Source organism: Streptomyces sp. NPDC012827 (genome assembly GCF_042900905.1).
GTDB lineage: Bacteria > Actinomycetota > Actinomycetes > Streptomycetales > Streptomycetaceae > Streptomyces > Streptomyces gulbargensis.
Window position 1 is genome coordinate 228299 of record NZ_JBIBBY010000002.1, and the last position, 57007, is coordinate 285305.

Sequence of the window (57007 nt, forward strand, 5' to 3'; positions counted from 1 at the left end):
CTCAGCGACGTCGGCGGGTCTTGCTCGTCCGCGCGGCCTTGGCCCGCTTGGCAGCGAACCGCACACCGCCCGGGCTCTCCCCGACCTCGGCCCGTACGACGGTCGACATCGGATCGACGATTCCCTCGCCGACCTGCAGCACGGAGGTCTCCACCACACCGAGCTTCGAGAGAGCGGAGCGCGCCGCGTCCAGCTCCTCCTCGGCGGTGTCACCCTTGAGCAGCAGCATCTCTCCGTAGGGGCGCAGCAGCGGTACACCCCAGCCCGCGAGCCGGTCCAGGGGAGCCACCGCGCGGGCGGTCACCACATGCACGGGCGGGACCTTGCCGAGCATCTCCTCCGCGCGGCCCCGGACCACGGTCACGTGATCCAGGCCCAGCAGCTCCACGACCTCTTGGAGGAAGTTGATCCGGCGCAGCAGCGGCTCCAGGAGCGTGATCTTCAGGTCCGGCCGGACGAGGGCCAGCGGGATGCCGGGCAGCCCGGCGCCCGAGCCGACGTCGCAGACCGTGACGCCCTCCGGGACGACCTCGGAGAGGACCGCGCAGTTCAGCAGGTGCCGCTCCCAGAGCCGTGGCACCTCACGCGGGCCGATGAGCCCCCGCTTCACGCCGGCGTCCGCGAGCAGCTCCGCGTACCGCACGGCCTCCGGGAAGTACTCACCGAAGACTGTCCGCGCCTGCTCCGGAGCCTCGGGGAGCTCCGCTGCCTCCGTCACGGGAACCGTCCTTCCGTACCGCACGCGTACGTGCGAGCGCACTGTGGTGGCTGAACTATCAGGCTGACAAAGATCGGCCCCGTCTGCGCACAGACGGGGCCGACAGACGAGAAGGGTCAGGCAGGGAGCACGATGACGAAGCGCTGCGGCTCCTCGCCCTCGGACTCGCTGCGCAGGCCGGCGGCGGCGACCGCGTCGTGCACGACCTTCCGCTCGAACGGGGTCATCGGGTCCAGCTTGACCGGCTCGCCGGAGGCCTTGACCTCGGCCGCGGCCTTGGCACCCAGGGTGGCCAGCTCGGACCGCTTCTTCGCGCGGAAACCGGCGATGTCGAGCATCAGACGGCTGCGGTCACCGGTCTCGCGGTGCACGGCCAGCCGGGTCAGCTCCTGCAGCGCCTCCAGGACCTCCCCGTCGCGGCCGACGAGCTTCTGCAGGTCACGGCTGTCGGAGTCGCTGATGATCGAGACCGCGGCCCGGTCCGCCTCGACGTCCATGTCGATGTCGCCGTCGAGATCGGCGATGTCGAGCAGGCCCTCAAGGTAGTCGGCCGCGATCTCGCCCTCCTGCTCGAGGCGGGTCAGGGTGTCGCCACCCTCGGCGGCGGCGGTGGTGCCTTCCGTCACGGACGGACTCCTTCTTGCTTCGGGGCTTACTTCTTGGAGGACGGGTGCTTGGGCCGCTGCTGGCCCTTGCGCTGACCGGACTTGGCCTGGCGGGCTCCGCCGGAGTTGGCGCGGCTCGGACGGGCGGGCTTGTCACCCTGGGCCGGGGCCTTGTCCTGGGTCTCGGCCGCCGTGGACCCCTTGGCCGGGGCCGCGGGCTTCTTCTCCAGGGAGGTGGTGGTCGCCTCGGTCTCCTCGGCACCCTTCACCGGCTGGGTGCCGGCCGCGGCCTGACGCTTGGCCTTCGTCTGGCGCTTCGGCTGCTGCCGCCTCGCGCCGGCACCGATCTCGGCCTCGACCGTGAGGGTGTCGCTCTTGATGACGGTGCCGTCGGCCTGCGCGGCGAAGCCGGCCTTGGCGAGACCGCTGAAGAAGCGGCGCTCGTTCTCGTTGCGGTCGGTGCCCTTGGCGACGATCGCCTTGACCACGTTCTTGCGGCGCCGTCCGCGCACCTCACCGTGGTGCGTGACGCTCTTGAGCAGACGCTGCAGGTAGGCGTCCTGCGCCTTGCTGCCCGGGGTCGGGTTCTGGTTGATCACGTACATCTGCTGGCCCATGGTCCACACGTTGGTGGTCAGCCAGTAGACGAGGACACCGACGGGGAAGTTGATGCCCATGACGGCGAAGATCACCGGGAAGATGTACATGAGCATCTTCTGCTGCTGCATGTACGGCGTCTTCACGGAGAGGTCGACGTTCTTCATCATCAGCTGGCGCTGGGTGAAGAACTGCGAGGCCGACATCATGATGATCATGATCGCGGTGACGATGCGGACCGAGGTCAGCGAGGCGTCGAGCGCGGCGACGTCGGCGGCGCTGTCGGTGAAGGTGGCGGCCAGCGGGGCACCGAAGATGTGGGCCTGGCGGGCGCTCTCCAGCAGCGGCTGGTCGATGACGTCACCCACGGTGTCGCCGTTGGCGATGCTCGCGAGCACGTGGTACAGCGCGAAGAAGAACGGCGACTGGGCCAGGATGGGAAGACACGAGGAGAGCGGGTTGGTGCCCGTCTCCTTGTAGAGCTTCATCATCTCTTCGGACTGACGCTGCTTGTCGCTCTTGTAGCGCTCCTGGATCGCCTTCATCTTCGGCTGGAGCGCCTGCATGTTCCGCGTCGACTTGATCTGCTTGACGAACAGCGGGATCAGGCAGATACGGATCAGCACCACCAGGGACACGATCGACAGGCCCCAGGCCCAGCCCGTGTCAGGGCCGAAGATCGCCCCGTAGACCTTGTGGAACTGGACGATCACCCATGCGACGGGGGTGGTGATGAAGCTGAAAAAACTGGCAATCGTGTCCACTAATCAGGCTCCTTGAGCATTGGGCGAGGTCTCTGCGGCCGGGCTCGTCTCGGCGGAGCTCCCGCCCGTGTCGCCGCGCAGCGCGTTCCTGAGGATTTCGTGCCAGCGGGGACGCTTACGCGGGGGAACGTGGTCCACGCCGCCGGGCGACCACGGGTTGCACCGCAGGATGCGCCAGGCGGTCAGGGCAGTGCCCTTGATCGCGCCATGCCGGTCGATGGCCGTGAATCCGTAGTGGGAACACGACGGGTAGTACCGGCAGACGGGGCCCAGGAGGGGGCTGATCGTCCACTGGTACAGCTTGATGAGAGCCAGCAGCGGGTACTTCATCGCGTGCCCCCTCCCAGCAGCCGCTGCAAGGCGGCGTCCAGGTCTCGGGCCAGCTGTGCGTGGTCGGCGTCACCGGCTCCGGGCAACGCCCGTACGACCACCAGGCTACCCGGCGGCAGCGTGGAGAGCCGGTCGCGGACGAGGTGGCGCAGGCGTCGCTTGACCTGGTTGCGGATGACCGCCCCGCCCACGGCCTTGCTCACGACGAAACCCGCACGCGTCGGGGGAGCGCTCTCCCCAGGCGCGTGCGGGTCCGTTGCACCGCTGCGTAGGTGCACGACGAGGAGCGGGCGTCCGGCCCGGCGTCCTCGGCGTACCGCGGTCGCGAAGTCCTCGCGCCGCCTCAGCCGATTCTCGGTAGGCAGCACGTCATGACCTGTGCGCGGATCAGGCGGACAGGCGGGCGCGACCCTTGCCACGACGGGCGGCCAGGATGGCACGACCGGCACGGGTACGCATGCGCAGGCGGAAGCCGTGGGTCTTCGCGCGACGACGGTTGTTCGGCTGGAAGGTGCGCTTGCTCACTCGGGGGCTCCAGAAATGATTCGGGTGGTGGCGGGACATCGCCTGGCTGTCACCGTGCGCCCACGAGTAGCTCGCAATACGCCCGAGTGCACCGCTTCGTGATCACGGATCGTGACCTTTGCCCATCGGAGGCAGGCGGCAGCAGCCATCGACAACTCGACCTGGTTACGGTACGCGCGGCTACGCCATCCGGTCAAACCGGCCCGTTGCCGGGGTCCATTGTGCACAGGCTGTGGACAACAACTTGAACCACGTCAGCCGCCCCGACTACCGTGGCTGGACTCCACAATCTTTTCCGTTCTGTCCTTTCCTGTCCCTGCGGACCCCCCGTCCTTCCAGACCTCGATCCACCGTCCCGAGAAGCACACCTGCGTGGGACCTGCGAGAAAGCGTGCCCTGTGGCTGACGTTCCTGCTGATCTTGCCGCAGTCTGGCCACGTGTTCTCGAGCAGCTCCTCGGCGAAGGCCAGCAGGGGATCGAGCCCAAGGACAAGCAGTGGATCGAGCGGTGCCAGCCGCTCGCCCTGGTCGCGGACACCGCGCTCCTCGCGGTCCCCAACGAGTGGGGCAAGCGCGTCCTGGAGGGCCGGCTCGCCCCGCTGATCAGCGAGACCCTGAGCCGTGAGTGCGGCCGACCGATCCGGATCGCGATCACCGTCGACGACTCGGCCGGCGATCCGGCCCCGCCCGCGCCCCCGGTCCAGCAGCCGCAGCAGTCGCGCTACGACGAGCGCCCGCAGCCCGAGCCGTACGAGAAGTACGAGGGGTACGGCCACCGCTCCCTGCCCGACGACGGGCTGCCCACCGCGCGCCCGGCCTACCCGGACTACCAGCAGCCGCAGCGGCCCGACCCCGGGGCCTGGCCGCGCAGCCAGGACGACCTGTCCTGGCAGCAGCCGCGCCTCGGCGGCTACCAGGAGCGCGCCCCGTACACCGGGCCCGGCAACTCCACCGGTCCGGAGCAGTCCCCGCCGTCCCGTTACGACGAGCGCGCCCGGGGCTACGACCAGCGGCACGACCGCGGCGAGCTGTCCGAGCCGCCGGGCCCCGGCGCCCGGCCGGGCCCCCGGCCCGGCGGCCCCGTCCCCGGCGGCGGTCACGGCGGACCCGGCTCCTCCGGTGGGGCACCGGGCTCCGGCTCGGGCGCGCCCAACGAGCAGCACGCGCGCCTGAACCCCAAGTACCTCTTCGACACCTTCGTCATCGGTTCCTCGAACCGCTTCGCGCACGCCGCCGCGGTCGCGGTGGCCGAGGCGCCGGCGAAGGCGTACAACCCCCTCTTCATCTACGGGGAGTCGGGACTCGGCAAGACCCATCTGCTGCACGCCATCGGCCACTACGCGCGCAGCCTGTACCCCGGCACGCGCGTGCGGTACGTGAGCTCGGAGGAGTTCACGAACGAGTTCATCAACTCCATCCGCGACGGCAAGGGTGACGCCTTCCGCAAGCGGTACCGCGACGTGGACATCCTGCTCGTCGACGACATCCAGTTCCTCGCGAGCAAGGAGTCGACGCAGGAGGAGTTCTTCCACACCTTCAACACGCTCCACAACGCGAACAAGCAGATCGTGCTCTCCTCGGACCGGCCGCCGAAGCAGCTGGTGACCCTGGAGGACCGGCTCCGCAACCGCTTCGAGTGGGGTCTCACCACCGATGTCCAGCCGCCCGAACTGGAGACGCGGATCGCGATCCTGCGGAAGAAGGCGGTGCAGGAGCAGCTCAACGCCCCGCCGGAGGTCCTGGAGTTCATCGCCTCCCGCATCTCCCGCAACATCCGGGAGCTGGAGGGCGCGCTGATCCGGGTGACGGCCTTCGCGAGTCTGAACCGGCAGCCGGTGGACCTCGGCCTCACCGAGATCGTCCTGAAGGACCTGATCCCCGGCGGCGAGGACACGGCTCCGGAGATCACCGCGCCCGCGATCATGGCGGCGACGGCGGACTACTTCGGGCTCACGGTGGAGGACCTGTGCGGTTCCTCGCGCAGCCGCGTGCTGGTGACGGCCCGCCAGATCGCCATGTATCTGTGCCGGGAGCTGACGGACCTGTCGCTGCCGAAGATCGGCGCGCAGTTCGGCGGCCGGGACCATACGACGGTGATGCACGCGGACCGCAAGATCCGGGCCCTCATGGCCGAGCGGCGCTCCATCTACAACCAGGTCACCGAACTCACCAACCGCATCAAGAACGGCTGACGCCACGGCGCCGAGTGCTCGGCGTGCGGCGTGTACGGAGGGCGCTCCGGGACTGCTCCCGGGGCGCCCTTCGCCATGTCCACGGGTGGGCGCCCGGAGGGCTCCCCGTGCCGGCCCGTGGATCTGCGCGCTCCACATGCGTCACAGGGCCGCGGTCGGGGACGCCCGCCCGGGCCCTTGCGACGGCTCCGGCCTCTTCTCCTGTGCGTCTCGTGAGCGCCTCCGCACCGTCTCCGGAACACCTCCGGATCGTCTCCGGAGCGCCTCGCGGTCGTCTGCTGGAGGCCTCCGCCCTGCTCGCCGCCGCGGCCCGCTGTTCGATTACTCCGTTCCGGTGGCAGGTTCTCCACAGATTGGGGGATGATCTCCCGTCCACAGGGTGGGGACTGCGAAGTTATCCGGATGGTGTCCACAGGACGGCCTACTGACAGGTCATCACACCAGGTCAGCAGGGTGTGGAATTGTGCGCAACCACTCTCCACAGCCTGTGGATGAATCTTTCGTCCACAGGGGCCCCGGAGACTTGTCCACCGGCCACCCACAGGGGGCCGGTGGTTGCCCACAGCTTCTCCACACCCCTGTCCACTGTTCGGCAACAAAAGTCCCCTCCTCACCGCGTCGAGTGAAAGGCGTCACACCGAAGGAGACGTTTGGGCTGTGGGGAACCGGGGGAAAGCTGGGGACAGCGCTGGGGAGAACTCCCCGTGGCCTGTGAATCGGGTGTGCAGAACTTTCGGGCGTCCACAGAGACCCCAGGTTGTCCACCGGTTCCACCCACAGGCACGGTGGACAAAAAACGGGCCCTGACCTGCGTGGACGACGTTATCCACCGTTTCCACAGGCCCTACTACTACTCCCACTTAGAGTTAGCCCGGAATCCGCTTCGAAGTGGGACCTGTGCACAACTCGACGCCGGAGCCCCGACCGCCCCTCGACGCGACTTGACCCCGAGCCGCACCGAGTGTCCGTGGCGTACGTCAGACTGGATGCCGCAGTCGACGAGCCAGCAACAAGCAGGAGGCGGTTCCGGTGAAGATCCGGGTGGAGCGCGATGTACTCGCGGAGGCGGTGGCCTGGGTGGCCCGCAGCCTCCCGGCCCGTCCGCCGGCGCCCGTCCTCGCGGGCCTTCTCCTGAAGGCCGAGGACGGCGCCCTGAGCTTCTCCAGCTTCGACTACGAGGTCTCCGCCCGGGTCTCGGTCGAGGCCGAGGTCGAGGAGGACGGCACCGTCCTGGTCTCCGGCCGCCTGCTCGCCGACATCTGCCGCGCCCTCCCCAACCGGCCGGTGGAGATCTCCACCGACGGTGTGCGGGCGACCGTGGTCTGCGGCTCCTCCCGCTTCACCCTCCACACCCTGCCTGTGGAGGAGTACCCGGCGCTGCCCGAGATGCCCACCGCGACCGGCACCGTCCCCGGCGAGGTCTTCGCCTCCGCCGCCGCACAGGTGGCCATCGCCGCCGGCCGCGACGACACGCTGCCCGTCCTCACCGGTGTGCGCATCGAGATCGAGGGCGACACGGTCACCCTGGCCTCCACCGACCGCTACCGCTTCGCGGTCCGCGAGTTCCTGTGGAAGCCGGAGTCCCCCGACGCCTCCGCGGTCGCCCTGGTGCCCGCGAAGACCCTCCTGGACACCGCCAAGGCGCTCACCAGCGGTGACACGGTCACCCTGGCGCTCTCCGGCTCCGGCAAGGGCGAGGGCCTCATCGGCTTCGAGGGCGCGGGCCGCCGCACCACCACCCGTCTGCTCGAGGGCGACCTGCCGAAGTACCGGACGCTGTTCCCCACCGAGTTCAACTCGGTCGCCGTGATCGAGACCGCCCCGTTCGTCGAGGCCGTCAAGCGCGTGGCCCTGGTCGCCGAGCGCAACACCCCGGTCCGGCTCACCTTCGAGCAGGGCGTGCTCATCCTGGAGGCCGGCTCCAGCGACGACGCACAGGCTGTGGAAAGGGTCGACGCGCAGCTGGAGGGCGACGACATCTCGATCGCCTTCAACCCGACCTTCCTCCTGGACGGCCTGAGCGCGATCGACTCCCCGGTCGCCCAGCTCTCCTTCACGACCTCCACCAAGCCCGCGCTGCTGAGCGGCAAGCCGGCCGTGGACGCCGAGGCGGACGAGGCCTACAAGTACCTGATCATGCCGGTGCGGCTGTCCGGCTGAGGGCCCCGGCCCGGTGGTCGACTGAGCGGCTGACCCCACAGGTGTGCACCCGGGTCCGGGCGTAGGCTCGGACCCGGGAAAACCGCACACGACGCTTAAGGAATCTCTGATGGAGCTCGGTCTCGTCGGTCTCGGCAAGATGGGCGGCAACATGCGCGAGCGCATCCGCCGCGCAGGCCACACCGTCATCGGATACGACCGCAACCCGGACCTCGCCGACGTCCCCAGCCTGGAAGAGCTGGTGGGCAAGCTCAAGGGCCCGCGTGTCGTGTGGGTCATGGTCCCCGCCGGCCCGGCGACCCAGTCCACGATCGACGAGCTGGCGGAGCTGCTCTCCCCCGGCGACATCGTGGTGGACGGCGGCAACTCGCGCTGGACGGACGACGAGAAGCACGCGGAGGAGCTCGCCGCCAAGGGCATCGGCTTCGTCGACTGCGGCGTCTCCGGTGGCGTATGGGGCCTGGAGAACGGCTACGCGCTGATGTACGGCGGCGACGCCGAGCACGTGGCCCGGGTCCAGCCGATCTTCGACGCGCTCAAGCCCGAGGGCCCGTACGGTGCGGTGCACGCGGGCAAGGTCGGCGCCGGGCACTTCGCGAAGATGGTCCACAACGGCATCGAGTACGCGATGATGCAGGCCTACGCCGAGGGCTGGGAGCTCCTGGAGAAGGTCGACTCGGTCACCGACGTCCGCGAGGTCTTCCGCTCCTGGCAGGAGGGCACGGTCATCCGTTCCTGGCTGCTCGACCTGGCCGTGAACGCGCTGGACGAGGACGAGCACCTGGAGAAGCTCCGGGGCTACGCGTCGGACTCCGGCGAGGGCCGGTGGACGGTCGAGGCCGCCATCGACAACGCGGTTCCGCTGCCGGCGATCACCGCGTCCCTGTTCGCGCGGTTCGCCTCCCGTCAGGACGACTCGCCGCAGATGAAGATGATCGCCGCGCTGCGCAACCAGTTCGGCGGTCACGCGGTCGAGACGAAGAAGTAATCCACAGGCTGTGCACCCTGCGGTGCACAGCCCGCCGGGGGAAGGTCGGCGCCCACCATGCACGTCACGCATCTCTCGCTGGCCGACTTCCGCTCGTACGCCCGGGTCGAGGTCCCGCTCGACCCGGGCGTCACCGCGTTCGTGGGCGCCAACGGCCAGGGCAAGACCAACCTGGTCGAGGCCGTCGGCTACCTCGCCACGCTCGGCAGCCACCGGGTCGCCTCCGACGCGCCGCTCGTCCGCATGGGCGCCGAGCGGGCGGTCATCCGCGCCGCCGTCACCCAGGGCGAGCGCTCCCAGCTGATCGAGCTGGAACTCAACCCCGGCCGCGCCAACCGCGCCCGTATCAACAGGTCCTCGCAGGTCAAGCCGCGGGACGTGGTGGGGATCGTGCGGACCGTGCTCTTCGCGCCGGAGGACCTCGCCCTGGTGAAGGGCGACCCCGGCGAGCGCCGGCGCTTCCTCGACGAGCTGATCACGGCGCGCGCGCCGCGCATGGCGGGCGTGCGCTCCGACTACGAGCGCGTGCTCAAGCAGCGCAACACGCTCCTGAAGTCGGCGGCCATGGCCCGGCGTCACGGCGGACGCGGCATGGACCTGTCCACCCTCGACGTCTGGGACCAGCACCTGGCCCGCGCCGGGGCCGAGTTGCTCGCCCAGCGCCTGGACCTCGTCCACACCCTCCAGCCGCTCGCCGACAAGGCGTACGAGCAGCTCGCGCCCGGGGGAGGGCCGGTCCTGCTGGAGTACCGTTCCTCCGCTCCGGGCGCCGGACAGAGCCGGGAGGAGCTGTACACCCAGCTGCTCGCCGCCCTCGCCGACGTCCGCAAGCAGGAGATCGAGCGGGGCGTCACCCTCGTCGGACCGCACCGGGACGACCTGCTGCTCAAGCTCGGGGACCTGCCCGCGAAGGGGTACGCCAGCCACGGCGAGTCCTGGTCCTATGCCCTCGCGCTCCGCCTCGCCTCGTACGACCTGCTGCGCGCGGAGGGCAACGAGCCGGTCCTCGTGCTCGACGACGTCTTCGCCGAGCTGGACGCGCGCCGGCGCGAGCGGCTGGCGGAGCTGGTGGCCCACGGCGAGCAGGTGCTGGTGACGGCCGCGGTGGACGACGACGTACCGGAGGTCCTCGCCGGGGCCCGGTACGCGGTGGCCGGAGGAACAGTGGAGCGAGTATGAGTGACGAAACTCTCCCACAGGCTGTGGACAAGTCGGCGGCGCCGGAGCCCTCGGGTGTGGACCTCGCCCGGGTCGCGCTGCGCGCCGCGAAGGAACAGGCGCGGGCGCGGGGCGCGGCGGCCCAGCAGAAGAAGCAGGCGCGGCGCGGCGGCGGCCTGCGCTCCGGGGCGCGGGCCGACGGCCGGGACCCCATGGAGCTCGGCGCCGCGATCAACCGGCTCATCACCGAGCGCGGCTGGGAGACCCCGGCGGCGGTCGGCGGGGTCATGGGCCGCTGGCCGCAGATCGTCGGCGAGGATCTGGCCAAGCACTGCGTACCCGTGCGGTACGAGGAGGAGCCGGACGCGCGCGTGCTGACCGTGCAGTGCGACTCGACGGCCTGGGCGACACAGTTGCGGCTGCTCGCGCCGACGCTGGTCGCGCGGCTGAACGAGGACCTGGGGCACGGGACGGTCCGGCTCATCAAGGTGCTGGGCCCGGGCGGGCCGCGGCGGGGTTACGGACCGCTGCGGGCGCCGGGGTCGGTGGGACCGGGGGACACGTACGGGTAGGGCACCGACGGCCCTCCCGCACGGCGCCCTCCCGCACGGCGTCTTCCCGTACCGCGCCCCTCTTGTACGGGGCCTCCTGCACGGCGCCCGCTTGTACCGCGCCCTCCCGCAGGGCAGCCCGCTCCACGGCGCCTTCCCGTACGGCACTTCCCCGTACGGTGCTTCCCGAGGACCCCGCTCGTGCCGCCCCTGGTGGTGCGGGCCGGTTCTCGCGGGCAGGACCCGCTGCAGGGCGCCGCCCCGCGGAACCGGGACCTCGTGGCACGGGTCCTACAAGGGGGGCGCCGGCGCGCAGGGGCGTCCGTTCCCCCCGGCGCGAGGCATGCCCCGCGGCCCCGTCCCGGGGCGCGTGTCCGCGACGCCGAACCGCGGCGGCCGCCCCTCGGCGCACACCGCTCGGGACTCCTGAGACCGGTTGCCCACAACCGGTCACCGCTCGAAGCGCTAGGTGGCCGTCAGGGGGCCCTGGAGCCCCTATCCGGATATGGGGAGTCGTCTCGGGGCCGCGCAGGGCGGCACATGAGCATTCAGGTACCGGCAAACCCCCATGACTGTCGGCGCTACCGGTAGACTGGGAGGCAATCCCGCCACCCCGCGGAACATGTCGAACGACGCAGCCGCTCCCGCATGCCCGGAGACGGCCTGTGCTGTGCCAGAAAGGGCGCTTCGTGGCCGATTCCGGCAACCCCAACGAGAACAACCAGTACACCGCCAGCAACATCCAGGTACTCGAGGGTCTGGATGCGGTGCGCAAGCGCCCTGGCATGTACATCGGCTCGACCGGTGAGCGCGGTCTGCACCACATGGTGCAGGAGGTCGTCGACAACTCGGTCGACGAAGCCCTGGCCGGGCACGCGGACACCATCGACGTCACGATCCTCGCCGACGGCGGCGTGCGCGTCGTCGACAACGGCCGTGGCATCCCGGTGGGCATCGTGGCCTCCGAGGGCAAGCCGGCCCTCGAGGTCGTGCTGACCGTGCTGCACGCGGGCGGCAAGTTCGGGGGCGGCGGCTACGCGGTCTCCGGTGGTCTGCACGGCGTCGGCGTCTCCGTCGTGAACGCCCTGTCCACCAAGGTCGCCGTCGAGGTGAAGACCGACGGCCACCGCTGGACGCAGGACTACAAGATGGGCGCTCCGACCGCGCCCCTCGCCCAGCACGAGGCGACCGAGGAGACCGGCACGTCGGTCACCTTCTGGGCCGACCCGGACATCTTCGAGACGACCGAGTACTCCTTCGAGACGCTCTCGCGCCGTTTCCAGGAGATGGCCTTCCTCAACAAGGGCCTGACGATCACGCTCACCGACGAGCGGGAGTCCGCGAAGGCCACCGTCGGCGCCGACGACCCGGACTCCGAGGCCGCCGCCGAGCCCGCCGCCCGCACCGTGAAGTACCACTACGAGGGCGGCATCGTCGACTTCGTGAAGTACCTCAATTCACGCAAGGGCGACCTGATCCACCCCACCGTCATCGACATCGAGGCCGAGGACAAGGAGCGTCTGCTCTCGGTCGAGATCGCGATGCAGTGGAACTCGTCGTACAGCGAGGGCGTGTACTCCTTCGCGAACACGATCCACACCCACGAGGGCGGTACGCACGAGGAGGGCTTCCGCGCGGCGCTGACGACCCTCGTCAACAAGTACGCGCGCGAGAAGAAGCTGCTCCGCGAGAAGGACGACAACCTCACGGGTGACGACATCCGCGAGGGTCTGACCGCGATCATCTCGGTCAAGATCGGCGAGCCGCAGTTCGAGGGCCAGACGAAGACCAAGCTCGGCAACACCGAGGCGAAGACCTTCGTGCAGAAGGTCGTCTTCGAGCACCTCACCGACTGGTTCGACCGGAACCCGAACGAGGCCGCGGACATCATCCGCAAGGGCATCCAGGCCGCCACCGCGCGCGTGGCCGCGCGCAAGGCCCGCGACCTGACCCGCCGCAAGGGTCTGCTGGAGTCGGCGTCGCTCCCGGGCAAGCTGTCCGACTGCCAGTCGAACGACCCGACCAAGTGCGAGATCTTCATCGTCGAGGGTGACTCCGCCGGCGGCTCGGCGAAGTCCGGCCGGAACCCCATGTACCAGGCCATCCTGCCGATCCGCGGCAAGATCCTGAACGTGGAGAAGGCCCGGATCGACAAGATCCTGCAGAACACCGAGGTCCAGGCGCTGATCTCGGCCTTCGGCACCGGGGTCCACGAGGACTTCGACATCGAGAAGCTCCGCTACCACAAGATCATTCTGATGGCGGACGCCGACGTCGACGGCCAGCACATCAACACCCTCCTGCTGACCTTCCTCTTCCGCTTCATGCGCCCCCTGGTCGAGGCCGGTCACGTCTACCTCTCCCGCCCGCCGCTCTACAAGATCAAGTGGGGCCGCGACGACTTCGAGTACGCCTACTCGGACCGGGAGCGGGACGCGCTCGTCGAGCTCGGCAAGCAGAACGGCAAGCGGATCCGCGAGGACTCGATCCAGCGCTTCAAGGGTCTCGGCGAGATGAACGCCGAGGAGCTGCGCATCACCACCATGGACCAGGAGCACCGCGTGCTCGGCCAGGTCACCCTCGACGACGCCGCCCAGGCCGACGACCTGTTCTCGGTGCTGATGGGCGAGGACGTCGAGGCCCGGCGCTCGTTCATCCAGCGCAACGCCAAGGACGTTCGCTTCCTCGACATCTGAGTCGGTCTCAGCTGACCGTACGAAAGGACTGAAGACCAGCAATGGCCGACGAGAACACCCCTGTGATGCCCGAAGAGGAGCCGACGGTTCCGGGCGTGGGCATGCGCGTGGAGCCCGTGGGGCTCGAGACCGAGATGCAGCGCTCGTACCTCGACTATGCGATGTCCGTCATCGTGTCCCGCGCGCTGCCCGACGTACGGGACGGCCTCAAGCCCGTCCACCGTCGCGTGCTGTACGCGATGTACGACGGCGGCTACCGGCCCGAGAAGGGCTTCTACAAGTGCGCCCGCGTCGTCGGTGACGTCATGGGTACGTACCACCCGCACGGCGACACCTCGATCTACGACGCGCTCGTCCGCCTCGCCCAGCCCTGGTCGATGCGGATGCCGCTCGTCGACTCCAACGGCAACTTCGGCTCGCCGGGCAACGACCCGGCCGCGGCCATGCGCTACACCGAGTGCAAGATGGCGCCGCTGTCGATGGAGATGGTCCGGGACATCGACGAGGAGACCGTCGACTTCCAGGACAACTACGACGGCCGCAACCAGGAGCCGACGGTCCTGCCGGCCAGGTTCCCGAACCTGCTGGTCAACGGCTCCGCCGGAATCGCCGTCGGTATGGCCACCAACATCCCGCCGCACAACCTGCGCGAGGTCGCGGACGGCGCCCAGTGGTACCTGGCCCACCCCGAGGCCTCCCACGAGGAGCTCCTCGACGCGCTCATCGAGCGCATCAAGGGCCCCGACTTCCCCACCGGCGCGCTCGTCGTCGGCCGCAAGGGCATCGAGGAGGCGTACCGGACCGGCCGCGGCTCCATCACCATGCGCGCCGTGGTCGAGGTCGAGGAGATCCAGAACCGCCAGTGCCTGGTGGTCACGGAGCTCCCCTACCAGGTCAACCCGGACAACCTCGCGCAGAAGATCGCCGACCTGGTGAAGGACGGCAAGATCGGCGGCATCGCCGACGTCCGCGACGAGACCTCGTCCCGGACCGGCCAGCGCCTGGTCATCGTGCTCAAGCGCGACGCCGTGGCCAAGGTGGTCCTCAACAACCTGTACAAGCACACCGACCTCCAGACCAACTTCGGCGCCAACATGCTGGCGCTGGTCGACGGCGTGCCGCGCACCCTGTCCCTCGACGCGTTCATCCGCCACTGGGTGACGCACCAGATCGAGGTCATCGTGCGCCGGACGCGGTTCCGGCTGCGCAAGGCCGAGGAGCGCGCCCACATCCTGCGCGGCCTGCTGAAGGCCCTGGACGCCATCGACGAGGTCATCGCCCTCATCCGGCGCAGCGACACGGTCGAGGTGGCCCGTGAGGGCCTCATGGGGCTGCTGCAGATCGACGAGATCCAGGCCAACGCGATCCTGGAGATGCAGCTCCGCCGGCTCGCCGCCCTGGAGCGCCAGAAGATCGTCGCCGAGCACGACGAGCTCCAGGCGAAGATCAACGAGTACAACGCGATCCTGGCCTCGCCGGAGAAGCAGCGCGCCATCGTCAGCGAGGAGCTGGCGGCGCTGGTCGACAAGTTCGGTGACGACCGCCGGTCCAAGCTGGTGCCGTTCGACGGCGACATGTCCATCGAGGACCTGATCGCCGAGGAGGACATCGTCGTCACGATCACGCGTGGCGGCTACGTCAAGCGGACGAAGACCGAGGACTACCGCTCGCAGAAGCGCGGCGGCAAGGGCGTGCGCGGCACGAAGCTGAAGCAGGACGACATCGTCGACCACTTCTTCGTCACCACGACCCACAACTGGCTGCTGTTCTTCACCAACAAGGGCCGGGTCTACCGGGCCAAGGCGTACGAGCTGCCGGACGCCGGCCGGGACGCCCGCGGGCAGCACGTGGCGAACCTGCTGGCCTTCCAGCCGGACGAGCAGATCGCCCAGATCCTGGCGATCCGCGACTACGAGGCCGCGCCGTACCTGGTGCTCGCGACCAAGGCCGGCCTGGTGAAGAAGAGCGCGCTGAAGGACTACGACTCGCCGCGCTCGGGCGGTGTCATCGCGATCAACCTGCGCGAGCGCGAGGACGGCAGCGACGACGAGCTGATCGGCGCCGAGCTGGTGTCCTCCGAGGACGATCTGCTGCTGATCTCGAAGAAGGCGCAGTCGATCCGGTTCACCGCGACGGACGACGCCCTGCGTCCGATGGGACGAGCCACGTCCGGCGTCAAGGGGATGAGTTTCCGCGAGGACGACGAGCTGCTCTCGATGAATGTCGTCCGGCCCGGTACGTTCGTCTTCACCGCGACCGACGGTGGCTACGCCAAGCGCACCGCCGTCGACGAGTACCGCGTCCAGGGACGTGGCGGTCTCGGCATCAAGGCTGCCAAGATCGTCGAGGACCGCGGTTCGCTCGTGGGCGCGCTGGTGGTGGAGGAGACGGACGAGATCCTCGCCATCACGCTGTCCGGCGGTGTGATTCGTACGCGAGTCAACGAAGTCAGGGAGACCGGCCGTGACACCATGGGCGTCCAGCTGATCAACCTGGGCAAGCGCGATGCCGTCGTCGGCATCGCACGGAACGCCGAGGCCGGCAGCGAGGACGAGTACGTCGAGAACACTGTCGACGCCGAGACCGCCGCTGAGGTGGCCGAGGCCGGGTCGGGCGAGGGCGCGGAGCCTTCGGCCGGGGAGCACGAGGAGTAGAGCGTGAGTGGAGCCACGGGCGCCGGATCGGCGGCTGCCGGAGCTTCTGCTGGTGCCGGAGCGAACGGTGCCCGTGGCTCCGCCACGGACTCCCAGGGGGTTGCGGTGACGGACACCCGGGGGCAGGAGCCCCCGTACGAGAGCTACAGCGGGCCGCTGCCCGGCGAGCGCCCGCAGTCGGGCCGGACGGGCGGGCCCTACCACCCGCCGCAGGCGTACGGCGCTCCGGCATCGGACGGCCCGTCGGGCACGGCGGCGGTGCGGGTGCCGCGCACGGGCGCGCGCACCACGCCGCGGACGCGCAAGGCGAGGCTGCGGGTGGCCAAGGCCGACCCGTGGTCGGTGATGAAGGTGAGCTTCCTGCTCTCCATCGCGCTCGGCATCTGCACGGTCGTGGCCGCGGCGGTGCTGTGGATGGTCATGGACGCCATGGGCGTCTTCTCGACCGTCGGCGGGACGATCAGCGAGGCCACGGGCTCGAACGAGTCCAACGGCTTCGACCTGCAGTCGTTCCTGTCGCTGCCGAGGGTGCTGATGTTCACCTCGGTGATCGCGGTGATCGACGTGGTCCTGATGACGGCCCTGGCGACCCTGGGCGCGTTCATCTACAACCTGTCCGCCGGTTTCGTCGGCGGCGTGGAACTGACGCTGGCCGAGGACGAGTGACGCGCGCGGGGGCCGTCCGGGAACGGATTTTGGGACTGGCCCCCACGTGCGCTAATCTTCAGGAGTCAGCGCGCGGGACACACACCGCAGAGCGCGGCGGGGCTATAGCTCAGTTGGTTAGAGCGCATCCCTGATAAGGATGAGGCCACAGGTTCAAATCCTGTTAGCCCCACATTTCTGATCGACCCGGACGGTTCCTCCGTCCGGGTCGATCTGTTTGAGCGGGGTTTGAAGCGAGGGCGCGAAGCCCGTCCAGGTCACCGATCGGTATCGGTCGATGTGTAGAGTGGGCGTCAGAAGTCTCCTACGTCAACGAAAGACGAGGTCGCGCGGTGAAGAAGCTTCTCCTGGTCGCACTGGCCGCCATCGGCGGGCTCCTCGTGTACCGCCAGATCCAGGCGGATCGCGCCGAGCAGGACCTGTGGACGGAGGCGACCGACTCCGTGCCCGCAGGTTCCGGTGTCTGAGGGACACAGACGCACACATTCTGTGGGTGAGGCCCCGGCCGCGCGTGAGCGCCGCCGGGGCTTCGCTGTTCCCGGGCCGGCCGCGTGCGCGTCTGCGCCCGCAGGCGAAGCGGGACGAATCCACCGCGTAGGCGGACAGGGGTGCCGCGGCCGGGGCAGGATGGACCGTCGCCACGACCGCACCCGGTCCTCCGGGTCCCGGTGCTTCGGCTTCCGGGCGGGGCGCGGCGGGCGGTGAGGCGGCGGAGACGGACGAGGAGTGGCGCGTGAGGACGCAGACCGGGGCGCGGGGCAGGGTGCGGGGCAGGACCGGCGGCCTGGCCGCGGCGCTCGCGGCGACGGCCCTGGTGACGTGTCCGCCCGCCGCCGCGGCGACCGCCGCCGAGGGGAACGGCGCCGCCGCCGTCCCGCCGTACGCCTTCGACGGCGCGGCCGAGTGGATCCAGGGCGCCGCCACCAGCCTGGACGCGCAGGTCCTGCGGCCGGGGCGGACGTACCGCGACACCCTCCGGAAGGACGGCAAGGTCTACTACCGTCTCGACCTCGGCACCGACCGGAACTCGTACGTCTCCGTGGTCGCCGTGCCGAAACCCGGCGGCACGGTGGAGTACGGCGACGGCGTGAGGATCACCATCCAGGACGGCTCCAGCAACGAATGCGGTTACCAGGAGGCCGACTTCGGGTCCGGCGAGTACGCCCGGCCGCTCGCCGCGTACGCCCGGCGCGTGCTGCGGGACGACCTCACGAGCTGCCGGTCCGCCGGCGCCTACTACGTCCTCGTCGAGCGCGAGTCGGCCGCGGGCTCCGCGCAGGACGACTGGGAGCTGGAGCTGCGGCACGTCACGGAGCCGCTCCTGAAGAAGGCCGGACCGACCGCGCTGCCGGAGGTGTGGCCCTCGGCGACGCCCGCGCCACCGGGCGGCGGCCAGCAGAGGCGGCAGGGCGGCGCCGGCTTCCACGAGGCCGTCTCGCTGCGCGAGGGCGAGTGGCGGGCCGACATCAGGCCCGGCCAGACGCTGTTCTACCGGGTGCCCGTCGACTGGGGGCAGCAGCTGTTCGCCACGGCCGAGCTGGGCAGCAGCACCAAGGCGGACGACTCGGTGAGCAACGCCCTGACGCTCGCCCTGGACAACCCGGCCCTCGGGTTCGTCCAGATGGAGACGGTCGGCTACGACGGCGAACCGAGCACGCTGGAGTTCGATCCACTGCGGCCGGTGGCCCACGAGAACCGCGGATCGTACGAGAACGCCACCAGCGGCATGCGGTTCGCCGGCTGGTACCACCTGACGGTCACCCTCAGCCCCGAGGTGGCCGCCGCCTACGGCGACGGGCCGATTCCGCTCACCCTGCGCGTCAACGTGACCGGAGACGCCCGCCCCGCGCCCGCCTACGACGCCGATCCGGGGATCTTCGCGGTGACCGACGACGACCGGGAGGCGGCGGCCAGCGGTGCGAGCGGGGCGACGGCGCCGGCGTCGAGCGGGACCATGAAGGCCGTCGCCGCGGCCGGCCTCGGCACCGGGACGGTGCTGCTCCTCGGCCTCGGGGCGTGGGCCCTCCTGGCCCGTCGCAGGGCGGCCTGAGCGGCTCCCGCCGTCAGATCCGCGTCAGGGCCCAGAAGCCGACCGCGAGGGACACCAGCGCGAGCAGGAGGACCGGGACCGCCACCTTCGGGGGCGGTCCCGGCCGCCGTGCGGGGGTGGCGGGTGCCGCCGGCGCCGGGGGCGGGCCGTGGAGCACGGCGGCCGTGGGGGCCCGGTGGACGGAGGGCGCCGGGCGGGTGACCGGCGGGGGCAGAGGGAAGCTGCCCGTCTCGGACGGCCCGGGCACCGGCGCGGGGGCCGGAACCGGCGGGTACGGGTACGGGTACGGCGGCTGGGGAACGGGCGCCGGCCCGGGTGAGGGCGCGGCGGCGGCCGGAGGGGGAGCGGGGGGTGACGACGGGGGCGGCACGGCTCCGGGGGCGGCCGGCGCCGCGACACCGGGCGGGTTGACGCGCGGGTCAGGGGCCGGGTCGGCGCGCGGGTCACCGGCCGGTGCCCGGGTGGGCCCTTCCGGGCCGAAGCCGGCCGGCAGCGGGCCGAGCTGGTCGAAGATCTCTACCGGCTCGTCACCGGGGCCCGGCGCGGGCAGCAGCTCGACGGCGGCGCTCAGCGCCTTCCGCGCGCCCGTGGCCGTCCGGAAGCGGGCCTGCGGGTCGGGCTGGAGCAGGCCGGCGAGCACCTGCCAGAGCGGCTCGGGGATGCCCTCGGGGGCGCTCGGGGTGCCGTGGGCGAGGTAGTGCCCGACGAGCGCCTGGGAGTCCGGCCTGCGGCCCTGCAGCAGATAGAGCGCGACCAGGCCGACGGCGAAGAGGTCGGCGGGGAAGTCGGGTTCGGCGCCGAGGAGTTGCTCGGGGGCGAAATATCCGGGGGTGCCCACCACGTAGTCGGTCTCGGTGAGCCGCGGTTCGCCCTTGCGCATGGAGATGCCGAAGTCGGACAGCCGCAGGTGCGGGCGCCCGGTGCCGGTCGCCTCCATGAGGATGTTGGCGGGCTTGATGTCCCGGTGGACGACGCCCTCCGCGTGGACCGCGGCCAGACCGGACAGCAGCTGGTCGAGCAGGGCGCACACGAAACGCGGCGGCAGCGGGCCGTAGTCCCCGATCACGTGGGCGAGCGAGCCGCCGGCGACGAGGTCCATGGTGAACAGGACCTTGTCGTCGTCGGCGGCCCAGCTGGCGGGGGCGAGCACGTGCGGATGGTCGATCCGCAGAGCCTGCTCCCGGACGAAGCGGAGCAGCGTGTGGGCGTCGCTCTGCAGGAGCACCTTGGCCGCCACGTACCGGCGCCTCCGGTGGTCCCAGGCGCGCCACACCGCTCCGGCCCCGCCCCGGCCGATCGGATCGATCAGCTCGTACCGGCCGGCGAAGACCTCACCCATCGTGCTGCGCCCGCTCCCCGTCGTTCCGTTCCGGGCCGGCGGTCCGCCGGCACCGCGTCAGTTCTGGTGCGACTCGTAGTGGGCGACCGCGTCGGCGGTGCGCCCGGCTCCGTAGACCCGGAGGAACTCTGCCAGTTCCGGGTGGGCCGGGGCGAGCGAATCGGCGGCGTCGAGGATGTCGCCCGCGGCGGCGACGGACCGCAGCAGCGACTGGATCTCGCGGACCACCCGGCGGACGGTGGGGGCGCCGGAGGCGGTGGTGGTCTGCCCGGTGCCGGTGAGGACGGAGCCGCCCTGCGACTTCTTGATCTCCTCCATGCGGTCGGTGGCCTCGGCGGCGCTGACACTGCCGTCGGCGACCTGGACCGCGAGCTCCTGGAGGGCCTGGACGCGCTGGACCACGGCCGGGTTTCCGATCTTCGCGCGCTGGCCGCTCATCAACTGGGAGAGCATGGGCGCCGAGAGCCCGAGCACGGCGGCGAGCCGGGCCTGGTTGAGCCCGAGGTCGTCGATCAGGCGGCGGAAGAGCGCCCCCAGCGGCTCTCCGTACCAACTGCGCTGAAGCTCCCTGGCTCTGGCCGTGGCTTCCTGCTGCGCTGCGTCCATTCCTTCTCCCCATCCCTGCGGTTCGCCACTGCGAACCTTGAACAGCATCTTACGGAGCGTGGTCGTCCACCGGGAGTCCCAATCCTTTTGCCGGGCATGGGGGGTGACCCGGTACGCTGTTCTCGTTCCGGGGCCTTAGCTCAGTTGGTAGAGCGCTGTCTTTGCATGGCAGATGTCAGGGGTTCGACTCCCCTAGGCTCCACCCCGTACACCCCTTCTTACCTGCGGAAACGCGGTACGAGGGGGTGTTGTGCATTCCGGGCCGTAGCCGGTCGCGGAGGAGCCGGGCTCCCTGGGCGAGCGGCCGGTCCCCACGGGCCGCAGAGATGCGCGGGGTGTCCGCCCTCTCCTTCGTACGTCCCCGGGTGCCGGGGATCGGGTTCCCGACCGCGCCGGCGCCGGTTGTCGGCGTACCGGTTCACCCGCCCGGCCGGGCCCGTCCGTCGCGCACCGGGCCTCCGCGCCGCTCGGTGACGCCGGGCGAAGTGTTTGCATGCGCACTGAAAGCGCGAGAGGTCCCGATCGTCACATTATGGGGACAAGCTGTGGAGATCCTGTGGTCGTGTTCATGATCGCAACGACACCTCGGGGAGGGGAAGACGGTTCTCCGCCATCTCCGCTCCGGCCTCGCGCCCCGTCCTCCGCCACTATCCTCGGCGGTGAAATGGCCCAGGTTTCCACGGGGTCAATGGACCGGGTTCGGTGGGCCACCCGGCCCTAGCGTCGTGTTCATGCCGAACGCCTTCCCGCAGATCGCTCGGGCACCCCGCGCCCTGCTCACCGCTCAGCTCGCCAACTCCGTCGGTGACGGCGCCTTCTACGTCTCCTCGGCCCTCTACTTCACCCGGGTCGTCGGTCTCTCCGCCGTCCAGACCGGTGCCGGGCTCGCGGTCGCCTGGGCGGTCGGCTCGGTCGCCGGAGTACCGCTCGGGCACCTCGCCGACCGGCGCGGCCCGCGCGGCACCGCCGTCCTGCTCGCCCTGACCACCGCCACGGCCGTCACGGCCTTCCTCTTCCTCGGCTCCTTCGCCCCCTTCCTCCTGGCGGCCACCCTCTACGCCACCGCGCAGAGCGGCCTCGCCGCCGCCCGCCAGGCCCTGCTCGCCGGGCTCGTGGAGCCCGCCGCCAGGACGGCCGTCCTGGCCCGGCTCCAAGCCGCGCTGAACGCGGGCCTCGCCGTCGGCGCAGCGCTCGGCGGACTCGCCCTGCATGCCGGGACGGCCACCGCCTACCGCGCGGTGTTCGCGCTCGACGCCGCCGGGTTCGTGCTCTGCGCCCTCGTCCTGAGCCGGCTTCCCGAGGTGCCGCCGTCGCCGGCCCCGCCGGACGGAGCACCCCGGTTCGCGGTCCTCCGCGACCGCCCGTACGCCCTGCTCACCCTGCTCAACGCCCTGATGCTGCTGCGGCTGCCGCTGCTCAGCCTCGCCCTGCCGCTGTGGATCGCCGAACGGACCGCGGCCCCCGGCTGGTCGGTCTCGGCCCTGTTCGTGCTCAACACCGGCGCCGTGACGCTCCTCCAGGTCCGCGCCGCCCGCTCGGTCACCGACCTGGCCACCGCCACGCGCGCGGTGCGCGGCGCCGGGGCCGTCATGCTCGCCTCCTGCGGGGTCTTCGCCCTGTCGGCCGCCCCGGGTCTCGGCGTGGGCGCGGCGTTCGCCGTCCTCGTCCTGGGCGCGCTCCTGCAGGTCCTCGCCGAGATGCGGCACTCCGCCGGCTCGTGGCAGCTCGGCTTCTCCCTCGCGCCCGCCGCGCGCATCGGTCAGTACCAGGGCTTCTACGGCACCGGTGTCCCGATCGCCCGCACCCTCGGCCCGCTCCTCGTCACCACGCTGCTCATCGGGTGGGGAACGCCCGGCTGGCTACTCCTGGGCGCGATCTTCCTGGTCACAGGGGTGGCGACCGGACCCGCCGCACGCTGGGCGGAGCGCACCCGGGCGGCCGAGGGCACACCGCAGCCCGCGGGCGTCGCGGGCGCCCACTGATCCGGACGGGTGGTGTTCATCGGAAGAACTGCGCGGGCGCGGCGTCGCTCCCCGGAATCCCGGGGTGCGTACACATCATGAGAAAGGTATGTAAAGCGCGCAACTCGTACTGCACCATCCGGGAACGTCACGAAAGTGAGGGGTCATGGCCACCGCCAAGGTCAAGCAGTTCTGGACCGCCTTCATCTCCGTCCTCTTCGCCCTGCTCGCCTCCGTCGGCCTGGCGAACACCGCCGCCGCCGCGCGGCAGCCCGCCGTCCAGCAGCCCGAGGAGCCGGCCGGCGCCGCCGCGGCCGCCGAGCCGACCCGGGAGCGCGCCGCCCGGGCCTCCGTACCGGCACCACGGACCCATCGGTGGGCGCCGGCCGCCCTGCGGTCCCTGCCGCCCACGATCAAGCAGCGCATCCGGGCCGAGGCCCACGGCGCCTCGCCCTCCGTCCGCCGCGTGCCGAAGGCCGGTCCCGTCGCCAACGACTCCGCCGCGCTGACGCGGTCGGCGCTCGCCACCGCGGCGTAGGGCGCGGGCAGACGGCTCACCCGTCCCGCCCGCACCACCGGCACGGTGTCCGGCCCGACCTCGCTCGGCGCGGTACGGACCACGGACCCGCCGGATTCCGCAGGCGCAGGACGACCGGCGGCACCCGCAGGAACCCCGTACGACCCGCAGTACCGGCAGTCCTCCGAAGACGCCGGAACCCGCAGGCCCGGCAGTCCCCTCAGGACCGCCAGACCCGCGGAATCCCTACGACCCAACCCGTACGCGTCCCGTACGCACCTCGTACGACCGAACCCGTACGGCCCCACGCGTACGACACGGAACTCGAAGTACCCGGCAGGAACCCCGTCCCGCGGTCAGCGGCGCTCGTCGCCCTCCGTGGTCCCGGTCCCGGCCTCGGACTCCGCCTCCGCCTCGGCTTCGGCCTCCTTGGCCTCCACCTCGGGCGAGAGCGTGGGACCGCTGCCGTCGACCGACGCCAGGACGGAGCCCTCGTCCACCTCGGTGGGAGCGGGCGGCTCGACCAGCCAGTCGGGATTGGCCTGCTTGTCCCACCACTTCCAGGCGGCGAAGGCGCCGCCGGCCAGCACACCGAAGACCGCGAGGCCCTTGGCGAACCGCCCGGCCCTCGCGCGACGACGGTGCTTCTTCACGAGCTTCTGGATGTCCTTCGGCGTCACCTGACCGCGCAGCGCGGCCCAGGCCGCCGTCGAACGCGAACCGGCCTCCTCCAGGACGGGACCGGTCGCGGCGACCGCGTGCTCGACGCGCGGAACGGTGTAATCGGCTGCCTGACGGGCGGCTTCACGGGTCCGGGCCGCAGCGCGCTGCGCGGCCGCGTCGACCCGCGGCGGCACGTGCGGCGCGACACGGGCGACGTACTGCGCACGTGCCTGAACACGGGCCTGCCTGGCGGCCGTCGACACCTTCGGCGCCAGCCGCGACCGCGCCTCCTGCGCGTACTGCGCGGCCTGCTCCTTGGCCGTGCCTGCGTACGGCGCCACCACTTCCGCGGCGTGCAGAACGCTCTCCTTCGCCGAATCTGTCGCGGCGCGCACGCTGTCCATGCGGGTCACAGGACTCCTCCTCCTCGGTGGCGACCATGTCGGGTTTTCGCCTTTCCATCCTTTTCGGAATCATGCCCCCCCACGTCAGGTCCGGCATGTGGGGCGGGCATCCGGGGCATGCGAGGATCGGACACGCCAGAGACGGAAGTGAGTGACCCGACGTGACGCCGGCTGCCTGACCCCAGCCGCTGTGACGCGGCGTGAACAGGGACGGAAGGCGGACCGTGGCCGAGCAGCTCTACGCGATCCTCAAGACCAGCGCGGGCGACATCGAGATGCGGCTCCTGCCGTTCCACGCACCGAAGACGGTCAGGAATTTCGTCGAACTCGCCTCGGGCGGGCGGGAGTGGACCCACCCGGTGACCGGCGAGGTCTCCACCGATCCGCTGTACGACGGAACGGTCTTCCACCGCGTGATCAAGGGCTTCATGATCCAGGGTGGCGACCCGCTCGGGAACGGCACGGGCGGCCCGGGGTACGAGTTCGGCGACGAGTTCCACCCCGAACTCTTCTTCGACCGGCCCTACCTGCTGGCCATGGCGAACGCCGGCCCGGGCACCAACGGCTCGCAGTTCTTCATCACGGTCGGCCCGGCGACCTGGCTCAACCGCAAGCACACCATCTTCGGCGAGGTCGTCGGCCAGGAGAGCCGCGCGGTCGTGGACGCGATCGCCGCCGCGGAGACCGACCCGCGTACCGAGCGTCCGCTTCAGGACGTCGTCATCCGTTCCGTGGTGATCGAGAAGCGCTGACGCGGAAGGGACGGACCCCGCCCATGGACCCGCAGTCCGGCCTTCCGCACTGCTACCGCCACCCCGGCACCGAGACCGGCATCCGCTGCGCCCGTTGCGAGAAGCCGATCTGCCCGGAGTGCATGATCTCCGCCTCCGTCGGATTCCAGTGTCCCGACTGTGTGCGCAACGGTTCGGGGACCGGGCACGCGGCGGACGCCAACCAGCCCCGGACGCTCGCGGGCGGGCGGGTGGCCGCCGACGACCGGTTCGTCACCAAGATCCTCGTGGGGATCAACCTGGCGGTCTACCTCGCCGTCCTGGTGGCCGGTGAGCGGTTCGTCGACCAGCTCGTGCTCATCGGCTACGCCTTCAACCCCTTCCTCGGGGAGGTCGTGGGGGTCGCGGACGGGGAGTGGTACCGGCTGCTGACCGCGACCGTCCTGCACGAGGAGGTCTGGCACATCCTCTTCAACGTGCTCGGCCTGTGGGTGATCGGCGGGATCGTGGAACCGGAGCTCGGCCGGGCCCGGTATGCGGCGCTGTGCCTGCTCTCGGGGCTGTCGGGCTCCACGCTCGCGTACCTCGTCGCGGCGCCGAACCAGCCGTCCCTCGGTGCTTCCGGCGTCGTCTACGGCCTGATCGGCGCCTGGGTGGTGCTGGCCCGCCGGCGGCGCCACGACATGCGGCCGGTGATCCTCTTCGTGGCCCTGTCCCTGCTCATGACGTTCACCCGACCGGGGATCTCCTGGGAGGCGCACGTCGGCGGACTCGTCGCGGGGGCCGTGATCACGTACGCGCTGGTGCACGCCCCCCGGGCCCGGCGGCAGCTGGTGCAGTACGGCGCCTGCGGACTCCTGCTGGCGGTGGACGTGGTCGCCGTCCTCACGCGTTCGGCCGTGCTCACCTGAGCGCGTAGCCCTGGGGACGAGCTGCGGAAGCGAGCTTTCCCCAGAGTTATCCACAGCGTGGGCCCGGTCTTCCCCACCGCAGGGGAAAGTGGCCCACCCCCTGTCTCTGACCTGGTGTTTCACCAGGACGGCAGGGGGTGCGCCGCTGTCGCGCACGATCGGGAGCGATCAGACCGTGGTCATACCGGCGTCAATCTCGTGCAAGTTATCCACAGATCTTCGTAAGTTATCCAGTGCTGTGCACAACGCTGTGGATAAGTTGGGCGGAGCGGTACCCTGCGCGGGCTACTTCCACTGGGTGGAGACGCCGAAGCCCGCCGCGATGAAGCCGAAGCCGACCACGATGTTCCAGTTCCGGATCGACTCGACCGGCAGCGAACCGTCGGTGACGTAGAAGACGACGATCCACACCAGCCCGATGGCGAACAGCGCCAGCATCACGGGTGCCACCCAGCTGCTGTTCGTCAGCTTGATGTTGGCGGCCTGCTTCGCGGGCGGCGGCGTGAAGTCGGCCTTCTTGCGGATACGTGACTTCGGCACGAGGGACTCTCCTGTCGATGCGCTGCGTGACCGCGCAGGGAACTGTGGCTGGCGCCGGGATCGGGCCGCGGGAGGACCACTGCGTCCCCCGGGCGTCCGTTAGCGTAGTGGTTCCGCGGCACCGAAGGGGATCAGGGTACGTTGAGCAATTCCGCCGGCACTCCCGCAGGGCCGGGCCCCACCGCTCGGTGGCGCCCCGTCCGACTGCTCACGCTCGCCGTCTTCGCCCTCGCCGGACTGATCTTCGTCACCAGCTTCAACACCGCCCGCGGCACCAACCTGCGCACGGACACCTCTCTCCTGCGGCTCTCCGACCTGATCCAGGAACGCAGCCACAAGAACGCGGGTCTCGACGAGTCCACCGCGGCCCTGCGCTCCCAGGTCGACGCGCTCGCCGCCCGCGACGACGGATCCACCCGTGCGGAGGACGACCGTCTTCGCGCGCTGGAGACCACGGCGGGGACCACCGAGGTCACGGGCAGCGGCCTGACCGTCACCCTCAACGACGCCCCGCCCGACGCCCAGGCCGCCCCCGGCTACCCGGAACCGCAGGCCAACGACCTCGTGATCCACCAGCAGGACCTCCAGGCCGTCGTCAACGCCCTGTGGCAGGGCGGCGCCGAGGGCATCCGCGTGATGGATCAGCGGCTGATCTCCACCAGCGCCGTGCGCTGCGTCGGCAACACCCTGATCCTCCAGGGCCGCGTCTACTCGCCCCCGTACAAGATCACGGCGGTCGGTGACCGGTCGCGGCTGGCCAGGGCGCTGGCGGACTCCCCGGCCATCCAGAACTACCGGCTGTACGTGAAGGCGTACGGGCTCGGCTGGAAGGTCGACGAGCACCGGAGGATCACCCTTCCCGGTTACTCCGGCACGGTCGAGCTCCACCACGCGAAGCCGGTGAGCTGAGGCGCGCCCCCGGTTGTCCACAGGCTTCGGACAGCTGACCCCTCACGGCCCCGGCGACCCGTACTCTGGTCCCCGTAACGAACGGAAGGGGCGGTCGACGTCATGTACGGCTGGATCTGGCGGCATCTGCCGGGCAACGCGTGGGTGCGCGCGCTGATCTCGATCGTGCTCGTCCTCGGAGTCGTCTACGTCCTCTTCCAGTACGTGTTCCCCTGGGCGGAGCCTCTGCTTCCGTTCAACGATGTGACGGTGGACGGCCAGTGAGCGCGCGAATTCTCGTCGTCGACAACTACGACAGCTTCGTCTTCAACCTCGTTCAGTACCTCTACCAGCTCGGCGCCGAGTGCGAAGTCCTGCGCAACGACGAGGTGGAGCTCTCCCACGCCCAGGACGGCTTCGACGGCGTCCTGCTCTCCCCCGGCCCCGGCGCGCCCGAGCAGGCCGGCGTCTGCGTCGACATGGTGCGGCACTGTGCCGCCACCGGCGTACCCGTCTTCGGCGTCTGCCTCGGCATGCAGTCGATGGCGGTGGCCTACGGCGGTGTCGTGGACCGCGCCCCGGAGCTGCTGCACGGCAAGACCTCCCTCGTCACCCACGAGGGCAGGGGCGTCTTCACCGGGCTCCCCTCGCCGTTCACCGCGACCCGCTACCACTCGCTCGCCGCCGAGCCGGCCGCCCTGCCGGCCGAGCTGGAGGTCACCGCGCGGACCGAGGACGGCATCATCATGGGCCTGCGCCACCGCGAACTCCCGGTGGAGGGCGTGCAGTTCCACCCCGAGTCGGTGCTCACCGAGCACGGCCACCTGATGCTCGCCAACTGGCTGGAGCAGTGCGGCGACAAGGGGGCGGTCGGCCGGTCGGCGGGGCTCGCGCCGGTGGTGGGCAAGGCCGTCGCGTGACGTCGGGGTCGCCGTGGTTCCGGGCCGCCGACCAGCCGGAACCGGAGCCCGGGCCGATACCCGGGGACCCGTACGCGTACGGCCCGCAGGGGCCGGGTCAGGACCAGGGGCAGGAGTACGGCGCGGTGCCTCCGCCGTACGGCGCCCAGGGGACCGGCGGGCCCGCGCCCGCCCCGTACGGCACCCCGCACGACCCTTCGTACGGCACGCCGGCGTACGGCCCCCCGCACGGCGGACCGGCGTACGACGCGCCGTACGACCCCGCCTACGGGACGGCTCCCTCCCCCGCCCCCACCGGGCCGTCCGCGCGCTCGGTGCCCTTCCCGGCCGGCGCGCCCGAGAAAAGCCCTGGCGCGGCCCCGTACGAGCCCGTGGAGGCTCCCCGGCCCCGGCGGGCCCGGCAGGACGAGACGACGCCCATGCCGGTCGTGGAGCCGCTTCCCGGGCCGGGCAGGGCGGAGCGCCGCCGTGCCGCCGCCAAGGGCGGCAGGGGCGCCCGTGGCAAGGGTCGCGGCAGTGCCCCGGCCGCTCCGTCGCCCGGGCCGGGCGAGGGCCGCCCGCTCTCCCGGGTCGAGGCCCGCCGTGCGGCCCGCGCGGCCAAGGACAGCGTCGGTGTCATCGCCAGCCGGGCCGTCGGCGAACTCTTCATCACCCTCGGCGTGGTCATGCTGCTGTTCGTCACCTACCAGCTGTGGTGGACGAACGTCCTCGCCGGCCAGGAGACGAACCAGGCCAAGGAGCGCATCGAGGACACGTGGGCGAAGGGTGAGCGCACCCCCGGCGCCTTCGAGCCCGGCGAGGGCTTCGCCATCATGTACATCCCCAAGCTGGACGTCGTCGTCCCCATCGCCGAGGGCATCGACAAGCCCAAGGTCCTCGACAAGGGCATGGTCGGCCACTACGCCGAGGGCAGCCTCAAGACGGCCATGCCCTCCGACAAGCAAGGCAACTTCGCGGTCGCCGGGCACCGCAACACCCACGGCGAGCCGTTCCGGTACATCAACCAGCTGAAGCCGGGCGACCCGATCGTCGTCGAGACCCAGGACGCGTACTACACGTACGAGATGGCGAGCATCCTGCCGCAGACCGCGCCCTCCAACATCGCCGTGATCGACCCGATCCCCAAGGGCTCGGGCTTCACGAAGCCCGGCCGCTACATCACCCTCACGACGTGCACCCCGGAGTTCACCAGCACCTACCGCATGATCGTGTGGGGCAAGATGGTCGAGGAACGCCCGCGCAGCAAGGGAAAGCCTGACGCGCTCGTAGGCTGAGACCCCACACCTCCGGACGGGACGACGGGACGACCTAGTGGCACGTGCGCGCAACCGGATCGCCGGCATCATCAGCGTTTTCGGCGAACTCCTGATCACAGCGGGCCTGGTGCTCGGACTCTTCGTCGTCTACTCACTGTGGTGGACGAACGTCCTCGCCGACCGGGCCGCCGACCAGGACGGCGCGCAGGTCCGCGACCGGTGGGCGGGCGGCCCCGGCGCGCTCGACACGAAGGACGGCATCGGCTTCCTGCACGTGCCCGCCATGGGCGGCGACGAGATCCTCGTCAAGCAGGGCACGACCGGCGCCATCCTCAACAACGGTGTCGCCGGCTACTACACCGAGCCGATCAAGTCCGCCCTCCCGCAGGACAAGAAGGGCAACTTCACCCTGGCCGCGCACCGGGACGGGCACGGGGCGAAGTTCCACAACATCCACAAGCTCAGGACCGGGGACGCGATCGTCTTCGAGTCGAAGGACACCTGGTACGTCTACAAGGTCTACAACTCGCTGCCCCAGACGACGAAGTACAACGTGGACGTCCTCCAGCCCGTCCCGAAGGAGTCCGGCAAGACCAGGCCGGGCCGGTACATCACCCTGACGACCTGCACCCCGATGTACACCTCGGACTACCGCTACATCGTGTGGGGCGAGCTGGTCCGCACGGAGAAGGTCGACCGCGACCGCACGCCGCCGGCCGAACTGCGCTGACCGCCCGGGCGGGCGGAACGGGCAGAGCCCCGGCATCCGTGGTGGATGCCGGGGCTCTGCCCGTGTCACGCGGTCCGGCGGTCAGTCGAAGAGGCCTCCGCCGAAGCCGCCGCTGTCGTTGCCACCGTTCCCGTTGCCACCCGCGGGGTTCCCGTTGCTGGGTTCACCGGTGCCGGGGTCGCCGTTGTTGTCGCCGCCGCCACCTCCACCGCCCATGGTGTAGACGATGACGGTCGTGCCGGGGTTGACCATCGAACCCGCCGGCGGGTTCGAGCCGACGACGATGGCGTCCTCCTTGTCGGAGCCCTGCTGCTGGACGACGAGGCCCATGCCCTGCAGCTGGTCCCGCACGTCCTTGAACTGCTTGGTCGCGATGTCGGCCGGGATCTGGACCTGCGTGATCTGCGGGCCCTTGGAGACGCGCAGCTTGACCTCGGAGCCCTGGGCCGCCGACTCGTTGCCGCCCGGGGTCTGCTCCAGGATCTCGTCCTTGGGCTTGTCGGAGTCCACGTACTCGGTGATGACCACGAAGCCCAGCGTCTTCAGCTGCTGCTCGGACGGGGCGAGCTGGTTGCCGACGACCGAGGGAACGGTCGCCTGCTTCTGCGTGGCGACGGTGATCGTCACCTCGGAGTTCTGCTCGGCCTTGGTGCCGCCGTCAGGGTTCTGGCGCAGGACGGTGCCGGGGTCCTCGTCGGACTCCTCCTCGACGACCTTGACCTTGAAGCCCTTGCTCTTCAGGAGCTCCTCGGCGCTCTCGCGCGACTTCTCCTTGACGTCCGGGACCTCGGTCAGCGGGGCGCCCTCGGAGACGTACACCTGGATGGTGCCGTTGGTGTCCATCCTGCGGGCGCCGTCGTGAGCCGGGTCCTGGCGGCAGATCGCGCCGGTGGGCTGGTCGCAGCGCTCCGTGCCCGCTTCCTGGATCTTGACCTGGGCGTTGTTCGCGAGGCGCTCGGCCACCGCGACCTTCTGGCCCACGAGCTGCGGGACCAGGACCTGCTGAGGGCCGTCCTTCTTCTCGAAGAGGGAGGCGCCGATGAAGATGGCGCCGACCAGCACGAGGATGCCCGCGAGGACCAGCAGGATCGTCGAGGTGTTCGACTTCTTCTGCCCGCCGCGGCGACGGTCCGGACGGTCGTCGTATCCGCCGTAGCCGTCGTCCGCGCCGATCGGCGGCATCATCGACGTCTGCGCGCCCGCGTCGGCCTGGCGCAGAGCGGTGGTCGGCTGGTCCTCCGGCGGGTAGCCGTAACCCCCGCCGTACGCGGACGCGCCCGCCATGCCCATGGCGGCGGCCGCGGCGACCGGCTGACCGTCGAGGCAGGCCTCGATGTCCGCGCGCATCTCGTCGGCGGACTGGTAGCGGTAGTCGGGGTCCTTGACCAGGGCCTTCAGGACGATGGCGTCCATCGAGGGCGTGATCTCGGGGTCGAAGTTGCTCGGCGGCTGCGGCTCCTCGCGCACGTGCTGGTACGCGACGGCGACCGGGGAGTCGCCGATGAACGGCGGCCGGACGGTGAGCAGCTCGTAGAGCAGACAGCCGGTGGAGTACAGGTCGGAGCGGGCGTCGACCTGCTCGCCCTTGGCCTGCTCGGGGGAGAGGTACTGGGCGGTGCCGATCACCGCGGCGGTCTGCGTCATGGTCATGCCCGCGTCGCCCATGGCGCGCGCGATGCCGAAGTCCATGACCTTGACCTGGCCGGTGCGCGTCAGCATGACGTTCGCCGGCTTGATGTCGCGGTGGACGATGCCGGCGCGGTGCGAGTACTCCAGCGCCTGCAGGATGCCGACCGTCATCTCGAGGGTGCGCTCGGGCAGCAGCTTGCGCCCGGAGTGCAGCAGCTCGCGCAGGGTCGACCCGTCGACGTACTCCATGACGATGTACGGGATGGAGACCCCGTCGACGTAGTCCTCGCCGGTGTCGTAGACCGCGACGATCGCCGGATGGTTCAGCGAGGCGGCGGACTGGGCCTCTCGGCGGAACCGGGCCTGGAAGGACGGGTCACGGGCCAGGTCGGCCCGCAGCGTCTTCACGGCGACGGTGCGGCCGAGCCGGGTGTCCTGGGCGAGGTACACCTCGGCCATGCCACCGCGGCCGAGCACCGAGCCCAGCTCGTACCGGCCGCCGAGGCGACGCGGCTCATCCATAGCTAATCCAGCCCTCTCCGTCTGTCCCGACCGCACCCATGGGTGGTCCGGCGGTGTGTGCTGTTCGCGCATACGCTACCGGCCCCGGAAAGGCGTTCCGTCCGGGACCGGAACCTGATACAGGACCGGTACCTGATCCACGCCCCTGTCGAGGCGGTCTCCGTACCGGTCCCGTAGCGGGTCCGTACCTGGCTCAGCCCTGGCCCTTCAGGACCGCCTTCATGACGGCCTTGGCGATCGGGGCGGCCAGGCCGCCACCGCTGATGTCCTCGCGGGAGACGCCGGACGCGTCCTCGACGATCACGGCGACCGCGACCGGGGAGCCCTCGGCGGTCTTGGCGTACGAGATGAACCAGGCGTAGGGCCGCTTGGAGTTCTTCTCGCCGTGCTGGGCCGTACCCGTCTTGCCGCCGACCTTCACGCCGTCCATCTTCAGGTCGGCGCGGCCGCCGGTGCCCTCGGAGACGACGTTCTCCATCATCTGCTGGAGGAGCTGGGCGTTCTCCGGAGAGACGGGCCGGCTCATCTCCTCCGGCTCGTTCTTCTTGATGACGTCCAGGTTCGGCGCGCGCAGCTCGTCGATCATGTACGGCTTCATGAGCTTGCCGTCGTTGGCGATCGCGGCCGTGACCATGGCCATCTGGAGGGGGGTGGTCGCGGTGTTGAACTGGCCGATGGCCGCCTGGGCGTTGCCGTCGCGCTTCGCTTCCTTGTCGAAGACGGAGGCCGCCGAACGGACCGGGACGAACTGTTCGGCGTTGAAGCCGAACTTCTCCGCCATCTCGTTCATCTTCTTGACGCCGATCTCGTCACCGAGCTTGGCGAAGACCGAGTTGCAGGAGATCTCCAGCGCCCGGTTCAGGCTGGCGTTCGCACAGCCCTGGGCGTGGTTCTTCATGGGAATCGTGGAGAGCGGGATCTTCCAGCCCTCGGGGGTGTCCGTCGGCTTGTTGATGTCGGTGATGTTGCCGTTCTCCAGCGCGGCGGCGGCGGTGACGACCTTGAAGACGGAGCCGGGGGGGTAGATCTCGCGCAGCGCGCGGTTCTGCATCGGCTTGCTCTTGGACGAATTGAGCGCCACCCACGCCTTCTCGTCATTGCTGCCGGCAATGGTGGAGGGGTCGTACGAGGGGGTGGAGGCGAGCGCGAGGATCTTGCCGGTCGACGGCTCGATCGCGACGACGGCCCCGGTCTTGTCACCCAGTCCCTCGAAGGCGGCCTTCTGCGCGGCGCCGCTGAGGGTCAGGACGACGTCACCCCCCTTCTTCTTCTCGCCGGTGAACATGGCCAGCGTGCGGTCGAAGAAGAGCCGGTCGTCGTTGCCGGTGAGGATGCCGTCCTCGATCTTCTCGATGAAGTTGGCGTCGTACACCTGCGAGGCGTAGCCGGTGACCGGCGCCCACATGGGGCCGTTCACGTAGGTCCGCTTGTACTTGTAGTAGTTGCCCCCGGAGTCGACGGAGCCGGTGATCGGCTTGCCGTCGACGATGATGTTGCCGCGCTCGTTGGCGTACCGCTCGATGCGGACGCGCGTGTTGTTCGGGTGGGCGGTCAGTTCGTCCGCGCGGACGAACTGCAGCCAGTTGTCGCGTACGAGCAGGGCGAGGACGAGCAGGCCGCAGAAGATCGCGACCCGGCGCAGCGGCTTGTTCACGGTCGGACCACCTGGGTCATCTCGGCGTCGGGGTTCGGTGCGGGGGAGGGCGCCGGACGGCGTGCGGTGTCACTGATCCGGATCAGGATGCCGATGAGCGCCCAGTTGGCGATCACGGACGAGCCGCCGTACGCGAGGAACGGCATCGTCATACCGGTGAGCGGGATGAGGCCCATCACCCCGCCGGCGACGACGAAGATCTGCAGCGCGAAGGCGCCGGAGAGGCCCATCGCGAGCAGCTTGCCGAAGGGGTCCCGGGCGGCGAGGGCGGTACGGATGCCGCGCTCGATGATCAGGCCGTACAACAGCAGGAAGACCATGACACCGGTCAGGCCGAGTTCCTCACCGACGGTGGCGAAGATGAAGTCGGAGTTGGCGGCGAACTTGATCAGGTCCGAGTTGCCCTGGCCGAGGCCGGTACCGAGGATGCCGCCGGAACCGAAGGACATGAGCACCTGCGTCATCTGATCGCAGGCGTACGCCATGTTCGTGCCGGGAGGTGCGGTCTTCAGGCACTCGAAGGGGTCGAGCCAGGCGGCCACACGCGACTGCACGTGGCTGGCCGTGGAACCGACGACCACCGCACCTGCGATGGCCATGAGCAGACCCATGACGATCCAGCTGGTCCGCTCGGTCGCGACGTACAGCATGATCACGAACATGCCGAAGAACAGCAACGAGGTGCCGAGGTCGTTCTCGAAGACCAGGATGAGGAGGCTGACCGCCCAGATCGTGAGGATCGGTCCGAGGTCGCGGCCACGTGGCAGGTAGAGGCCCATGAAGCGGCGGCTGGCCAGGGCGAGCGCGTCGCGCTTCACCATGAGGTAGCCGGAGAAGAAGACCGCGAGGACCAGCTTGGCGAACTCACCCGGCTGGATCGAGAAGCCGCCGATGCGGATCCAGATCTTGGCGCCGAAGCTGTCGGTACCGAGGCCGGGGACCAGCGGCAGCAGGAGGAGGACGAGAGCGGCGGCCATGGAGATGTACGTGTAGCGCTGGAGGACCCGGTGGTCCTTCAGGATCAGCAGCACGCCCACGAACATCGCGATGCCGATCGCCGAGTACATCATCTGGTTCGGCGCGGACGGACTGAAGGCGCCGTACTGGAGCTTGGCGAGCTGGATCAGCCGCGGTGACTGGTCCAGACGCCAGATCAGCACCAGACCCAGACCGTTCAACAGGATGGCCAGCGGCAGCAGCAGCGGGTCGGAGTACGGCGCCCACTTGCGCACCACCAGGTGGGCGACGCCCGCGAGGAGGGTGAGGCCGAGCCCGTACCCGAGCATGCCCGCGGGGACCTTGCCGTCGATGGCGAGGCCCACGTTCAGGTAGGCGAAGACCGGGATGGCGACGGCGAAGCCGAGGAGCGCCAGCTCGGTGTTCCGGCGGCTCGGTGCTTCGATCGCCCCGATGGTGGTCGTGTTGGTGACAACGCTCATGGTGGTGAAAGGCCCCCTACGGGTGCTTACTGCTTGCCGCAGTTCGAGGCCAGCTTCTGCTCCTCGGCGGTGAGGGTGGGACCCGGGGAGGGAGCGGCTGTGGTGGGCTTGGGTTCGGGCGTGGCGGTGCCTTCGGGGGTGGTGCCCTCGGTCGCCGGCGGCTTGCTGGCCCGGTCGGCGGCCTTCTCGGCGGCCTGGCGGCGCTGCTCGGCCTTCTTGCAGGCCGTCGCCTGGAGTGCCAACTCGGCGATCTTCGTCTCGGCCTTGCCGAGGCTGCCGCCCGTGATCGTGTCCTCGACCTGCTTGCGCTGGTAGGCGGGGAGGTACTTGAGTTCGATCTCGGGGTGGTCCTTCTCCACCTCCGACAGCGAGACCCAGGCCAGGTCCTGGCTGATGCCCCGATACAGCGCGACGTGCTGGTCCTTGGCGCCCACGTAGTACTGGGTCCGCGTCCAGCGCCAGCCGCCGTAGACGCCGCCGCCGAGGACGGCGAGGGCGAGGACGAGGAGGAAGGAGCGCTTCAGCCAGGTGCGGCCGGTGCGCGGCTTCACGAAGTCGTCGTCGGTGTACGACTCGAAGGAGCCCTGCGGGGGCATGCCGCCGTAGCCGTGGTCGTCGCCGCTCCCGGGCGGGCCGAAGCCGCCGGCCGGCGGCTGGTGGTGCGGGGCGGGGCGGCCGAGCCCGGAGGCGCGGCCGGCCGGGGTCTGCATGGCGCCACCGTCGCTCAGCTGCGCCTGGTTCTCGGCGACCGCGCCCACGACGACCGGGGTGTCGCTGAGGTGGCCGGCGAGGGTGTCCCCGCCGTCGACGTCGAGGACGTCGGCGACGATCACCGTGATGTTGTCCGGGCCGCCGCCGCGCAGCGCGAGCTGGATCAGCTCCTGCACGGTCTCCTGCGGGCCCTGGTAGCTGGCGAGGGTGTCCTCGAGGGTCTGGTGCGAGACCACGCCGGACAGGCCGTCGGAGCAGATCAGGTAGCGGTCACCGGCACGCACCTCGCGGATGGAGAGGTCGGGTTCGACGTGGTCGCCGCTGCCCAGGGCGCGCATCAGCAGCGAGCGCTGCGGGTGCGTGGTGGCCTCTTCCTCCGTGATGCGGCCCTCGTCGACGAGGCGCTGCACCCACGTGTGGTCCTGCGTGATCTGGGTGAGGATGCCGTCGCGCAGCAGGTAGGCGCGCGAGTCACCGACGTGGACGAGGCCGAGGCGCTGGCCCGTCCACAGCAGGGCGGTGAGCGTGGTGCCCATGCCCTCCAGCTGCGGGTCCTCCTCGACCATCATCCGCAGCTGGTCGTTGGCGCGCTGCACCGCCGTACCGAGCGAGGTGAGGATGTCGGAGCCGGGGATGTCGTCGTCGAGGGTGACGAGGGTGGAGATCACCTCGGAGGAGGCGACCTCACCGGCGGCCTGGCCGCCCATGCCGTCGGCGATGGCGAGCAGCCGGGGGCCGGCGTAACCCGAGTCCTCGTTGCCCTCGCGGATCATGCCCTTGTGCGAGCCCGCGGCGAAACGCAGGGACAGACTCATGCCCACCTGCCCTGTCGACGCTGCATCGGGGTAAGGCCGGTCTCGACCCACACTGCCCACCCTCCGGTCGCTCCGGTCAGCTCGCTCATTGTCGTACTACTTCCGCAGCTCGATGACGGTCTTGCCGATGCGGATCGGCGCGCCCAGCGGAATCGGTGTGGGTGTGGTGAGGCGGGTCCGGTCGAGGTAGGTGCCGTTCGTGGACCCGAGGTCCTCGACGATCCACTGGCCGTCCCGGTCCGGGTAGATCCTGGCGTGCCGGCTGGACGCGTAGTCGTCGTCCAGCACGATCGTCGAATCGTGGGCCCGGCCCAGGGTGATCGTCTGCCCCTGGAGGGCGACGGTGGTACCGGTGAGGGTGCCCTCGGAGACGACCAGCTTCGTCGGGGCGCCACGGCGCTGCCGGCCGCCCCCGCTCTGCTGGCCGCGCTGCTGCGGCGGTGCGGCGGCCGCCTGGCGCCCGCTCTGCTGCGGCCGGGCCTCCTGGCGGCGCGAACCCCGCTGGGTGACGCGCGTACCGAAGAGGTCGCTACGGATGACCTGGACGGCCACGATGACGAACAGCCACAGAACGGCCAGGAAACCCAACCGCATGACCGTCAGGGTCAGCTCTGACATTGCCCCCGCTTCACCCTTCGGCTTGCCGGTAAACGATGGTGGTGCTGCCCACGACGATCCGCGAGCCGTCGCGGAGCGTAGCGCGGGTGGTGTGCTGCCCGTCCACCACGATGCCGTTGGTGGATCCGAGATCCTGGATCGTCGAGGGCGTTCCGGTCCGGATCTCGCAGTGCCGGCGGGAGACGCCGGGATCGTCGATCCTCACGTCCGCGTCGGTGCTGCGGCCGAGGACCAGGGTCGGGCGGGAGATCTGGTGGCGGGTGCCGTTGATCTCGATCCAGCGGCGCACCTGGCCGCCCGCGCCGGGGCCCGGGCCGGGCATGCCGGGGCCGCCCGAGGGTCGGGCGGGGGCGCCGGGAGGCGGGGTGGCCGGCATGGGCGGGGCGCCGGCCGGGGGGTACCCGTAACCGCCGCGGCCCTGCTGGGCACCGGCGGCGGGCGGCTGCGGCTGTGACGTACTCGACGCGAGCGTACGGCTGCGGACCCGGTAGAGACCGGTGTCGAGGTCGTCGGCCTTCTCCAGGTGGACCTTGATCGGGCCCATGAAGGTGTACCGCTGCTGCTTGGCGTAGTCCCTGACCAGGCCGGCGAGCTCGTCGCCGAGCTGGCCCGAGTACGGGCTGAGGCGCTCGTAGTCCGGCGCGCTCAGCTCCACGATGAAGTCGTTGGGGACGACGGTCCGCTCGCGGTTCCAGATCGTCGCGTTGTTGTCGCACTCGCGCTGGAGCGCGCCGGCGATCTCGACGGGCTGGACCTCGGACTTGAAGACCTTGGCGAAGGTGCCGTTGACCAGACCTTCGAGACGCTGCTCGAAACGCTTCAGGACTCCCATGGGGCACCTCCTCCGTCGTTGTCGTCCTGGTACTGCTTACTGATCGTATCCACGCGTCGGGAAATCGGCTGGTTCCCCTTCTCTGCCCTGTGGACGAGTGTCACCTCTCACAGACCTTTCCCCCGGATCGTAGAGGTGGCCTGTGGACAGTGTCCCGCACCCCGCTGTGAGACAAGAAGGGGCGGAGGGTGCGGACCCTCACAGGTCGCCCCGGCGTTCTTCCCGCTTCCGTGTTCCGCGTGGCCGTTCGCCTCCTCGTGGCGCCTGCGTGCCCGCCCTCCCGCCCGCTTCCCGTTCGTGTCGTCTCCGCCCGTGCCCTCGGCCGGCTCCGCCGGCCCGCTCGTCGCGCCGCTTCCCCTGCCGTCTCCCGCTCGTCGTCCCGCCGTCGTTCACGCCCGCGCCTCCCCCGCCCTTCGCCGTCCCCCGGTCATCGGCTGCCGTTCGCCCGCCCGCTCCCCCCTCTGTCCTTGTTCTCCCCGAGCGGGAGCGAAACAAGGGATGTGAATCCACGGTCACCGACGTGCTAATCTTCAGATGTCGCCAGGCGCTCCCACCGAAAAGGTGAGAGGGCAGGGAGATCACCCAATGCGCGGGTGGCGGAATAGGCAGACGCGCTGGATTCAGGTTCCAGTGCCCGAAAGGGCGTGGGGGTTCAACTCCCCCCTCGCGCACCAGACGGAAGCCCCGTAGGTCATCGACCTACGGGGCTTCCGCGTTGTCCGGGTCATGTGACGCTTCCCACTGCGGTCTACGGCAGGCCTCCTGCCGATGCGTACGGACGGCGGAGGCGCCGCCCGCCGGATCACGACCTTCGTCGTGGGTGGCCGAGACGAAAGAGGGACGCCCGGGCCCGGCCCGCTGCCTAGGGTGCGAGCGTGGACGCAAAGGTGAAGTCGGGTACGGGGAGCGCGATCGGAGCCAGGATCGCGGCCTGGTGGAACTGGTTCGCGCTGCCCGGTCAGTGGTCGCGGCGCAGGACCGTCGGTGAGCTGGCGCTCGCCCTCGTCGTGGCGCTGCTCGCCGCCGGCTCCGAGGAGCTCATGGGCGGCGAGGGATGGCGCCTCGCGCTGAACGCGCTGGCTGCCGCCGTTCTCTGCCTGGTGCGGCGGAGATTCCCGGCGAGCGTCCTCGTGATCACGTCCGCGCTCGCGCCCTTCCTCCTCGGCCTGTGGGCACTCCTGATGGTCGTCGGCTGGTCGTCCGGCCGGTTCATCATCGGTATCGGGCGCGCGCTGAACGCCTTCCTCGCCGGTTTCCTGTTCAACGTCGCCGGCACCCTCCTGGAGACCTGGGACCAGCAGCGGCTGCTCACGGTCGCCTTCATGACGACGCTCTACTACTTGGCGACCGCCCTGGGGCCGGGGCTCGCCCACCGGTACTGGACGCAGCGGCGGACCCTGCTGCACGCGCTCCAGGACCGGAATGCCCAGCTGCTGCGCGAACGGACGATGATCGCCTGGCACGCGCGGCTGCGTGAGCGGCAGCGGATCGCCCAGGACATGCACGACAGCCTCGGGCACCAGCTGGCCCTGATCGCCGTGCACACCGGTGCCCTGGAGGTGGACCGGGAGCTGGGTGAGCGCCAGCGGGAGGTGGTCGGCGTCCTGAGGACGGCGTCGGTGACGGCGATGCGCGAGCTGCGCGAGGTCGTCGGGATACTTCGTGACGGTGTCGCGGCGGAGGACGTCGCCGCCGGGGCCGCCCCGGGCAGCGCGGGGGACGAGACGGGGAAGGCGGCCCGTGGCATCGCCGGCATAGCGGGGCTCGTGGACGCGGCCAAGGCCGCCGGGACCTCCGTGGAACTGCGCCGGGTCGGTGACGAGCGGCCGCTGGAGCCGGCCGCCGACCACGCCGCGTACAGGATCGTCCAGGAGGCGCTGACCAACGCCTACAAGTACGCGCCGGGGGCGCCGATCGGGGTCGAGCTCCGCTACGAGCCGGACACCTTCGTCGTGGAGGTCTTCAACGAGGAGCCGGTGGACGGACCGCCGCAGGACGTGGTGAGCGGCGGGCAGGGGCTCACCGGTCTCGCCGAACGGGCCCGCCTGGTCGGCGGCATGTGCCACGCGGGGCCGGCCGACGGCGGCGGCTTCCGGGTGGCCGGGATGCTGCCCTACGGGGCGGCGCCGGTCGGTGAAGCAGCGCCTTTGGTCGACGCGGAGGACGACTTCCGGCAGCAGTCGTCGCGGCCCCTGGTCGGCGATGGTCGTGCGGTCGCGGTCGGAGAGGCCGACTGGACGGTCACGGAACGGGAGCTGGCGATGGCGTTGCGCGGGGGCAGGAGCAGAGGCGGCGGGATCGCGCTCGGGTGCGGGATAGCGGTGGCGGCGCTCGTCGTTCTGCTGGTGGCGGCCGGCTTCGGCCTCTACTTCTTGGTGGGCTCGATGGAGAAGGGCATGGTCGAGCCGGGGCAGTACGAGGCGGTGCGGGTCGGCATGGCGGAGAAGGACGTGCGTGGGCAGCTGCCCTCGGGCGACTCGATAGCCACGCTGGGCCTGGACAAGGGCGGCCCCGAGCGGCCCGCGGGGGCCAGCTGTCTGGTGCTGCTGTCCACGGAGACGGGGGACTCGTTCGACGAGGAGCCGGTTTTCCGGTTCTGCTTCAAGGACGGCAAGCTGATCGAGAAGAAGTCGTACGTGGTCACGCAGCGGTAGCGCTGCTCCGCCCGTACGGGAGCGGGGGGAGTGGGAGTGGCAGGGCAGCCCATCAGGGTCGTGATCGCCGACGACGAGCCGCTGATCAGGGCGGGGATCCGGATGATCCTCATCTCCGATCCCGGTATCCGGGTCGTGGCGGAGGCGGCGAACGGCCGCGAGGCGGTCGAGCAGGCCAGAGCGCACGCGGCCGACGTCGTACTGCTGGACATTCAGATGCCGGTGCTCGACGGCCTGTCCGCCATGCCCGAGCTGCGCAGAGCGGCCCCGGCGGCGCGGGTGATCGTCCTGACGACCTTCGGCGAACGGGAGAACGTGCTGCGGGCCCTGGAGCACGGGGGTGCCGGGTTCCTGCTGAAGGACACGGCGCCGGCGGAGCTGATCGGCGCCGTCCGGGCCGCGGCGGCGGGGGACGCCTACCTGTCCCCTGCGGCGACACGGCACGTGGTGGAGCGGCTCGCGACCAGCCGGGAATCGGCGCGCGCGGAGGAGGCGCGCCGAAGGGTGGCCGCGCTCAGCGAGAAGGAACGCGAGGTGCTCGCCCTGCTCGGCGAGGGCCTGTCCAACGCGGACGCGGGAAAGCGGCTCCACATGAGTGAGGGCACGGTGAAGACGTACGTGAGCCGCATCCTCGCCAAACTGGACTGCGAGAACCGTGTCCGCGCGGCCCTGCTCGCGCGCGACGCCGGGCTCTGACCGGGCGCCTCGGTCGCCCGGACCCCCGGCCCCGGAGTCGCTGCCGTGGCGCGGGCAGCGCCCCCGGACGCGGCCGCTCGGTGACGGCCTTGCGGGTCAGGCGGAGGGGGTGTCGGGGAGGTCGGCCGTGCCGGCGGCGTTGTACCGGAGGAGGTAGGCGGCGAACCGGTCCAGGTCTTCGGCCGACCAGTCCGCGAGGCGCTCCTGGTAGGCGGCGCGGCGGTTCGCCTGGGCCGTGGCGAGGACCTTGCTGCCCGCTTCGGTGGGGTGCAGCACCTGGACGCGGTGGTCGTCGGGGGCGGGGCGGCGTTCGACCAGGCCGAGTTTCTCCAGGCCGGCCAGCTGGCGGCTGACCGTGGACTTGTCCAGGAGGTAGTGGGCCGCGAGATCCGTGGCGCGGCAGCCGCGGCGCTCCTCGATGTGGGCGAGGAGGGTGTACGAGACCAGGGGGATCTCGGGGTGGACGCGGGCCGCGGCGGCGCGGGCCCGCCGCGCGAAGGCGGTCAGTTCGCGCTGGATGACGTCCACGGACGCGTCGCGGACGTCCTGTGTGCCGCCGTCGTCGTCGCTCATGATGCGCTCCCTCGCCGTCCGGCGTTCACCTTTCCCGCCGTTTCAGTTGTATAGTACAACGGTTCTTTAGTTGTAAAAGCCAACCATGGAGGTCTCGGTGACCGCAGGACCGAACACCACCACGGGCGCGTTGCGTCATGTCCTCGGGCATCTGCTCACCCCTCTGCTGATGTGCCTCGGCATGGGCCTCGCCTACCTCGGCGCCTTCCACGCCCCCCAGCCCCACGACCTCCGGGTCGACATCGTCGGCTCCGGCCCCAGCGCTCAGGTGCTCGCGCAGTCGCTCCACGACAAGGGAGCCGGCGCCCTCGACGTCCGGACCGTCGCCGACCGGGCGACCGCCGTCACCGATCTCCGGCAGCAGGACAGCTTCGGCGCCTACATCCCCGGCCCCCACCCCGAACTCCTCGTGGCGTCGGCGTCCTCCGACACCACCGCCATGGCCGTCGAGAAGGTCTTCACCAAGGTCGCCGCCGGCCAGGACGCGCCACTCAAGGTCACCGACGTGGCCCCCGTCGCCTCCGGTGACCCCACCGGGCAGGGCGTCTTCTTCCTCCTCGTCGCGCTCAGCATCGGCGCCTACGCCTCCGTCGCCGTCATCGGCGGGGCCGGAGCCGTCCTCCCCCTCAAGGTCCGGGCCGCCCTCGCCGCCGTGACGTCCCTGGTCGTCAGCCTCATCGGCACCCTCTTCGCCGGCCCCGTCTTCCACCTCGTCGACCACGGGCTCGGCGGAGTCTGGGCGATGTCCTGGCTGTACGCGGCGGGCATCCTGTTCGTCGGCGTCGGCCTCCACACCTTCCTGCGCCGCTGGACCACCCTCGGCGTGATGGTCCTCTTCGTGATGCTCAACTTCACGAGCTCCGGCGGCATCTACCGGCCCGAACTCCAGCCCGGCTTCTTCGCCTCCCTGCACGCCTTCTGGAACGGCGCCGGCTTCATCGAAGGCGTCCGCAGCCACGTCTACTTCGACGGACACGCCCTCGGCGGCCACATCCTCGTCCTCGTCCTGTGGCTCCTCGCCGGCGCCGCGCTCCTCGCCCTCGCCGGCCTCGCCGAAGCCCGCCGCAGGAACACGCTCCCGGCTCCGGCCACCGGAACGGAAAGCCGCACGGACAACCCGGCGGAGGCCCCGGAGAAGACGCCTGCGGGCGCCCCGGCACAGGACCGGGAGGCGGCCGAGGCCGAGGAGGAGATGGAGGAGGCCGTGGCCGTCTGACCGGCGCCCACGACGGGCTCACGAGTTGTCCACAGGCCGTTGTCCACAGGGGGAGACGGCCGATCCGATCCGGCGGTACGGTCGGGCCGAACGATGGTCGACATCGTGGCGCACATCGCAACGGGGGAGGACGTCCATGGACGAGATCACGGCCGTCAGGCCGGTACACCGTGGTCCGGGCGAGGGCCGAGTGCCGCACGTGCCGGGATTCGCCCGCCGCGCGGACGTCGACTGCGGTGACTCCGCCAAGGACCGGGGCAAGCAGCTCCGTGCCCGCGTCCCGCGCTCCGCGCACCGGCGGCTGACCCTCGTGGCCGACCGCCCCGACGCCGTCCGCGCCGTCGAGGAGTCCAGCCGCGGCCGGGTGCCGGAGCTGGCACCGATCCGGGTCGGCAGGATGGCGGCGAGCCCCTTCGCCTTCCTCCGCGGATCCGCCGGCCTGATGGCCCACGACCTCGCCGGATCACCCGTCACCGGCATGGCGGCCCAGATATGCGGCGACGCGCACGCGGCCAACTTCGGGCTCTACGGCGACGCCCACGGCCGTCTCGTCATGGACCTCAACGACTTCGACGAGACCGTCGTCGGCCCCTGGGAATGGGACCTGAAGCGGCTCGCCACCTCCCTGGTCCTCGCCGGGCGTGAAGTGGGAGCGGACGGGACCACCTGCCAGGCCGCCGCCTTCGACACCGTCGGCGCGTACCGGCGCACCATGCGCCTCCTCGCCCGGCTGCCCGTCCTCGACGCGTGGAACGCGATCGCCGACGAGGAACTCGTCTCCCACACCGACGCCCGCGACCTCCTCGGCACCCTGGAGCGGGTCTCCACGAAGGCCCGCAACAACACCAGCGCCCGGTTCGCCGCCCGTGCCACCGAGGCCGTCGGATGCGAGGAGGGCGGCGGCCGTAGGTTCGTCGACGCACCGCCCGTGCTCCGCAGGGTCCCCGACGCCGAGGCGGCGCTCGTGGCCGCCTCCCTCGGCCCCTACCTGGAGACCGTTTCCGAGGACCGCCGCCCGCTGCTCGCGCGGTACGCCGTCCACGACGTCGCCTTCCGGGTCGTCGGCACCGGCAGCGTCGGCACCCGCTCCTATGTGGTGCTGCTCCTCGACCACCGGGGCGAAGCCCTGGTCCTTCAGGTGAAGGAAGCCCGTCCGTCGGCCCTCCTGCCGCACCTGCCGTCGGCCGGCTTCACCGTCACGGACACCGGCCACGAGGGACGACGGGTGGTCCTCGGGCAGAAGCGCATGCAAGTCGTCAGCGACATGCTCCTCGGCTGGACGACGGTCGAGGGACGCCCCTACCAGGTCCGGCAGTTCCGCAACCGCAAGGGCAGCGTCGACCCCGCCGCCCTCACCGCCGACCAGCTCGACGACTACGGGCGCATGACCGGGGCCCTGCTCGCCCGGGCGCACGCCCACAGCGCCGACCCGCGCCTCATAGCCGGGTACTGCGGCAAGAACGAGGAACTGGACGAGGCCGTCACCGCCTTCGCCGTCGCCTACGCCGACCGCACCACGGCCGACCACGCCGACCTGGTCACCGCCGTCACCAGCGGCCGCATAGCCGCCGAACGCGGCGTCTGACACCCCACGGCCGCACCACCGAAACCAGCACGACCGGGGGCGGTCTCAGGGACCCGGTGACCGGCCACGCCACGGGTCGGGCGGTACGCCGCCCGGTGCTCCGCCGCCGTACCCGACCGGCACCACACGGCGGCACGCGCGGCACACCGGGCGGGGGATCGCGGCAGTGACACCGTGCTGCCCGCGAAAGGGGGGATGGGGGGAGGGGAGGGGGAGGGAGGGGGGGAGGGGCCCCCGGAGGACCGTAGGCTGGAGGGGTGACGAGCCGGAACGAGGACGTGGACGTGGACCAGGCCGAGGACGCCGGCGCGAGCGCGGGCACGGGCACGGGTGGCGAGCCCGGGGCCGAGGGGCCCGAGGCGCGCCTGGAGAACGCCGTGCGGGTGGCCGAGCAGGCCCTCATCGAGTTCGAGATCGCCGTCGAGACGTTCCGCATCGAGGTGGACAACTTCTCGCGGCTCCACCACCAGCGGCTTGGCCCCATGTACGCGCGGCTCGACGAGCTGGACGCGCAGATCGCCGAAGCGCGCGCCGCCCGCACCGGAGACCCGGAGGACCTGCGGCGGGCCCAGGAGGCCCGGGCCGCGGTCATGCCGATGCCCGGCGTGGAGGAACTCTTCAACGACTGGCTCGACTCCGACGGGCTCACCCCCGAGGCCGCGGCGATGCTCACCGACCGGCCCGTGCAGCCGCCGAAGCGCGTACGGCCCACCGAAGAGGCCCGCAAGCTCTACCGTGAGCTGGCCCGCAAGGCCCACCCGGACCTCGCCCGCGAGGAGGACGAACGCAAGCGCCGCGAGGAGTTCATCACCCGCGTGAACGCCGCGTACGCCCGCGGTGACGAGGCGCTGCTCCGGGAACTCTCCGCCGAGTGGGAGGCCGGGCCCGCGCCCGCCGCCGACCGGCTCAGCGAGAGCGAGGAACTGTACGCGCGCCTGGAATGGCTCGCCCAGCGCAAGGACCTGCTGTCCGCCGTCGCCCGGGAACTGGAGGAGAGCGCCATCGGCGCGATGCTCCGCATGGCGCCCGACGACCCGGACCGGCTCCTGGAGGAGATCGCCGAGCAGCTTCTCGCCCAGGTCGCCGAGCGTGAGGCCGAGTTGGCGGCGCTGGTGCAGTAGGTTTTCGGGGCCGGGCCGCACCGGCGGCCCGAGCAGCACGAGCAGGATGAGCAGGACGAGAGAGAAGGCCGGTCCCATGAACTTCACCCCGCTGCCCACCGTGGACGCGGCGTCCGTGCCCGACGACGGTCTGGTGCTGGACGTCCGCGAGGACGACGAGTGGGCGGCCGGCCGGGTCGAGGGCGCCCTGCACGTGCCGATGAGCAGCTTCGTGGACCGTTTCGGCGAGGTGACGGAGGTGCTGGCCGAACGCGGGCGTGCCTATGTGATGTGCCGGGTCGGTGGCCGGTCCGCGCAGGTCACCCAGTACCTGGTGCAGCAGGGTTTCGACGCGGTGAACGTCGACGGCGGCATGATCGCCTGGGAGAACGCGGGCCGTCCGGTGGTCTCCGACGACGGACCCGGGTACGTCGCCTAGGGCCGTACGGCGCGACCACCCGTCCTGTCCGTGCGGACGGCCCGCCGGTCCACGCGTGTGCGTGACCGACGGGCCGTCGACCGGGGGCGCCGTGCCGCGTCAGCGGTCGAAGTCCAGCTCCACCTCGGGGGTGGCGGGGTGGGACTGGCAGGCGAGGACGTAGCCGGCCTCGGTCTCCTCCGGTTCGAGGGCGAAGTTGCGGTCCATACGGACCTCTCCGCCGACGACGAACGCGCGGCAGGTGCCGCACACCCCGCCCTTGCAGGCGTACGGGGCGTCGGCGCGGGCGCGCAGGACGGTGTCGAGCAGGGTGTCGCCGCGCTCCACCGGCCACGTGCCGGACCGGCCGTGCAGGGTGGCCGTCAGTGTCGCGTGCGCGGGGGCGTCGGCGGCCGGTGCCGGTGCGGGAGCGGAGCCGTCGTCGACGTGGAAGATCTCCTGGTGGATCCGGGAGCGGTCCACGCCGAGCCCCCGCAGGGTCTTCTCGGCGCCCTGGACGAGCCCCAAGGGGCCGCAGAGGAACCAGCCGTCGATGTCGGTGACCGGCAGGAGTGAGGGCAGCAGGGCGGTGAGCCGTTCCCCGTCGAGCCGGCCGGAGGGGAGGCCCGCCTGCTGCTCCTCCCGGGAGAGGACCGTGACCAGCTGGAAGCGGTCGGGGTAGCGGTCCTTCAGGTCCGCGACCTCGTCCAGGAACATGGTCGAGGCGGCGGTGCGGTCGCTGCGGATCAGGCAGAAGCGGGCGTCCGGTTCGCGGGCGAGCAGGGTGGCCGCCATCGACAGGACCGGGGTGATGCCGCTGCCGCCGACGACGGCGGCGAAGTGACCGGGCCGCGGGTCGAGGACGAAGCGCCCGGTGGGTTCCATGACGTCGACCAGGTCGCCGACGGCCAGCTCCTTGAGGGCGTACGTGGAGAACTCGCCGCCGTCGACGTGGCGGATGCCGACGCGCAGGACGGGCGGTTCGCCGGGCGCGGCCGCGGGGGCGCAGATCGAGTAGGTGCGGCGGACCTCCTCACCCTGGCCGCCGGTGCGGCGCAGGGCGAGGTGTTGGCCGGGGCGGTGCCGGTAGGTGTCGTGGAGCTCGGGCGGGACGGTGAAGGTGACGGCCACGGAGTCGTCGGTCAGCCGCTCGACCTCGCTCACGCGGAGCGGCTGGAACCCGGCCCGTCCGGCGCCTGAGGACAGCATCTACAGCTCCTTGAAGTGGTCGAACGGTTCGCGGCAGGCGGTGCACCGGCGCAGGGCCTTGCACGCGGTGGAGGAGAAGCGGCTGAGGAGCTCGGTGTCCGTGGAGCCGCAGTGGGGGCAGCGGATCGCCAGGGTGAGCGGGACGGGGCCGCCGGCCGGGCCCTGGGGGCGCGGCGGAGCGATGCCGAACTCGCTGAGCTTGCGCCGGCCTTCCTCACTGATGTCGTCGGTGGACCAGGCGGGGCTGAGGACGGTGACGACGGAGACGTCCGGGACGCCGTGGTCGTGCAGTGCCCGCTCGATGTCGGCGGACATGGCCTCGATGGCGGGGCAGCCGGTGTAGGTGGGGGTGAGGGAGACCTCGACCCGGCCGGGGGCGAGGATCTGCACGCCGCGCAGGACGCCGAGTTCCTCCAGGGTGAGGACGGGCAGTTCCGGGTCGGGGACGGCGCCGGCGACGCGGCTCAGCTCCTCCTCCAGGGCCGTCATGGTCACCATGTCGCCCCCGGGTGGCTGCGGTGGAGGTGCTGCATCTCGGCGAGCATCCGTCCGAAGTGTTCGGTGTGGATGCCCTGGCGGCCGGCTCCGGCGCTCCAGGCTCCGGTGCGGGGTCCGGAGGGGAGGGTGAGGGTGGCCCGGTCGAGGACGGCGGTGACCGACGCCAGCCAGTCGTTCTCCAGGGTGGTGGGATCGATGCCGAGGCCGTCGACGGGCTGGAAGAGTTCTCCGGTGTACCGCCAGAGGGCGTCGCAGGCCCGCTGCATCCGGTCGTGGCTCTCGGGGGTGCCGTCGCCGAGGCGGAGCGTCCAGTGCTCGGCGTGGTCCCGGTGGTAGTCGACCTCCTTCACGGCCTTCGCCGCGAGTCCGGCGAGCGGTCCGCCGGCGGTGGCGAGCTGCCCGTACAGGAGGTGCTGGTAGGTGGAGAAGTACAGCTGGCGGGCGATGGTGTGGGCGAAGTCGCCGTTGGGCTGCTCCACCAGCTGGACGTTGTGGAAGGAGCGTTCCTCGCGGAGGAAGGCGAGTTCGTCCTCGTCACCGGCGAGGGAGAGCAGGACGCGGGCCTGGCCGAGCAGGTCGAGCGCGATGTTGGCGAGGGCGACCTCCTCCTCCAGGACGGGGGCCTTTCCGGCCCACTCCCCCAGGCGCTGGGAGAGGACGAGCGCGTCGTCGCCGAGGGCGAGGGCCGCCGCGGCAAGGGCGGGGTCGGTGGTGGGCTGGACGGTCACAGGTGCTTCACCCCCTCCGGGATCTCGTAGAAGGTCGGGTGGCGGTAGGGCTTGTCGGCCGCCGGCTCGAAGAAGGGGTCCTTCTCGTCGGGCGAGGAGGCGGTGATCGCGGTGGAGGGGACGACCCAGATCGACACGCCCTCGCTCCTGCGGGTGTACAGGTCGCGGGCGTTGCGCAGGGCCATCTCGGCGTCGGGGGCGTGGAGACTGCCCGCGTGGGTGTGGGAGAGGCCGCGTCGGGAGCGGACGAACACCTCCCACAGCGGCCAACCGTCGGTCGTCATGCCTGTGCCTCCCCGTGCTGTCCGGTGTGCTTCTTCGCGTAGACCGCGGCGGCTTCCCTGACCCAGGCGCCGTCCTCGTGGGCCTGGCGGCGCTGGGAGAGCCGTTGTTCGTTGCAGGGCCCGTTGCCCTTCAGGACGTCCCAGAACTCGGCCCAGTCGATGGGGCCGAAGTCGTAGTGCCCGCGCTCCTCGTTCCACCGGATGTCGGGGTCGGGGAGGGTGAGGCCGAGGGCCTCGGCCTGCGGGACGGCGATGTCGACGAAGCGCTGCCGCAGTTCGTCGTTGGAGTGGCGCTTGATCTTCCAGGCCATCGACTGGGCGGAGTGGGCCGACTCGTCGTCCGGGGGGCCGAACATCATCAGGGAGGGCCACCACCAGCGGTTCACGGCGTCCTGGGCCATGGCGTGCTGGGCCTCGGTGCCGCGCGAGAGGGCGAGGAGGGCCTCGTAGCCCTGGCGCTGGTGGAAGGACTCCTCCTTGCAGACGCGGATCATCGCGCGGGCGTACGGCCCGTAGGAGCAGCGGCAGAGGGGGACCTGGTTGGTGATGGCGGCGCCGTCGACGAGCCAGCCGATGGCGCCGACGTCGGCCCAGGTCAGGGTGGGGTAGTTGAAGATCGAGGAGTACTTCTGGCGGCCGGAGTGGAGCTTGTCGAGGAGCTCGTCCCGGTTGACGCCGAGGGTTTCGGCGGCGCTGTAGAGGTAGAGGCCGTGCCCGGCCTCGTCCTGGACCTTGGCCATGAGGATGGCCTTGCGGCGCAGTGAGGGCGCGCGGGTGATCCAGTTCGCCTCGGGCTGCATGCCGATGATCTCGGAGTGGGCGTGCTGTGCGATCTGGCGGATGAGCGTGGCCCGGTAGGCCTCGGGCATCCAGTCGCGCGGTTCGATGCGCTCGTCCGCGGCGACGGCGGCGTCGAACACCGCCTCGTACGCGGCCTGCTCGGCTTCCGAGGCGACGTACGACGCGCCGTGCGCGCCGGACCCGCCCGGCGTGCCCGCGGTCACTGTCGTCCCTGCCGTCCCTGCGGTCATCGGACCCCCTACCGACCGATCGTTCGGTTGAATGACTTCAATGGTGAGTCGGCGGCCCGTATGGTGTCAACCCTGTGGATAAGTGGTGTGGGCCGATCGGGATCGGGGCGGGATGGACACACACGTCGACGAGGACCGGAACGCCGCAGGCATCCTGGCGCTGTCCCTGCCCTACCAGGTCGTCGCGGCCGTGGCGCTCGCCGTCGTCGGCGTCCTCGCCTGCACGCACCTGACCATGGTGTTTCTGCACGTGGCGCCGTCGAACACGCTGACCGAGCGGCACGGTCGGGCGGTCGACGACTGGATCTATCCGGAGTTCGAGCAGAACTGGAAGCTCTTCGCCCCGAACCCGCTCCAGCAGAACGTCTCCGTCGAGGTCAGGGCCGAGCTGGCCACCGAGGGCGGGGCGCGCACCACCACCGGCTGGATCGACCTCACCGCCCAGGACGCGCGGGCGATCCGCCACCATCCGTTCCCCAGCCACACCCAGCAGAACCAGCTCCGCCGGGCGGTGGACTTCTACCTCGGCGCGCACTCCGACGAGGACACGCCCGACGGGCCGCGCGGGCGGCTCTCCGAGGAGTACATGCGCCGCATCGCGGTCCTCCGCCTCGACCGCCTCGCCGCGCAGGGCGACCGACGGCTCGACGGGGACCTGCGGCGCGTGCAGCTCCGGTCCGTCACCCGGCCCGTACCGGCCCCCGCGTGGAGCACCGAGACGACACAGACCACTCCGTCCTACCGCGACTTCCCCTGGTGGCCGGTGAGCCGGGCCGACCGCGGGCCGGCGGAGGGCGTCCGATGAGCACGCCGCACGACCCCACGAGCACCACGGCGGCCGGGGCGCGGGGCGGGAAGGCGGGCCTCGACCAGCGGCTCGCGCGCGCCGTGCAGGCCGTCACCGCCCGGGCCCTCGGCCCGTACCAGACCGCGATCGTCCGGATCGGCTTCTCCCTGACCTGGCTGGCCTTCCTGCTGCGCGAGCTGCCCCACCGGCACGAGCTGTACGGCCCCGACGGGCCCTGGTCCCTCGAACTGGCCCGCCGGCTCGTCGCCGACAACCGCGCCTTCTCCGTGCTCCTGTGGACGGACGGACGGCTCTGGTTCGAGTTCGTGTACGGCGTCGCCGTCCTCTCCGCCGTCCTGCTGCTCCTCGGCTGGCACACCCGCGCCGTCTCCGTCGTCTTCATGGCGGGAGTGCTCTCCCTCCTCAACCGCTCCGTCTTCGTCGGCGACGGCGGCGACAACGTCCTCCACCTCGCGTCCATCTACCTCGTCCTCGTCCGCTGCGGGCAGGTCTGGTCCCTCGACGCCCGGCGGGCCGCCCGTCGCGCGCGCGAGGCAGCCGCCGGACCGCCCCCGCGCCGTGACCTCGCCGGGCCCCTCCTGTGGACCGTCCTCGGCGGTTTCCTGCTCGCCACGACGTGGTTCCACGACGCCACCGGTGAATGGTGGGTGGTCGTGCTGCTGTGGGTGCTGTGGCTCGGGCACGGGCTGTGGTGGCTGGTGAGCCGGTACGGGACGGGCGAGGCGCGCGTCCTGCTCGACGTGCTCGCCAACCTGGCGCACAACGCCGCGCTCCTCGTGCTCATGGCCGAGGTCTGTCTGATCTACGCCACCGCCGGCTGGTACAAGGTCCAGGGGTCCCGCTGGCAGGACGGCACCGCCCTCTACTACCCGCTCCACCTGGACTACTTCACGCCCTGGCCGGCCCTCTCCGAACTGCTCGCCTCCGGCGGGGTGATGGTCATGCTGCTGACCTACGGCACCGTGGCCGTCCAGGTCGCCTTCCCCTTCACGCTCCTGCACCGCGGGACCAAGAACGTCCTGCTGGTCGTCATGATGCTGGAGCACGCCGGCATCGCCGTGCTCCTCGGGCTCCCCGTCTTCTCCCTCGCGATGATCTCCGCCGACGCCGTCTTCCTGCCGACCGCCTTCCTGGTCGCGGCGGGAGCCGGGGTGGCGCGGGGGCGGGACCGGCTGCTGCGGATCCGCCCCGGAGGGGTGCCGGGGCAGCGCCGTACGGGTGAGGGGGCCGCGCCCGAGGCCGGTCCCCGTACCCTCGTCGGGTGAGCACCACCGAAGAAGAGTCCGAGCCGATCGCGCACGTCGAGCCCCTTCAGTACGACGAGGGGTTCGGCCCCGAGATCGGCGTCGGGCCGCACCCGCTGCCCTGGCCCGAGGACGAGCGGTACGACCCCGAGCTGTTGGCCGGCGGCGACCGGCGCAACGTGGTCGACCGCTACCGGTACTGGACGCGGGAGGCGATCGTCGCCGACCTGGACACGCGGCGGCACGACTTCCACGTCGCCGTGGAGAACTGGGGCCACGACTTCAACATCGGGTCGGTGGTCCGGACCGCCAACGCCTTCCTCGCGAAGGAGGTCCACATCGTGGGGCGGCGGCGCTGGAACCGGCGCGGGGCCATGGTCACCGACCGCTACCAGCATGTCCGGCACCACCCCGACACGGAGTCCCTGACCGCCTGGGCCGCGTCCGAGGGACTGCCCATCATCGGCATCGACAATCTGCCAGGGGCCGTACCGCTGGAACGGACCGTGCTGCCGCGGCGGTGCGTCCTGCTGTTCGGGCAGGAAGGGCCGGGGCTGACGGAGGAGGCGCGGAAGCGGGCGGAGATGGTCTGCTCGATCGCGCAGTTCGGGTCGACGCGGTCGATCAACGCCGGGGCGGCGGCGGCGATCGCCATGCACGCCTGGGTGCAGCGGTACGCGGAGATCGGCTGACGGGACCGGGGGCATGCCGTGCCCCCGGTCCCGGGGCCTTACGCCTGGCGGCGGACTTCCACCACGCGGAAGCGGTTGGCGACGAAGGCGCCGTCGCACAGGGCCGCGTTGGCGGCGGGGTTGCCGCCGGAGCCGTGGAAGTCGGAGAAGGCGGCCGTCTGGTTGACGTACACGCCGCCCGTGAGGTTGAGGGAGAGCTGGGCGGACTCCTCCAGGCAGACCTCCTCGACGGCGCGCTCGACGTCGGGGGAGGTGGTGTAGGCCCCGACCGTCATGGCGCCCTTCTCGCGGACCGTGCGGCGCAGCAGGTCCAGGGCGTCGGTGGTGGAGTCGACGGAGACGGCGAAGGAGACGGGGCCGAAGCACTCGGAGAAGTAGGCGGCCTCGGCGTCGGGCTTGGAGCCGTCCAGTTTGACCATGACCGGGGTGCGGACGACGGCCTCGGGGAAGTCGGGGTTGGTGATCTCGCGGGAGGCGAGGGCCACCTCGCCGAGGTCGGCGGCGGCTTCCAGGCGGGCCTTGACGTCCGGGTTGACCAGGGCGCCGAGCAGGGCGTTGGCTCGGGCGTCGTCGCCGAGCAGGCCGCCGACCGCCGTCGCGAGATCGGTGACGACCTCGTCGTACGACTTGGGCCCCTGGTCGGTGGTGATGCCGTCGCGGGGGATCAGCAGGTTCTGCGGAGTGGTGCACATCTGGCCGCTGTACAGGGACAGCGAGAACGCCAGGTTGGAGAGCATGCCCTTGTAGTCGTCGGTGGAGTCGATCACCACCGTGTTGACGCCGGCCTTCTCCGTGTACACCTGGGCCTGGCGGGCGTTCGCCTCCAGCCAGTCGCCGAAGGCGGTGGAGCCGGTGTAGTCGATGATCCGGATCTCGGGGCGGACCGCCAGGGTCTTGGCGATGCCCTCGCCCGGCCGCTCGGCCGCGAGCGCGACCAGGTTCGGGTCGAAGCCGGCCTCGGCGAGCACCTCGCGGGCGACCCGCACGGTGAGGGCGAGCGGCAGCACGGCGCGCGGGTGGGGCTTCACCAGGACGGGGTTGCCGGTGGCGAGGGAGGCGAACAGGCCCGGGTAGCCGTTCCAGGTGGGGAAGGTGTTGCAGCCGATGACGAGGGCGATGCCGCGGCCGACCGGCGTGAACTCCTTGCTCAGCTCCAGCGGGTCGCGCTTGCCCTGGGGCTTGGACCAGGCGGCGCGGCCGGCGGGGATGCGGGTCTGCTCCGCGTACGCGTAGGCCACGGCCTCCAGACCGCGGTCCTGGGCGTGCGGTCCACCGGCCTGGAACGCCATCATGAACGCCTGACCGCTGGTGTGCATGACGGCGTGGGCGAACTCGTGGGTGCGGGCCGAGATCCGGCCGAGGATCTCCAGGCAGACGAGGGCGCGGGTCTCCGGACCGGCGTCGCGCCAGGCGCCCATGCCGGCGCGCATGGCGGGCAGCAGGACGTCGAGGTCGGCGTGCGGGTACTCGACGCCGAGCGCCGGGCCGTAGGGCGAGACCTCGCCGCCGGTCCAGCCGTCGGTGCCGGGCTGGTCGAGCTCGAAGCGGCTGTTCAGCACGGCCTGGTGCGCGGCGAGGCCGGCCGCCGCGTCGAGGGAGCCGTCCTCCCCGTACGCCTTGGGGTGCTCCGGGTGGGGCGACCAGTAGGCGCGGGTGCGGATCGTGTCGAGTGCCCGATCGAGCGTGGACCGGTGCTTCTCGGCCAGACGGTCGGTGGTCAGCTGAGCGGTGGCCATGGGTGGACCAACTCCTCATCGAGCTGGGCAGGGAGACGCGTACGGAGTTAGAGTAACCGAACGATCGGTCGGGACAAGGGGGTCCGTCGATCCTGTGGAAAACCCATCGGGGAGGATCACTCCTATGAGCGCCAACGTGACCGTCAGGGGGAGCGACGAGGTGACCGCCCGTGAGTCCGCCGCCCTCGCCGTGGCCGCCCTCGCACAGGACCGGACCGTCGCCGTCGTCGGCACGGGCACCATGGGCCAGGGCATCGCCCAGGTCGCATTGGTCGCCGGTCACCCCGTGCGCCTCTACGACAGTGCCCCCGGCCGGGCCGCGGAGGCCGTCGCCGCCATCGGCGCCCGGCTCGACAGGCTCGTGGAGAAGGGCCGCCTCGACGGCGCCGCCCGGGACGCGGCGGCCGGCCGGCTGCACGCCGCCGCCGACCTGGAGGAACTGGCCGACGCCGCGCTCGTCGTCGAGGCGATCGTCGAGCACCTCCCCGTCAAGCGGCAGCTCTTCGCCGACCTGGAGAAGCTCGTCGGTGACGACGCGATCCTCGCGACCAACACCTCCTCCCTCTCCGTCACGGCCATCGCGGGCGGTCTGCGGCTGCCCGGCCGGTTCGTCGGACTGCACTTCTTCAACCCGGCGCCGCTCCTGCCCCTCGTGGAGGTCGTCAGCGGCTTCGCCACCGACCCGGACGTCGCCACGCGCGCGTACGCCACGATGAAGGCCTGGGGGAAGACGCCCGTGCGCTGCGCGGACACCCCCGGGTTCATCGTCAACCGCATCGCGCGGCCCTTCTACGCCGAGGCCCTGCGGGTCCATGAGGAGGGCGGGGCGGATCCGGCGACGATCGACGCGGCGCTGCGCGAGTGCGGCGGGTTCCGGATGGGCCCGTTCGAGCTGACCGACCTCATCGGGCAGGACGTGAACGAGGCCGTCACCCGCTCGGTGTGGGAGGCCTTCTACCAGGACCCGAAGTTCACGCCCTCGCTCGCGCAGCGGCGGCTCGTCGAGTCGGGCCGTCTCGGACGCAAGGCGGGCCACGGCTGGTTCTCGTACGCCGAGGGCGCCGAGCGGCCCGAGCCGCACACCGCGCCGCCGGCCGAGGCGCCCCGGCGGGTCGTCGTCCACGGCGACCTGGGGCCCGCCGAACCGCTCGTCGGCCTCTTCGAGGAGGCCGGGATCCGTGTCCGGCGCACCGCGCGAGCCGGTGACCGGCACGGGTACGTGGCGCTGCCGGGCGGCGGCGAACTCCACCTCGCCGACGGCGAGACCTCTTTCGAGTACCCCACCGAGGACATCGTCCACTTCGACCTCGCGCTCGACTACGCGGCAGCGAGCCGGATCGTGCTGTCGAGCCGCGAGGACATCGCTCCCGGGATCCTCGCCGAGGCGGTCGGGCTCTTCCAGGCGCTCGGCAAGCGGGTCTCGGTCATCGGGGACGTGCCCGGCATGATCGTGGCCCGTACGGTCGCGATGCTGGCCGATCTCGCGGCCGACGCGGTCGACCGGGGTGTCGCCACCGCCGAGGACGTCGACACCGCCATGCGGCTGGGCGTGAACTACCCGGCCGGACCGCTGGAGTGGGCGGCGAAGGCGGGCCACCGGCGACTGTCCGGTCTGCTCCACTCGCTGCACGAGCGCCACCCGACGGGGCGGTACGCCCCGAGCCCCGCCCTCATGCGGCGTGCCTACGCCGAGGACCGGGAGGACGCCTCGTGACCACGGCCAGACGCGACACCTACACCCCCGAGACACTGCTCTCGGTCGCCGTGCGGGTCTTCAACGAGCGCGGTTACGACGGCACCTCCATGGAGCACCTGTCCAAGGCCGCCGGGATCTCCAAGTCCTCGATCTACCACCACGTCGCGGGCAAGGAGGAGCTGCTGCGGCGGGCGGTCAGCCGGGCGCTCGACGGGCTGTTCGCCGTCCTGGACGAGCCGGACGCCGGCCGCGGCCGGGCCGTGGACCGGATCGAGTACGTCACCCGCAGGACCGTCGAGGTGCTCATCGCCGAGCTGCCGTACGTGACGCTGCTGCTGCGGGTACGGGGCAACACGTCCACCGAGCGGTGGGCGATGGAGCGGCGCCGCGAGTTCGACCACCGGGTGGCCGAGCTGCTGAAGGCGGCCGCCGCCGAGGGGGATCTGCGGGCCGATGTGGACAGCCGGCTCGCCACCCGGCTCCTCTTCGGCATGATCAA

Annotated in this window: 53 protein-coding genes and 3 tRNA genes (1 of these 56 only partly in view); 33 read left to right on the forward strand and 23 right to left on the reverse strand. The window is 71.2% G+C overall.

All coding sequences use genetic code 11. The features are described 5' to 3' along the window. Position 1: 1 nt before the first annotated feature. The 6 genes from rsmG to rpmH all read right to left on the reverse strand — a co-directional run bounded on the left by rsmG (position 2) and on the right by rpmH (position 3539). Complete coding sequence (rsmG, locus tag ACFY60_RS04435) at positions 2 to 718, reverse strand: 16S rRNA (guanine(527)-N(7))-methyltransferase RsmG (protein WP_388609870.1); 717 nt, start codon at positions 716 to 718, stop codon at positions 2 to 4. 116 nt (positions 719 to 834) lie between these two features. After that, complete coding sequence (locus ACFY60_RS04440) at positions 835 to 1344, reverse strand: protein jag (RefSeq protein ID WP_388609869.1); 510 nt, start codon at positions 1342 to 1344, stop codon at positions 835 to 837. Between the two features lie 26 nt (positions 1345 to 1370). Further along, positions 1371 to 2684 (reverse strand): membrane protein insertase YidC, encoded by a 1314-nt coding sequence (gene yidC / locus ACFY60_RS04445; RefSeq protein ID WP_388609867.1) that lies wholly within the window; start codon positions 2682 to 2684, stop codon positions 1371 to 1373. A 3-nt stretch (positions 2685 to 2687) separates the two neighbouring features. Then, positions 2688 to 3014, reverse strand: coding sequence for a membrane protein insertion efficiency factor YidD (yidD, locus tag ACFY60_RS04450; protein ID WP_309050556.1), 327 nt, complete (start codon positions 3012 to 3014; stop codon positions 2688 to 2690). After that, positions 3011 to 3382: a ribonuclease P protein component gene (rnpA, locus tag ACFY60_RS04455; protein ID WP_309050555.1), complete on the reverse strand. Its 372-nt coding sequence runs from the start codon at positions 3380 to 3382 to the stop codon at positions 3011 to 3013. The genes yidD and rnpA overlap by 4 nt, the downstream gene beginning before the upstream one ends. 19 nt (positions 3383 to 3401) lie before the next feature. Continuing rightward, entirely contained in the window at positions 3402 to 3539 is a 138-nt protein-coding gene (gene rpmH / locus ACFY60_RS04460; protein WP_125638610.1) for a 50S ribosomal protein L34, read from the reverse strand. 398 nt (positions 3540 to 3937) lie between these two features. On the opposite strand from rpmH, the gene dnaA reads away from it, so the two are divergent. The 11 genes from dnaA to ACFY60_RS04515 all read left to right on the forward strand — a co-directional run bounded on the left by dnaA (position 3938) and on the right by ACFY60_RS04515 (position 18654). Further along, positions 3938 to 5731, forward strand: coding sequence for a chromosomal replication initiator protein DnaA (gene dnaA / locus ACFY60_RS04465; protein ID WP_388609864.1), 1794 nt, complete (start codon positions 3938 to 3940; stop codon positions 5729 to 5731). A gap of 1029 nt (positions 5732 to 6760) precedes the next feature. Then, positions 6761 to 7891, forward strand: a complete 1131-nt coding sequence (gene dnaN, locus ACFY60_RS04470; protein ID WP_309050553.1) for a DNA polymerase III subunit beta — start codon at positions 6761 to 6763, stop codon at positions 7889 to 7891. Between the two features lie 109 nt (positions 7892 to 8000). Further along, the gene (gene gnd / locus ACFY60_RS04475; protein WP_309050552.1) at positions 8001 to 8879 is read left to right on the forward strand and encodes a phosphogluconate dehydrogenase (NAD(+)-dependent, decarboxylating); all 879 of its coding nucleotides are present in this window, start codon (positions 8001 to 8003) and stop codon (positions 8877 to 8879) included. A 57-nt stretch (positions 8880 to 8936) separates the two neighbouring features. Next, on the forward strand, positions 8937 to 10058 hold the full coding sequence (gene recF / locus ACFY60_RS04480) for a DNA replication/repair protein RecF (protein ID WP_388609862.1): 1122 nt from the start codon (positions 8937 to 8939) through the stop codon (positions 10056 to 10058). After that, positions 10055 to 10609 (forward strand): DUF721 domain-containing protein, encoded by a 555-nt coding sequence (locus tag ACFY60_RS04485; protein ID WP_388609859.1) that lies wholly within the window; start codon positions 10055 to 10057, stop codon positions 10607 to 10609. The genes recF and ACFY60_RS04485 overlap by 4 nt, the downstream gene beginning before the upstream one ends. Before the next feature lie 644 nt (positions 10610 to 11253). Then, positions 11254 to 13284, forward strand: a complete 2031-nt coding sequence (gene gyrB / locus ACFY60_RS04490; protein WP_309050549.1) for a DNA topoisomerase (ATP-hydrolyzing) subunit B — start codon at positions 11254 to 11256, stop codon at positions 13282 to 13284. 41 nt (positions 13285 to 13325) lie between these two features. Beyond that, positions 13326 to 15938, forward strand: a complete 2613-nt coding sequence (gene gyrA, locus ACFY60_RS04495; RefSeq protein ID WP_388609857.1) for a DNA gyrase subunit A — start codon at positions 13326 to 13328, stop codon at positions 15936 to 15938. 105 nt (positions 15939 to 16043) lie between these two features. Then, a complete protein-coding gene (locus ACFY60_RS04500; protein ID WP_388609855.1) occupies positions 16044 to 16604 on the forward strand; it encodes a DUF3566 domain-containing protein in 561 nt (186 codons plus the stop codon). Positions 16605 to 16702: 98 nt separating this feature from the next. Next, positions 16703 to 16776 (forward strand) — tRNA-Ile (locus ACFY60_RS04505). 160 nt (positions 16777 to 16936) lie between these two features. Continuing rightward, positions 16937 to 17071 (forward strand): DLW-39 family protein, encoded by a 135-nt coding sequence (locus ACFY60_RS04510; protein ID WP_003958712.1) that lies wholly within the window; start codon positions 16937 to 16939, stop codon positions 17069 to 17071. Between the two features lie 266 nt (positions 17072 to 17337). Continuing rightward, positions 17338 to 18654, forward strand: a complete 1317-nt coding sequence (locus ACFY60_RS04515) for a hypothetical protein (RefSeq protein ID WP_388609853.1) — start codon at positions 17338 to 17340, stop codon at positions 18652 to 18654. 13 nt (positions 18655 to 18667) lie between these two features. On the opposite strand, the gene ACFY60_RS04520 is transcribed toward ACFY60_RS04515, so the two are convergent. Both ACFY60_RS04520 and ACFY60_RS04525 read right to left on the reverse strand, forming a co-directional pair. After that, positions 18668 to 19993 carry a serine/threonine-protein kinase gene (locus ACFY60_RS04520; RefSeq protein WP_388609852.1) on the reverse strand — a complete coding sequence of 442 codons (1326 nt, stop codon included), beginning with the start codon at positions 19991 to 19993 and terminating at the stop codon, positions 18668 to 18670. Positions 19994 to 20050: 57 nt separating this feature from the next. Next, positions 20051 to 20599, reverse strand: coding sequence for a DNA-binding protein (locus tag ACFY60_RS04525; RefSeq protein ID WP_345280345.1), 549 nt, complete (start codon positions 20597 to 20599; stop codon positions 20051 to 20053). Positions 20600 to 20728: 129 nt separating this feature from the next. Between ACFY60_RS04525 and ACFY60_RS04530 the strand changes: the two genes are divergently transcribed. From ACFY60_RS04530 to ACFY60_RS04540, 3 genes are all read left to right on the forward strand, one after another. Next, a tRNA-Ala gene (locus ACFY60_RS04530) sits at positions 20729 to 20801 on the forward strand. 529 nt (positions 20802 to 21330) lie between these two features. Then, positions 21331 to 22581, forward strand: coding sequence for an MFS transporter (locus tag ACFY60_RS04535; protein ID WP_388609850.1), 1251 nt, complete (start codon positions 21331 to 21333; stop codon positions 22579 to 22581). A gap of 145 nt (positions 22582 to 22726) precedes the next feature. After that, the gene (locus ACFY60_RS04540; protein ID WP_388609848.1) at positions 22727 to 23098 is read left to right on the forward strand and encodes a DUF6344 domain-containing protein; all 372 of its coding nucleotides are present in this window, start codon (positions 22727 to 22729) and stop codon (positions 23096 to 23098) included. Positions 23099 to 23433: 335 nt separating this feature from the next. On the opposite strand, the gene ACFY60_RS04545 is transcribed toward ACFY60_RS04540, so the two are convergent. Then, complete coding sequence (locus tag ACFY60_RS04545; protein ID WP_388609847.1) at positions 23434 to 24153, reverse strand: DUF5324 family protein; 720 nt, start codon at positions 24151 to 24153, stop codon at positions 23434 to 23436. 215 nt (positions 24154 to 24368) lie between these two features. On the opposite strand from ACFY60_RS04545, the gene ACFY60_RS04550 reads away from it, so the two are divergent. Both ACFY60_RS04550 and ACFY60_RS04555 read left to right on the forward strand, forming a co-directional pair. Further along, positions 24369 to 24896 carry a peptidylprolyl isomerase gene (locus ACFY60_RS04550; RefSeq protein ID WP_388609845.1) on the forward strand — a complete coding sequence of 176 codons (528 nt, stop codon included), beginning with the start codon at positions 24369 to 24371 and terminating at the stop codon, positions 24894 to 24896. Between the two features lie 23 nt (positions 24897 to 24919). Continuing rightward, entirely contained in the window at positions 24920 to 25786 is an 867-nt protein-coding gene (locus ACFY60_RS04555) for a rhomboid family intramembrane serine protease (RefSeq protein ID WP_388609843.1), read from the forward strand. Between the two features lie 285 nt (positions 25787 to 26071). On the opposite strand, the gene crgA is transcribed toward ACFY60_RS04555, so the two are convergent. Beyond that, complete coding sequence (gene crgA, locus ACFY60_RS04560; RefSeq protein ID WP_309053598.1) at positions 26072 to 26326, reverse strand: cell division protein CrgA; 255 nt, start codon at positions 26324 to 26326, stop codon at positions 26072 to 26074. Between the two features lie 141 nt (positions 26327 to 26467). Here crgA and ACFY60_RS04565 point away from each other — a divergent pair, with 141 nt between their 5' ends. From ACFY60_RS04565 to ACFY60_RS04585, 5 genes are all read left to right on the forward strand, one after another. After that, positions 26468 to 27235, forward strand: coding sequence for a DUF881 domain-containing protein (locus tag ACFY60_RS04565; protein WP_388609841.1), 768 nt, complete (start codon positions 26468 to 26470; stop codon positions 27233 to 27235). Positions 27236 to 27337: 102 nt separating this feature from the next. Then, positions 27338 to 27499 carry a hypothetical protein gene (locus tag ACFY60_RS04570; RefSeq protein WP_309053596.1) on the forward strand — a complete coding sequence of 54 codons (162 nt, stop codon included), beginning with the start codon at positions 27338 to 27340 and terminating at the stop codon, positions 27497 to 27499. After that, the gene (locus ACFY60_RS04575; protein WP_388609838.1) at positions 27496 to 28134 is read left to right on the forward strand and encodes an aminodeoxychorismate/anthranilate synthase component II; all 639 of its coding nucleotides are present in this window, start codon (positions 27496 to 27498) and stop codon (positions 28132 to 28134) included. The genes ACFY60_RS04570 and ACFY60_RS04575 overlap by 4 nt, the downstream gene beginning before the upstream one ends. Next, on the forward strand, positions 28131 to 29408 hold the full coding sequence (locus ACFY60_RS04580) for a class E sortase (protein WP_388609836.1): 1278 nt from the start codon (positions 28131 to 28133) through the stop codon (positions 29406 to 29408). The genes ACFY60_RS04575 and ACFY60_RS04580 overlap by 4 nt, the downstream gene beginning before the upstream one ends. A gap of 37 nt (positions 29409 to 29445) precedes the next feature. After that, positions 29446 to 30120 carry a class E sortase gene (locus ACFY60_RS04585; RefSeq protein ID WP_388609834.1) on the forward strand — a complete coding sequence of 225 codons (675 nt, stop codon included), beginning with the start codon at positions 29446 to 29448 and terminating at the stop codon, positions 30118 to 30120. An 81-nt stretch (positions 30121 to 30201) separates the two neighbouring features. On the opposite strand, the gene pknB is transcribed toward ACFY60_RS04585, so the two are convergent. From pknB to ACFY60_RS04615, 6 genes are all read right to left on the reverse strand, one after another. Beyond that, positions 30202 to 32271, reverse strand: a complete 2070-nt coding sequence (gene pknB, locus ACFY60_RS04590) for a Stk1 family PASTA domain-containing Ser/Thr kinase (RefSeq protein WP_388609832.1) — start codon at positions 32269 to 32271, stop codon at positions 30202 to 30204. A 193-nt stretch (positions 32272 to 32464) separates the two neighbouring features. After that, positions 32465 to 33925 (reverse strand): peptidoglycan D,D-transpeptidase FtsI family protein, encoded by a 1461-nt coding sequence (locus tag ACFY60_RS04595; protein WP_388609831.1) that lies wholly within the window; start codon positions 33923 to 33925, stop codon positions 32465 to 32467. Further along, positions 33922 to 35364, reverse strand: a complete 1443-nt coding sequence (locus ACFY60_RS04600; RefSeq protein ID WP_309052527.1) for an FtsW/RodA/SpoVE family cell cycle protein — start codon at positions 35362 to 35364, stop codon at positions 33922 to 33924. Before ACFY60_RS04600 ends, ACFY60_RS04595 begins: the two co-directional genes overlap by 4 nt. 26 nt (positions 35365 to 35390) lie before the next feature. Beyond that, a complete protein-coding gene (locus ACFY60_RS04605; RefSeq protein WP_388609829.1) occupies positions 35391 to 36890 on the reverse strand; it encodes a Stp1/IreP family PP2C-type Ser/Thr phosphatase in 1500 nt (499 codons plus the stop codon). Positions 36891 to 36986: 96 nt separating this feature from the next. Next, positions 36987 to 37508 carry an FHA domain-containing protein gene (locus tag ACFY60_RS04610; protein ID WP_309051734.1) on the reverse strand — a complete coding sequence of 174 codons (522 nt, stop codon included), beginning with the start codon at positions 37506 to 37508 and terminating at the stop codon, positions 36987 to 36989. 10 nt (positions 37509 to 37518) lie between these two features. After that, on the reverse strand, positions 37519 to 38340 hold the full coding sequence (locus tag ACFY60_RS04615; RefSeq protein WP_388609826.1) for an FhaA domain-containing protein: 822 nt from the start codon (positions 38338 to 38340) through the stop codon (positions 37519 to 37521). Positions 38341 to 38927: 587 nt separating this feature from the next. Here ACFY60_RS04615 and ACFY60_RS04620 point away from each other — a divergent pair. The 3 genes from ACFY60_RS04620 (at position 38928) to ACFY60_RS04630 (ending at position 41690) form a co-directional block, all read left to right on the forward strand. Further along, a tRNA-Leu gene (locus tag ACFY60_RS04620) sits at positions 38928 to 39014 on the forward strand. Positions 39015 to 39215: 201 nt separating this feature from the next. Further along, positions 39216 to 40994 carry a sensor histidine kinase gene (locus tag ACFY60_RS04625; protein ID WP_388609824.1) on the forward strand — a complete coding sequence of 593 codons (1779 nt, stop codon included), beginning with the start codon at positions 39216 to 39218 and terminating at the stop codon, positions 40992 to 40994. Between the two features lie 36 nt (positions 40995 to 41030). Beyond that, entirely contained in the window at positions 41031 to 41690 is a 660-nt protein-coding gene (locus ACFY60_RS04630) for a response regulator (RefSeq protein ID WP_388609821.1), read from the forward strand. 96 nt (positions 41691 to 41786) lie between these two features. Here ACFY60_RS04630 and ACFY60_RS04635 read toward each other — a convergent pair whose 3' ends face one another. Further along, positions 41787 to 42263, reverse strand: a complete 477-nt coding sequence (locus tag ACFY60_RS04635) for a MarR family winged helix-turn-helix transcriptional regulator (protein ID WP_388609819.1) — start codon at positions 42261 to 42263, stop codon at positions 41787 to 41789. An 85-nt stretch (positions 42264 to 42348) separates the two neighbouring features. On the opposite strand from ACFY60_RS04635, the gene ACFY60_RS04640 reads away from it, so the two are divergent. The 4 genes from ACFY60_RS04640 to ACFY60_RS04655 all read left to right on the forward strand — a co-directional run bounded on the left by ACFY60_RS04640 (position 42349) and on the right by ACFY60_RS04655 (position 46603). Continuing rightward, a complete protein-coding gene (locus ACFY60_RS04640; RefSeq protein ID WP_388609816.1) occupies positions 42349 to 43479 on the forward strand; it encodes a hypothetical protein in 1131 nt (376 codons plus the stop codon). 136 nt (positions 43480 to 43615) lie between these two features. Next, positions 43616 to 45064 (forward strand): DUF2252 domain-containing protein, encoded by a 1449-nt coding sequence (locus tag ACFY60_RS04645; RefSeq protein WP_388609815.1) that lies wholly within the window; start codon positions 43616 to 43618, stop codon positions 45062 to 45064. A gap of 257 nt (positions 45065 to 45321) precedes the next feature. Next, on the forward strand, positions 45322 to 46185 hold the full coding sequence (locus ACFY60_RS04650) for a hypothetical protein (protein WP_388609813.1): 864 nt from the start codon (positions 45322 to 45324) through the stop codon (positions 46183 to 46185). 76 nt (positions 46186 to 46261) lie between these two features. Next, complete coding sequence (locus ACFY60_RS04655; protein WP_388610219.1) at positions 46262 to 46603, forward strand: rhodanese-like domain-containing protein; 342 nt, start codon at positions 46262 to 46264, stop codon at positions 46601 to 46603. Between the two features lie 99 nt (positions 46604 to 46702). On the opposite strand, the gene ACFY60_RS04660 is transcribed toward ACFY60_RS04655, so the two are convergent. Genes ACFY60_RS04660 through paaA form a run of 5 tightly spaced genes read right to left on the reverse strand, consistent with a single transcriptional unit; the run spans position 46703 to position 50332 of the window. Continuing rightward, a complete protein-coding gene (locus ACFY60_RS04660; protein ID WP_388609810.1) occupies positions 46703 to 47791 on the reverse strand; it encodes a 2Fe-2S iron-sulfur cluster-binding protein in 1089 nt (362 codons plus the stop codon). Then, positions 47792 to 48289: a 1,2-phenylacetyl-CoA epoxidase subunit PaaD gene (gene paaD, locus ACFY60_RS04665; protein ID WP_388609808.1), complete on the reverse strand. Its 498-nt coding sequence runs from the start codon at positions 48287 to 48289 to the stop codon at positions 47792 to 47794. Further along, the gene (gene paaC, locus ACFY60_RS04670; RefSeq protein ID WP_388609805.1) at positions 48283 to 49017 is read right to left on the reverse strand and encodes a 1,2-phenylacetyl-CoA epoxidase subunit PaaC; all 735 of its coding nucleotides are present in this window, start codon (positions 49015 to 49017) and stop codon (positions 48283 to 48285) included. Before paaC ends, paaD begins: the two co-directional genes overlap by 7 nt. Continuing rightward, the gene (gene paaB / locus ACFY60_RS04675) at positions 49014 to 49301 is read right to left on the reverse strand and encodes a 1,2-phenylacetyl-CoA epoxidase subunit PaaB (protein WP_030692422.1); all 288 of its coding nucleotides are present in this window, start codon (positions 49299 to 49301) and stop codon (positions 49014 to 49016) included. The genes paaC and paaB overlap by 4 nt, the downstream gene beginning before the upstream one ends. Then, positions 49298 to 50332, reverse strand: a complete 1035-nt coding sequence (paaA, locus tag ACFY60_RS04680) for a 1,2-phenylacetyl-CoA epoxidase subunit PaaA (RefSeq protein ID WP_388609803.1) — start codon at positions 50330 to 50332, stop codon at positions 49298 to 49300. Before paaA ends, paaB begins: the two co-directional genes overlap by 4 nt. A gap of 112 nt (positions 50333 to 50444) precedes the next feature. Here paaA and ACFY60_RS04685 point away from each other — a divergent pair, with 112 nt between their 5' ends. From ACFY60_RS04685 to ACFY60_RS04695, 3 genes are read left to right on the forward strand one after another with little or no spacing between them, the layout of a single operon-like run. After that, complete coding sequence (locus ACFY60_RS04685; protein WP_388609801.1) at positions 50445 to 51137, forward strand: DUF5819 family protein; 693 nt, start codon at positions 50445 to 50447, stop codon at positions 51135 to 51137. Further along, positions 51134 to 52405, forward strand: coding sequence for an HTTM domain-containing protein (locus ACFY60_RS04690; protein WP_388609799.1), 1272 nt, complete (start codon positions 51134 to 51136; stop codon positions 52403 to 52405). Before ACFY60_RS04685 ends, ACFY60_RS04690 begins: the two co-directional genes overlap by 4 nt. Further along, positions 52402 to 53076 carry a TrmH family RNA methyltransferase gene (locus ACFY60_RS04695; RefSeq protein ID WP_388609798.1) on the forward strand — a complete coding sequence of 225 codons (675 nt, stop codon included), beginning with the start codon at positions 52402 to 52404 and terminating at the stop codon, positions 53074 to 53076. The genes ACFY60_RS04690 and ACFY60_RS04695 overlap by 4 nt, the downstream gene beginning before the upstream one ends. A gap of 38 nt (positions 53077 to 53114) precedes the next feature. Here the strand turns inward: ACFY60_RS04695 and paaN are convergent, their stop codons facing one another. Further along, positions 53115 to 54812, reverse strand: coding sequence for a phenylacetic acid degradation protein PaaN (gene paaN, locus ACFY60_RS04700; protein ID WP_388609796.1), 1698 nt, complete (start codon positions 54810 to 54812; stop codon positions 53115 to 53117). Between the two features lie 124 nt (positions 54813 to 54936). On the opposite strand from paaN, the gene ACFY60_RS04705 reads away from it, so the two are divergent. Both ACFY60_RS04705 and ACFY60_RS04710 read left to right on the forward strand, forming a co-directional pair. After that, positions 54937 to 56526, forward strand: a complete 1590-nt coding sequence (locus ACFY60_RS04705; protein ID WP_388609795.1) for a 3-hydroxyacyl-CoA dehydrogenase — start codon at positions 54937 to 54939, stop codon at positions 56524 to 56526. Continuing rightward, positions 56523 to 57007, forward strand: the 5' portion of a protein-coding gene (locus ACFY60_RS04710; RefSeq protein WP_388609793.1) for a TetR/AcrR family transcriptional regulator. 109 nt of this gene lie beyond the right edge of the window; the window shows 485 of its 594 coding nt (coding positions 1-485); its start codon is at positions 56523 to 56525; the stop codon falls past the right edge of the window. The genes ACFY60_RS04705 and ACFY60_RS04710 overlap by 4 nt, the downstream gene beginning before the upstream one ends.

Coding starts and splice junctions, on each gene's coding strand:
- ACFY60_RS04540 (WP_388609848.1), top strand. CDS start 22,727: ATGGCCACCGCCAAGGTCAAGCAGTTCTGGACCGCCTTCATCTCCGTC.
- ACFY60_RS04615 (WP_388609826.1), bottom strand. CDS start 38,340: ATGGGAGTCCTGAAGCGTTTCGAGCAGCGTCTCGAAGGTCTGGTCAAC.
- ACFY60_RS04570 (WP_309053596.1), top strand. CDS start 27,338: ATGTACGGCTGGATCTGGCGGCATCTGCCGGGCAACGCGTGGGTGCGC.
- recF (WP_388609862.1), top strand. CDS start 8,937: ATGCACGTCACGCATCTCTCGCTGGCCGACTTCCGCTCGTACGCCCGG.
- ACFY60_RS04485 (WP_388609859.1), top strand. CDS start 10,055: ATGAGTGACGAAACTCTCCCACAGGCTGTGGACAAGTCGGCGGCGCCG.
- paaB (WP_030692422.1), bottom strand. CDS start 49,301: ATGACGACCGACGGTTGGCCGCTGTGGGAGGTGTTCGTCCGCTCCCGA.
- ACFY60_RS04610 (WP_309051734.1), bottom strand. CDS start 37,508: ATGTCAGAGCTGACCCTGACGGTCATGCGGTTGGGTTTCCTGGCCGTT.
- paaA (WP_388609803.1), bottom strand. CDS start 50,332: ATGACCGCAGGGACGGCAGGGACGACAGTGACCGCGGGCACGCCGGGC.
- ACFY60_RS04645 (WP_388609815.1), top strand. CDS start 43,616: ATGGACGAGATCACGGCCGTCAGGCCGGTACACCGTGGTCCGGGCGAG.
- ACFY60_RS04655 (WP_388610219.1), top strand. CDS start 46,262: ATGAACTTCACCCCGCTGCCCACCGTGGACGCGGCGTCCGTGCCCGAC.
- ACFY60_RS04605 (WP_388609829.1), bottom strand. CDS start 36,890: ATGAGTCTGTCCCTGCGTTTCGCCGCGGGCTCGCACAAGGGCATGATC.
- ACFY60_RS04635 (WP_388609819.1), bottom strand. CDS start 42,263: ATGAGCGACGACGACGGCGGCACACAGGACGTCCGCGACGCGTCCGTG.
- ACFY60_RS04690 (WP_388609799.1), top strand. CDS start 51,134: ATGAGCACGCCGCACGACCCCACGAGCACCACGGCGGCCGGGGCGCGG.
- ACFY60_RS04660 (WP_388609810.1), bottom strand. CDS start 47,791: ATGCTGTCCTCAGGCGCCGGACGGGCCGGGTTCCAGCCGCTCCGCGTG.
- paaN (WP_388609796.1), bottom strand. CDS start 54,812: ATGGCCACCGCTCAGCTGACCACCGACCGTCTGGCCGAGAAGCACCGG.
- ACFY60_RS04555 (WP_388609843.1), top strand. CDS start 24,920: ATGGACCCGCAGTCCGGCCTTCCGCACTGCTACCGCCACCCCGGCACC.
- gnd (WP_309050552.1), top strand. CDS start 8,001: ATGGAGCTCGGTCTCGTCGGTCTCGGCAAGATGGGCGGCAACATGCGC.
- ACFY60_RS04600 (WP_309052527.1), bottom strand. CDS start 35,364: ATGAGCGTTGTCACCAACACGACCACCATCGGGGCGATCGAAGCACCG.
- ACFY60_RS04685 (WP_388609801.1), top strand. CDS start 50,445: ATGGACACACACGTCGACGAGGACCGGAACGCCGCAGGCATCCTGGCG.
- gyrA (WP_388609857.1), top strand. CDS start 13,326: ATGGCCGACGAGAACACCCCTGTGATGCCCGAAGAGGAGCCGACGGTT.
- ACFY60_RS04640 (WP_388609816.1), top strand. CDS start 42,349: ATGGAGGTCTCGGTGACCGCAGGACCGAACACCACCACGGGCGCGTTG.
- ACFY60_RS04705 (WP_388609795.1), top strand. CDS start 54,937: ATGAGCGCCAACGTGACCGTCAGGGGGAGCGACGAGGTGACCGCCCGT.
- paaD (WP_388609808.1), bottom strand. CDS start 48,289: ATGGTGACCATGACGGCCCTGGAGGAGGAGCTGAGCCGCGTCGCCGGC.
- ACFY60_RS04525 (WP_345280345.1), bottom strand. CDS start 20,599: ATGGACGCAGCGCAGCAGGAAGCCACGGCCAGAGCCAGGGAGCTTCAG.
- ACFY60_RS04535 (WP_388609850.1), top strand. CDS start 21,331: ATGCCGAACGCCTTCCCGCAGATCGCTCGGGCACCCCGCGCCCTGCTC.
- yidD (WP_309050556.1), bottom strand. CDS start 3,014: ATGAAGTACCCGCTGCTGGCTCTCATCAAGCTGTACCAGTGGACGATC.
- ACFY60_RS04520 (WP_388609852.1), bottom strand. CDS start 19,993: ATGGGTGAGGTCTTCGCCGGCCGGTACGAGCTGATCGATCCGATCGGC.
- pknB (WP_388609832.1), bottom strand. CDS start 32,271: ATGGATGAGCCGCGTCGCCTCGGCGGCCGGTACGAGCTGGGCTCGGTG.